The sequence below is a fragment of the Pseudofulvimonas gallinarii genome (assembly GCF_004343305.1).
GTDB classification, from domain to species: domain Bacteria; phylum Pseudomonadota; class Gammaproteobacteria; order Xanthomonadales; family UBA2363; genus Pseudofulvimonas; species Pseudofulvimonas gallinarii.
This window is the reverse complement of sequence record NZ_SMAF01000001.1, coordinates 1-57,240: the sequence shown is the minus strand read 5'-3', so window position 1 is coordinate 57,240 and position 57,240 is coordinate 1. Positions and strand designations below refer to the sequence as shown.

The following is a 57,240-nucleotide window of genomic DNA, read 5'->3' as shown; positions in this document are numbered from 1 at the left end:
TCAGGCGGCCATCGGCCATCTCCAGGCGCGTGAAGGGCAGCTGCCGCGACTCGAGGATGCCATGCACGCGCTCGCGGAAGGCCTCATCGACGACGCTGCCACGGTTGGCGGAGATCTGGATCGCCGGATCTTCCGGATACAGGTTCGGTGCGGCATAGAAGGCCGCGACCAGCATCACCAGTACGACCAGTGCGTACTTCCACTTCGGATAGTTCATCATCTAGGGCTGAACTCTGGGTGTGACAAAAAACGGGCAGGTCGCGGCTGCGGGCGCGGTCGGAGTCAGATGTCCTTCAGCGTGCCCTTGGGCAGGACGTTGCCGACCGCATGCTTCTGCACCTTGATGCGCACGCCGTTGGCGATTTCAAGGGTGACGAAGGCTTCGCCGACGTCCTCGATGCGTCCGGCAATGCCGCCGTTGGTCAGGACTTCGTCGCCCTTGGCCAGCTGCGACACCATGGCGCGGTGCTCCTTGGCGCGCTTCATCTGCGGACGGATCAGCAGGAAATAGAAGATGGCGATGAAGATCACCATCATGATCAGCGGCTGGTACGGGGACGTGGCCGGGGCGCCGGCCTGGGCGTAGGCGCTGGAGATCAGGAAATCCATGGTCTTAGTCTCTCTGGCTGGGGGCGCGACGGCCCACAAAGGGGCCGGATTATGGCACAGGCCACCGGCTCCCCGCCCTGCACACGGCCCGGTTGCCGACCTTCCGGCCCGTCAGGACCTCATTCCGGCACGCCGCGGCGGCGACGTTGGTGGAAAGCCGCCGCCCAGTCGGCGAAGCGGCCAGCGGCCACGGCATCGCGGATCTCCGCCATCAGTCGCTGGTAGTAGCGCAGGTTGTGGATCGTCGCCAGCGTCGGACCGAGCATCTCGCTGCAGCGGTCGAGATGGCGCAGGTAGGCGCGCGAGAAGTCACCGGCGCAGGCCTGGCAGTCGCAGCCTTCCTCGATCGGCCGCGTATCGGTGGCGTAGCGGGCGTTGCGGATGCGCAGGTCGCCATCGGCCGTGAACAGGTGGCCGTTGCGGGCATTACGGGTGGGCATGACGCAGTCGAACATGTCGACGCCGCGGCGCACGGCCTCGACGATGTCTTCCGGCCGGCCGACGCCCATCAGGTAGCGCGGCCGGTCAGCGGGCAGGTGCGGCACCGTCTCGTCAAGGACATGCTCGCGCTCGTCGGCCGGTTCGCCAACGGAAAGGCCACCGATGGCATAGCCGTCGAAACCGATGGCGCGCAGGCCTTCCGCCGAACGCCGGCGCAGGGCGCCATACATGCCGCCCTGCACGATGCCGAACAGCGCATTGTGGTTGCCTTCGTGCGCGCGCCGGCTGCGCTCGGCCCAGCGCAGGCTCAGCTCCATCGATGCGCGCGCCTGGGGTTCGGTGGCCGGATACGGCGTGCATTCGTCGAAGATCATGACGATGTCGGAGTTCAGCACGCGCTGGATGCGCATGGACTCCTCGGGCGACAGGAACACCGGCGATCCATCGACGGGCGAAGCGAACTTCACGCCCTCCTCGCTGATCTTGCGGCGCTGCGCGAGGCTCCAGACCTGAAAGCCGCCGGAGTCGGTCAGGATCGGGCCCGGCCAGCGCATGAATCCGTGCAGGCCGCCATGCGCCTCGATGACTTCCAGGCCGGGTCGGAGGAACAGGTGAAACGTATTGCCCAGCACGATCTGCGCACCGAGGTCGCGGACCTGGCCGGGGGTGACCGCCTTGACCGAGCCGTAGGTGCCGACCGGCATGAAGGCCGGCGTCTCGACCGTTCCATGGGGCAGGTGCAGGCGTCCGCGACGGGACGCGCCGTCGTTGGCGATTAGTTCGAAGTCCATGTGCGAAGTCTAGAGGATCGGCAGCTTCCTACCGATCCTCGTCCCGGCCACTAGCGGCCGGCAGCCGCGATCCAGGCGTCGATGTGGCGTTCCAGCAGCGCCAGCGGCATGGCGCCGCGGGTCAGCACCTGGTTGTGGAACTCGCGGATGTCGAAACGCTCGCCCAGTGCCTCGCGCGCCCGCTCGCGCAGCGCCAGGATCTTCAGCATGCCGACCTTGTAGGCGAGCGCCTGGCCGGGGTTCACCAGATAGCGTTCGATCTCGGCGACGACGTCGCTTTCCACCATGCCGGTATTGGCCAGCATGTAGTCGATCGCCTGCTCGCGCGTCCAGCGCCTGGCATGCATGCCGGTATCCACCACCAGGCGGACGGCGCGGAACATCTCGTCGCGCAGCCGGCCGAGGTTGTCCAGCGGATCGGACTGGAAGCCGGCTTCCCAGGCCAGCCGTTCGGTGTACAGCGCCCAGCCTTCGGAATAGGCAGTAAACCCGAGGATGCGCCGGAAGGTCGGCACGCCCTTCAGCTCCTGCATGATGGCGATCTGGAAATGATGGCCCGGCACGCCCTCGTGGTAGGACAGCGTGCGCATCGTGAAGCGCGGCAGCTCGGCCATGTTGCGCAGGTTGATATAGAACACGCCCGGGCGCGACCCGTCCATCGCCGGCGACTGGTAGTAGGCGCCCGGCGCGGTCTTCTGCGAGAACTCCGGGACCGGGCGCACCTCGACCTTCGCCGACGGGCGCACGTCGAAATAGGAATCGAGGCCCGCACTGATCTCGTCGATGATGCGCTGGTACTCGGCGATGATCTGCCGGCGGCCTTCCTCGGTGTCCGGGAACAGCTGGTCCGGGCGCCGGTTGATAGCCTGCACGCGATCGCCGATGGTGCCATCCTCCAGGCCTTCGGCACGCAGGATGGCGTCCATCTCGGCGCCGATGCGCTCGACCTCCGCCAGACCGATGGCGTGGATCTCGTCGGCCGTCATGTCTGTGGTGGTGTGCACCTTGATCTGGCTGTTGTAGAAATCAAGGCCGTCCGGCAGCGCCCAGGCACCGTGGTTGTCAGTCACCACCTGCTGCAGGTGCTCGAAATAGGCGATCAGTTCGCCATAGGCCGGATAGACCGCGTCGGCGATCGCCGAGCGCGCGTCCGCCAGTACCGCGTCGCGATCCGCGGCGGATGCTTTTTCCGCGAGCGCGTCGAGTTTGCCGGCCAGGTCCGTGTAGAGCAGGTGCTGGTCCGGCGCGCTGGCGACGAGCCCGCGCATCTGCTCCAGCACCTTGTCGATCACGAAGCGCTGCGGCAGCACGCCAAGCTTCTCGCGATGGCGCAGGCCTTCCAGCACCTGCCCGAACTTCTCCGGGAACTTGCGCAGCCGCGACACGTAGTTGCGCGCGTCGCCCAGGTCCTCGACCGAGTGCGTGTTGACCATGAAGTCCGGCAGCATGCTCTGCACGCCGAACATCTGGTTGACCGGGAAGTTGTGGTACTGCCAGCGGCGGTTCTCGACCTGCTGGCCCAGGAAGTAGTCGAGGATGTCGTAGGACAGCTTGCCGTCCTCGTCCAGTGATTCGCGGTCGTAGGAATGCAGCGAGGCCAGGTCGCGTTCCAGCTTCGCCATCAGGCGTTCACCGCGGGCCATCGAGGCATCGGTCAGGTCGCCGGAATAGAAATCCAGCCAGCCCGGCAGTACGCGCATCATCGACAGCAGTTCCGGATCGTCGATCGCGTACTCCATGAAGATGCGCTCGTAGAGCCAGCCGATCTTCAGCGGCTTGTCCGTGCGCCACTGCCAGGCGGCGAAGCCGGCGACCAGCAGCACCAGCACCAGGACGACGATCAGCAGCCACTTGAGGAGCCTGACGATCAGGGGACGTTTGCGACGCGGCGTCGCGGAAGCGGAACGGCTGGCCATGGGGTCTCGTTTGCGGATGCCACGGAGTGGCGGGCTGGGGGCGAAGGCTACCGGAGCGCATGGATGAACAGCACCCGCCACAAGTCATGCCCGGCTTCGCATCCGCGGGTGCGCGCTTGCGCAGTCCGCCACGCAGGCGCCATGCTGCACCGCGCTGAACGGGTCCACCATGAACTACCGCCACCATTTCCACGCCGGCAACCACGCCGACGTCCTCAAGCACGTCGCGCTGCTGGAACTGCTGCGGCTGCTGACCGCGAAGGACAAGCCCCTCGCCTACATCGAAAGCCACGCCGGCGCCGGTGGCTACGCGCTGGGCGACGAAGCGGACCGGACCGGCGAATGGCGCGACGGCATCGGCCGGATCATGGCGGCGGGCGACGCCGTGCCACCGGCCGTGCGCCGCTATATCGATGCGATGCGCGGCTGGAATGCCGGCGAGGGCAGCCTGCGGCGCTACCCGGGATCGCCCGGCCTTGCCGCCGATGCGCTGCGCAGCCAGGACCGCCTGCGCCTGTGCGAGACCCAGGCCGAAGTCGTCGCCGAACTGAAGCGACGCCTCGCCGACCACGATCCGCGCGTCACGGTCTTCGCCCGTGACGGCTACCACCAGGCGCTGTCGGCGCTGCTACCGCCGCCGGAACGGCGTGCGCTGGTGCTGGTCGATCCGCCCTACGAGGCACAGCTTGCGGAGTTCGACCACATCATCGCCGCCCTGCGCGAAGGCCTGCGCCGCTTCGCGACCGGCACCTACGCGATCTGGTATCCGATCAAGCTGGCGAGCAGCGTCGCCGCCTTCCTCCGACGCGCCGCCGCGCTGCCTGTCAAGTCGTCGCTGACGGTGGAGTTGTGGGTGCGTGCCACCGATTCACCACTGCGGCTCAACGGCAGCGGCCTGGTCGTCCTCAACCCGCCCTGGCGTTTCGACCAGGAGGCGGCGACCTCGTGGCTGCCCTGGCTGAGCAGGACCCTGGCGGATGGCCGCGGTGCCGGATGGCGCTGCCAGTGGCTGCGGCGCGAAGCCGATGCGGACGCGCTGGAGCGCCCGGTACCGCCGCCGGCAACGACACCCAAGCCGTCGCGGAAGCGCTAAGCTTCGCGCCTGCTTGTCGGGGAGGACACATGAACGATCCAGGTCGCCGTATCGGCCCGCTGCTGGCCACCTTCATGGTGGCGAACAACATGATCGGCTCGGGATTCTTCCTGCTGCCGGCCAAACTTTCCGGCATGGGCAGCCTGACCCTGTTGAGCTGGATCCTGGCGACCGTGATCGCGGCAGTCCTCGGCCTGACCTTCGCGCGCCTCGCCCGCGACTATCCGAACCTGGAAAGCCCGGCCGACTACGTGACCCCTGCCCTGGGCCGGGACGCCGGCTTCCTGGCGTCGACGCTGTACTGGCTGTCATCGTGGATCGGCAACAACGCTATTGCCGTCGCCGCGTTCGGATACCTGGTCCTGCTGCTCCCGGCCGGCTTCAACGAATGGCAGCTCGCGGGCCAGATCGCCCTGCTGTGGGCCATGTTCGCCCTGAACCTGCTCGGACCGAAACCGATCGCCCGCTTCCAGTCCATGTGCCTGGTGTTCGGCCTGCTGCCGGTGCTGATGGTGCTGGGCGGCGGCTGGATGCAGTTCGACGCCGCCACCTTCGAATCGGCCTGGAACACCACGGGCGCAAGCTGGAACACGGCCGAGCCGGCGCCGGTGTCCGATGTGCGCATGATGTTCGGTGCGCTGGCGCCGATCTTCTGGGCCTTCATCGGCCTGGAAACAACGACCATGGTCGCGGCGGTGGTCCGCCATCCGGAACGCAATGTGGCCATCGCCACCCTCGGTGGCATCGCCCTGGCCGGTGTCGTTTACATCGTCTCCTCGGTGTTGATCATGGGCATCGAGCCCGCCGACTCGCTGTTCGCCTCCAGCGCGCCGTTCGCGGAGGTGGCCGGCACCGTATTCGGTCCCTGGGCGGCCTTGATGATCGCCGGTGCTGCCGCGTTGAAGGCGACGGGCACGCTGGGCGGCTGGATGCTGGTCACCGGTGAATCCGGTGCCCGTGCCGCGCAGCGCGGCTTCCTGCCGTCCGTGTTCGGCCTCTACAACCGCAATGGCGCAGCGTGGGCCGGCCTGTTCATCATCGTGCTGGCGATGACGGCGGTGACGTTCCTGACCAGCGCCGAGACCATCGGCCAGCAGTTCAGCAAGATCATCGAAATGGCCGTGCTGCTGGTGAGCGTCGTCTATGCGGCGGCCGGCCTCAGCCTGCTCGTGGGAACGCCCCTGCGTCGCCCGACGGTGGGTGACCGTGTGCTGGGCATCGGCGCCCTCACCGCCTGCGCGCTGCTGATCTTCACGTCGGATCCCGAGTACATCGTGGGCGCCCTCGTGATTGCGGTCGCCATCTGGATCCTCTTCCGGGTGGCGGAGATGCGTCGCCGCTGATCCACGGCGCCCGTGGTCGGCGTCATACAATGGCGCCGATGGCGATATTCCTGCAGTGGCTGCTGTTTACAGCCGCGATCAACCACCTGGTGCTGTCCCGCCGGCCTGGCGACGGCACCCGCGCACGGCGCGCTGCGGATTCCGCGGCGGTGCGCGCGGTCGCGATCATGACGGGCGCGGCGCTGGTGACGGCAATGCCGGTGGACTGGCTGCTCGACCATGCCCTGCTGCGACCGGATGACCTCGCGCACCTGCGTCCGCTGCTGTTCGCCCTGGTGGCCCTGGCCTGCCTGGTGCCGGCCAGGCTGATCCTGCGGCGACAGGACGCGGGCGACATGGCTCCGCGGGCGCGACTGCTGTCCGCGGCGAACGTCATTGTCCTCGGCACGATGTCGGGCACGGCGCTGGAACCGGCCTCGCTGCCGTCGGTGATCCTCGCCGGCATGGGTACGGCCGCGGGATTCGCCCTGGCACTGCACGCCCTGGATGCGATGACGGAACGCCTGGGCGATGCCCACGTTCCCGCGCCGTTCCGGGGCGCACCCATCCGTCTTCTCGCTGCGGGCCTGTTCGCGCTCGGCCTCGCCGGATTCAGCGGATGAGCGGCCTGCTCCTTGCGGGTGCCATTGCGGTGGCGCTGGTCGCGCTGCTCGCCGCCGCTGCCCGCAGCGACACGGTGGCGACCGACGAAGCCGGGGGCACGGACGATCCTGACGCGCTGGCGACGCGCATCGACGCGCTGTTGCCACAGACCCAGTGCGGCCAATGCGGTTTCGCCGGCTGCCAGCCCTACGCGCGTGCCATGGCCGAGCAGCGTGCGGACATCAACCAGTGTCCCCCCGGCGGCGAGGCCACCATCGCCGCGCTGGCGCAGTTGCTGCAACGCCCGGCCAAACCGCTGAACCCCGACAACGGCGTCGAAAAACCCAAGCGCCTGGCCCGCATCGACGAATCCCGCTGCATCGGCTGCACCAAGTGCATCCTGGCCTGCCCGGTCGATGCGATCGTCGGCGCCAGCAAGCTCATGCACACGGTCATCGCCGAGGATTGCACCGGCTGCGAACTGTGCCTGCCGCCCTGCCCGGTCGACTGCATCGATCTCGTCGACCCGGCCGATGCACTGCCACTGCAACGGGTGCGTCCGCCCGGCCCGGCGGCGTGATCGCTCACGTCGCCTTTCCGGGCCGTGGCTATAATCCCGGCCACTGTCACGACGGACACCCCATGAGCACAGAAGAACTCCGCAAGGCCAGCTGCCAGCCGCTGAAAGGCGCGGAACACCGCCTGCCCGCGGACCAGGTCAACGCGCTCCTTGTGAAACTGCCCGGCTGGACGCTGCTCGACGATGGCCGGATGATCGGCCGCGACTACCGCTTCGACGGTTTCCTGGGCGCGCTGTCCTTCGCCAACGCATTGGGCTGGATCGCCGAACAGGAGAACCACCACCCGGATCTGGAACTGGGCTGGGGCTACTGCCGCGTGCGCTTCTCCACCCACGACGTGGGTGGCCTGTCCCGCAACGATTTCATCTGTGCAGCCAAGGCCGATGCCCTACTCGCAAGCTGACCTGCCCCGCGACCCGAGCCGCGAGCGTGACCTGGTGTCGCGCTGGTTGCCGGCGTTCTGGCTCATCGCGGTCGCGCTGGTCGTCTATTTCGTCATCGCCCACTGGCATGCGACGCCGGCGCTGCACAGCTCGCCGGACGTGCTGTCGTCCTACGTGCCGGAGCGCGCGCTCTGGCTCGAGGACACGCGGCTGGCCGCGCAGGGCGAAGCACCGGACACGCTGTACCGGCGCCACGCCGCCGGTTCGCTGGTGATCCCCGATGCCGTCTGGATCCTCACGCTGCTGCTCTACCTGATTCCGGTGGCGTACGTGCTGCGCCGCAGCTTCTTCAAGGGTGACGCGCCGCCGGCGTGGAACCTCGCACTGATCCTGGCCGGTCCGCTGCTGGTCGTGATCCTCGGCGGCGTCGAGGACAACACCCGCGCCAGCGCCGCGCTGGTCTTCATCCTCGGCCTGACCTATGGCGCCATCGTCGGCCAACGCGACATGGAGCGCCTGCGCTTCTCGCCCGGCGACGGCATCGCCTGGCGCAATGCGCTGGCGTTTTCAGCGCTCGTGGTCGGCGTGCTCGTCGCCTACCAGCTGCTGGTACACCCGGATTACCCGCTGCGCTGGCCGACGCCGGAGAAGTTCGCCCGCTACGCGGCCTGGGCGGTGTTCCAGCAGTGGCTGCTCAACCGCGTGCTCGCGCGCGAGGCACTGCTGCTGACGGGTGGACGCCAGCCGATCGCCGCCGCGCTGGTGGCCGCGCTGTTCGGCCTGCTGCACGCACCGAACTTCGCGCTGATGTGTGCCAGCTGCATCGGCGCCTTCATCTGGATCCAGCTCTATTTCCGACGTCCGTTCGTGCTGCCGCTGGCGGTGTCCCACGTCATCCTCAGCGTCGCGCTCACGGCGCTGACGCCGCCGTGGCTGGTGCGCAACGCGGAGATCGGTGCCCGCTTCTTCATGCCCGCGCTCTGATCGTTCCTGTCACGCCGGATCGCAATGGAGTGCCGTCGTGCGCGCCGTCGTTGCCGGCAATGATGTGCTCGACACGCCACTGCCCTACACCGCCAGCCGGGCGCCTGCCGGCTTCACGATTCCATGCCAATTCCGGAATGAAAGGCGATCGGGGCACGCAGGCGTGCGCGCACACGCGACCGCCATCCATCGCCCCGGCCGTGCGATCGTTTCCCGGCCGCCCTCGGCCAGGCTGCCTGCGACCGGTGGGTCGCCGGAAACGGCGTTGCCCCGCTGGAAGATCCGCATGTCGACGTGAGCGGCCAGAGCCGGGCAGGCACGGCTGTTTGATCGGTCCCAAGCGGGCGGGTCGCTTTGGACTCGAACTGGTCGCCAGCCCTCGGCGCGGACGGTCCGGGCGCAGCATGTTGACCGGCCATCAAGACACCTTTTAACCGGACCCAAGCGGGCGGGTCGCTTTGGACTCGAACTGGTCGCCAGCCTTCGGCGCGGACGGTCCGGGCGCAGCATGTTGACCGGCCATCACGCCAACTTTCGACCGGGCCCAAACAGGCTGATCGCTTTCGCCGCGAGGAGGTCGACAGGCGTCGGAGCGAGCGGGCCGGGCGCAGCACGTTGACCGGCCATCACGCCGCCGTTTGCCGTTTCCGCCGGCGGTCCATGCGGAATCGAGCTGCACCACAAATGCAAAGGCCGGCGCGCGCCCGCACCGGCCCCCGCATTCCCACGACGTTGACTGGATCAGTAGAAGCTGTAACGCACCGAGGCGTAGTAGTGGCGCGGCCAGCCGTAGTACGCGGTCTGGATGTTGCCGACGCTGGAGAACTCCTGGCCGTCGATGCGATAGACCTCGTCGGTCAGGTTGCGGACCCCTGCGCGGACCTGCCACTTGCTGTCGGCCGAGTCGTACACGCCGAACAGGCCAGCCACGGTGTAGGCGTCCTGGCTGAGCACGTCGCGGTTGTCGACGCTGAGCCAGGTTTCGCCGCGATAGGAGACGTCCGCACCCAGCGTGAAGGCCGCACCGCTGGCCGCATAGAACGTGTGCGACGCCGCCAGGCGCGCGGTCCAGTCCGGCGAGAACGGCACGTGCGCGTGCAGGCGCGGATCGTAGGCCGGGTTGGCCGGATCCGTGGTCCGCAGGTCGGCGAATTCGTCGTACTTCGCGTCCATCCAGCCGATCTGGGCCGACAGGCGCGTACCGGAACCAACCAGTGCCACACCTTCGAACTCGATGCCCTTGATGGTCATGCTGGCGGCATTGAGCACCGGGAAGCTGAAGGTCGGCGTCGGCGAATCCGGATTGAGCACCTCCGAGACACGCGCCTGGAAGTCCTTGTAGTCGCTGTGGAACGCCGCGAGGTTGCCCTGCAGGCGGCGGTCGGCCGAGTTCATTTTCAGGCCGATTTCGTAGGTCCAGACGTATTCCGGGTCGAAGATCGCCGCGGTGGTCTCCAGCTGCGAATTGGCGCGGCCGTTGAAGCCGCCGGACTTGAAGCCGCGGTTGGCGGAGACGTAGCCCATCATCTGGTCGCTGAAGGCCTTCTCCAGGCTGATCGACGGCGTCCAGGCGTTCCAGGTCTTCCTGCCTTCGAAGGCGACCGTTTCATTCAGGGCCGAGAACGGCAGCGCGATGCCCAGTGCCGGCAGCTCGTACAGCGCTTCCGAATCCCAGAACGTGCTGGTCGTGCGCCAGTAGTCCTTCTCCTCGCTGGTGTAGCGGATGCCGGCCGACAGCGTCCAGCTCGGCGCGAATTCCCAGCTGCCGTGTGCGAAGGCGGCGTAGCTGGTCGTGGACAGGTCGTCGTTGATGGTGCGCAGGAAATCCACCGCCGTGCCGCCATAGGCGAACAGGTCGTCGGCATAGGCTTCCTGGTAGGAGGGCACGTTCTCCTTCAGGTAGTACAGGCCGAACACGCCCTGCAGGTTGCTGCCGTTGTCGTACTGGAACTGGAATTCCTGGCTGGTCTGGTCCTGGTCGAAGGCGACCAGCACGTCTCCCAGCTCGAACTGAGAGGCGTCGATGTCGATGAAACTGTCCGACTCCAGCTCGCGGTAGCTGGTGATGCTGCGGAACATCCAGCGGTCGCCGATATCGACGTCGAAGCCGAAGCGGGCGCCCCAATGCTTGAGTTCCTGGCCCTGGTCGGGCGCGAACGAGGTGCGCGTGCGGTAGTCGTACTCGCTGCCATCGGGAATCAGCAGCGGCACGATGGTCAGCGTCTGCAGGTCGGTACGGATCAGCGGTGCCATCGGCTCGCCCAGTGTCAGGCCATTGTCCTGGCGCGTGTAGTCCAGCGAGAAGTCCCACGAAAGCCGATCGGACGGATCGCCGGAGAACTTCAGGCGGATGGCACGGGTGTCCTCGTCGTTGTAGCGTTTGCTGGTCGCCGGATCGCGCACGTAGCCGTCGTTGACGCTGCTTGCCAGGGCGATGCTGGCGCCGGCCGTTTCACTGAAAGGCAGGGCACCGTAGAAGCGGCCCTCGAAGCGGCCGTAGTTGCCGGCGGTGAACTCCACGTCCGCTTCCGGCGTGCCGCCGAGCGGACGGCGGGTGACCAGCTTGATGGCGCCGCCGGTCGAGTTCTTGCCATACAACGTGCCTTGCGGGCCACGCAGCACTTCCACACGCTCGACGTCATGCAGGCCGAACAGCGCGCCCTGGATGCGCGAGAAATACACGTCATCGACATACATGCCGACGCCGGGATCGAAGGTCTGCAGCGCGTCCGGCTGGCCGATGCCGCGGATGAACACGTTCACGCTGGACGAGGACCCACGACCCTGGACGATGTTGAGGTTGGGCACGCTGCCCTGCAGGCCGTCGATATTCTTCGCCTGCATGTCCTTCAGTTCCTCGCCGTTGAAGGCGCTGACGGCGACCGGCACCTCCTGGATGCTTTCACTGCGGCGGCGGGCGGTCACGGTCACCGCGTCCAGCTGCTGCGCGGTCTCCTCGCCGGGAGCACTGGTCTGGTCGTCGGCGACCACCATCGTGGCTGGCAGGCTCAGCAGGGCTGCCACCAGGGCGGCGGACAGGCGGTTCATTCGGGGCATGGTCATGGCGTCGGTTTCCCTCCCGGGAAATTATCGGAGTGATCGGGATACGGCGGCAGACTAGTGGTGGCAACGCTTCCGCGGCACTCGTACCTTCGTACAGTGCCCCGGACAGGAAGCAGCACCGACACTTGCGGCCCACTCATCCGATGGAGCAGGCGGTGGCCTTCCTGATCGTCCTGGCGGCGCTGGTCTTCCTGATGGTGGCCGCCTACCGCGGCTACAGCGTCATCCTGTTCGCACCCATCGCCGCCATGGGCGCGGTGCTGCTGGTCGACCCGTCCCTGGTCGCGCCGATGTTCACCGGCCTGTTCATGGACAAGATGGTCGGTTTCCTGAAGCTGTATTTCCCGGTCTTCCTGCTGGGTGCGGTGTTCGGCAAGCTGATCGAGATCTCCGGCTTCTCGCGCGCCATCGTCGCCGCCACCATCCGCGCCGTCGGCAGCAGCCGCGCCATGCTCTCGATTGTCGTGGTCTGCGCGCTGCTCACCTACGGCGGGGTCTCCCTCTTCGTGGTGGTGTTCGCGGTCTATCCGTTCGCGTCGGAACTGTTCCGGCAAAGCAACATCCCGAAACGGCTGATCCCGGGCACGATCGCGCTCGGCGCCTTCACCTTCACCATGGATGCCTTGCCGGGAACGCCGCAGATCCAGAACATCATCCCGACCGCGTTCTTCGGCACCAACACGTGGGCGGCGCCGGTGCTCGGCACGCTGGGCGGCGTGTTCATCCTGGTCCTCGGACTGCTGTACCTCAACTGGCGGCGCCGTGTCGCGGAAGGCGCTGGCGAGGGCTACGGCGATCCGGCAACGCTGATCAACGAACCGGCACCGTTCAGCGGCGACAGGCTCGCGCATCCGCTGCTGGCGATCCTGCCGCTGATCCTGGTCGGCGCGTCCAACCTGCTGTTCACCTGGCTGATTCCGCAGCTGTATGGAAGCGAGCACAGCTTCATCCCCGCCGTGATCGGCACCCCGGCGCCAGTGGTGCAGGAAGTGTCGCGCCTGACCGCGATCTGGGCGGTGGAAGGCGCGCTGCTGGTCGGCATCCTCGCCGTCGTCGTGTTGGCCTGGCGGCCGGTGTCGAAGACTTTCTCGGAAGGCAGCAAGGCGGCGACCAGTGGCGCCCTGCTGGCATCCATGAACACGGCTTCGGAATACGGCTTCGGAGCGGTGATCGCCGCCCTGCCCGGCTTCCTCGTCGTCGCCAACGCGCTGGGATCGATTCCCAATCCGCTGGTCAATGAAGCGGTGACGGTCACGGCCCTTGCAGGCATCACCGGATCCGCATCGGGCGGCATGTCGATCGCGCTCGCCGCGATGGCCGACAGCTTCATCGCCAACGCCAATGCCGCCGGCATTCCGATGGAAGTCCTGCATCGCGTCGCCTCGATGGCCTCCGGCGGCATGGATACCCTGCCGCACAACGGAGCGGTGATCACCCTGTTGGCCGTCACCGGCCTGACGCACCGCCAGGCATACAAGGACATCTTCGCGATCACGCTGATCAAGACGCTGGCGGTGTTCTTCATCATCGCCCTGTTCTACCTGACCGGCTGGGTCTGAAGCCGCCGCCGACAGCCTCGGCGGCAGCCGCTATCCTGCCGCCATGGAGACGAACCCCACTGAAGATCGCACCGGCGTCCTGCTTGATGCGCGCCTGGTGACATTGGACGGCGCCGGCGGCTACACAGTCATCGAGGACGGCGCCCTGGCCTGGCGCGAGGGCCGCATCGATTACGCCGGGGCGCGCGACGCGATGCCGGCTACGTTCCTGCAGCGCGTGCGGCTGTCGGCGGAGGGCGCACTGGTGACGCCAGCGCTGATCGACTGCCATACGCACCTGGTCTTTGCCGGCAACCGCGCCACCGAATTCGAGATGCGCCTGCAGGGCGCGACCTACGAGGAGATCGCGCGGGCCGGTGGCGGCATCGTGTCCACCGTTCGCGCCACCCGTGCCGCCAGCGAGGAAGCACTGCTGGCGGCTTCGCTGCCGCGCGCACGCGCGCTGCTGGCCGAGGGCGTCACCTGCATCGAGATCAAGTCCGGCTATGGCCTGGACTTCGAAACCGAGCGGCGCATGCTGCGCGTCGCCCGGCGTCTTGGCGAGGAACTCGGCGTTGCCGTGCGCACCACCTTCCTCGGCCTGCATGCGCTGCCGCCGGAATCCTCCGCCGATCGCGCCGGCTACGTGTCCGCCGTCTGCGACGACTGGCTGCCGCGGCTGGCGGCAGAAGGCCTGGTCGATGCCGTCGACGCCTTCTGTGAGGGGATCGGCTTCACGCCCGACGAAGTCCGCCGCTGCTTCGAAGCGGCCCGACACCTGGGCCTGCCGGTCAAGCTGCATGCCGAACAGCTCAGCGACCTCGACGGCGCGGCACTGGCATCCGGCTTCGGCGCCCTGTCCGCGGACCATCTGGAATGGCTCAGCGAGCGTGGCGTCGCGGCGATGGCGCGCTCGGGTACGGCGGCCGTCCTGTTGCCCGGTGCGTTCTATGCGCTGCGCGAAACCCGCCAGCCGCCCATCGATGCACTGCGCGAGGCCGGCGTTGCCCTGGCGGTGGCCAGCGACCTCAATCCCGGCACGTCGCCGATGCCGTCCCTGCGCCTGGCGATGAACCAGGCCTGCGTGCTTTTCCGGCTGACACCCGAGGAGGCCCTGCGCGGCGTCACCACGCATGCCGCCCAGGCGCTCGGGCTTGCGGGCGAACGGGGCGCGCTGAAAGCCGGGTTCGTCGCCGACTTCCTCCTGTGGCCCTGTGCGCATCCGGCGGAGCTGGCGTACTGGATTGGCTCGCACCCGCGGCCCCGGGTTTTTGTCGCCGGCCAGGCGCGGAACGACGGTTGAACGTTCCGGAAAGTGGTTGGACATGTCACCCTGCCCCACCGGGGGACGGCAGACGCGTCCAGCCGTGCCGGCCTATCATGGGCGCCTTGCCACTGGAGCTGTCGCATGCGCCCCGCCATCGTCCGTCTTTCGTCCCTGCTGGCACTGACTCTTCTGGCGCTGCTGCCCGCCGCCTGCAGCCGCGATGCCGGCACGCCGGAGCCGGCACCGGGCACGACGCGAAGCGGCGCCGAAGCCGCCACCCACTACATCGCGCCGCCGGGCAGCCGCGGATTCCATGTCATGGAACTGCAGGGCTTCAACCGCTACGGACGTCCCGCCGTCCGCGTGCGCTTCCCGGAAGCGCTGGCGCCGAGCCAGGACTTCGACAAGCTCCTGGACCTGCGCAATGACGCCGATGCCCGGCCGGTTGGATCGTGGGAGATCGAGGACGACAACACCACGCTGGTATTCCCCTACCTTGAGCCCGACAAGCGGTACCGGCTGACGGTGAAAGCGGAGCTGTCGTCGGCCGCGGGCGACACGCTCGGCCAGGCCTTCGAGCACACCGTGTATTCGGGACCGCAGCCGCCGATGCTGGGCTTTGCCAGCCAGGGGCATGTCCTGCCCGGCCGTGACAGCGCCGGCCTGCCGGTCATCACCATCAACGTGACCGAAGCGGATATCGAGTTCCTGCGCGTGCGCGAGCGTGCCCTGCCCAGGTTCCTCGCCGACTACCAGCGCAATGGCGAACGCAGCGCCTGGGAACTGCGCGACATCATCGACATGGCGGACAGCGTGTACAGCAGCCGCTTCGCCCTGCGCGCGGATGCCAACCAGCGCACGCTCAACCACATCCCCGTGCGCGACCTTCGCGAGCTTTCGCAACCGGGCGCCTACTTCGCCATCATGCGCGGCGCCAGCCGCTTCGACGACAGTTACGAAACCGCGCTGTTCTTCGTCAGCGACCTTGGCGTCCATGCGCGCCTGCACAAGGACGGCACCTTCGTCCATGTCGCCTCGCTGGCCTCGGGCGAAGCCGTGTCCGGCGTCACCGTGGAACTGCTGGACCGCCATGGCAAGACGCTGGCCGAGGCCGCGACCGATCGCGACGGCAATGCCGCGCTGGCCCTGCGCGCATCCCGCAACGACCTGCTGGTCGCGCGCAAGGGCAACGACTTCTCGCTGCTGTCGCTGCGCACGCCGGCGCTCGACCTGTCGGCGTTTGGACTGGGCGGACGTGTCGGTGGCAGCGAACGCAGCGTTTTCCTGTGGGGCGGCCGAGACCTGTTCCGGCCTGGTGAAGCGATCCGCGTGCAGGGCCTGCTGCGCGACCATGACGGTCGCGCCGTCACCGCGTCGCCGCTGTTCCTGCGACTGCTGCAGCCGAACGGGCGCGTCTATGCTCGCGCCCAGGCGACGCCCGATGCCCTCGGCTGGTTCCGGTTCGAGCGTGAACTGCCGGCCGATGTCGCGACCGGACGCTGGAACCTGGAAGTGCGTCTGGATCCCGATGGCCAGGCGGTCGGCGCCATGGCCCTGCGCATCGAGGAATTCCTGCCCGAACGCCTGAAGCTGGAACTTGCCAGTGGCGACGAGGCGCTGCCTGCCGGCGCGCCGCTGCCGCTGAAGGTCGAGGCCGCGTACCTTTATGGCGCGCCCGCCGCCGGCAACCGGTTCATGGCCGAGGTCAGTTTCGAACGCGCCGGCGAGATCGTGAAAACATTGCCGGGCTTCCGTTTCGGCGATCCCACCGTGACGTTGCCGAAGATGGAAGAACCGGCGATCGATACGGCGCTGCCCGCCGAGGGCCGTCTCGACACCGAGATCGAGTTGCCGGACGACCTGCCCACCACATCACCGCTGTCGGTGTTCGTCCGCGGCAGCGTGTTCGAGCCGGGCGGGCGCGCGGTCAGTCGCACGATCAAGCGTGTCGTCTGGCCGAACGAAACACTGGTGGGCATCCGGCCGCTGTTCGATGCCCGCGAGCCCGCTTCCGCGAATGCACCGGCGCAGTTCGAAATCGCCCGCACCGACAGCCACGGCAACCTCGCCGCGGGTGCCGTCGAAGTCGCACTGATGCGCGACCGCCACGACTACATCTGGACCCACGACCCCGAGCTGGGCTGGAAGGCCGAGTTCGTCTCCAACTGGGAGGCGGTCGGTCCGGCGCAGACGCTGCAGCTGGATGGCCGCTCGCCGGTGCGCTACGAGGCGCGCGTCGAATGGGGCGACTACCGCGTCGACATCACCGATCCGGCGACCGGCCTGGTGACGCGCCTGCCCTTCGTCGCCGGTTGGAGCAGCAACGACAGCAACCAGGGCGACGCGGCGCGACCGGACAAGGTCAAGGTGGCGCTCGACCGCAGCGGCTACCGCGCCGGCGACACCGCACGCCTCACGCTGACGCCGCCACAGCCCGGTCCCGGCCTGCTCCTGGTCGAAGCCGGGGACCGCCTGCTGCACAGCCGCCGCATCGATGTGAAGAACGGCACCGTCGTCGACATCGACATTCCCGCCGAATGGGAACGCCACGACATCTACCTCACGGCGATCGTCTTCCGCCCGGGGTCGGCGCGCGAGAAGATCACGCCGAACCGCGCCATCGGCATCACGCACCTGCCCATCGAACGCGGTGACCGTCGCATCGCCCTCACGCTGCAGGCGCCGGAGCGCATGCGTCCCGGCAACACGCTGGACATCTCTGTCGAGGCGCCGTCGCTGGCCGGCAGGACGGCCATGATCAGCCTGTCGGCGGTCGACCAGGGCATCATCAACATCACGCGCTATCCGGTGCCCGATGCCGCCGACTACTTCTTCGCCGCGCGCCGTTACGTGGTCGATGCCTACGACCTCTACGGCAAGGTCATCGAATACCGCGACGGCCATGGCGCGACGCTGCGCTACGGCGGCGACCTGGCCCTGGATGCGCTGCCGCAGGCACGCCGTCCGACGGCGAAGGTCGCCACCGTCGACCTGTTCACCGGCCCGGTGAAGATCGGCGTCGACGGCAAGGCGATGCTTGCCATCGACGTGCCCGATTTCAACGGCCGCCTTCGCCTCGCCGCCGTCGTCTGGACGGAGGACAGCTTCGGCAGTGCCGAGGGCGCGACCGAAGTGCGTGCACCGCTGGTGGCGGAAATCTCCAGCCCGCGTGTGATGGCGCCCGGCGACCGCTCGCAGGTGACCTTGGACCTGCACAATCTCAGTGGCAAGGCACAGACCTTCGACCTTGAGATTTCCGCCGGGCCTCCGCTGCGCGTCGAGGACGGCCGCCGCCAGGTCCGCCTTGCCGACGATGAGCGCACCGTGCTGAGCGTGCCGCTGCACGCCATGGCCGGCCAGGATGTCGGCCGCCTGCGCGTGCAGGTGCGCGGCGATGGCGTCGACCTCGACCGCCGAGTCGAGCTGGTCGTCCGTCCCGGTTGGGGCACCTTGCGCTCCAGCCGCATGGACGAGCTGCCCGGAGGCAGTTCCATCCAGCTGGGCGCGGGCGAACTCGGCGCCTACCTGCCGGGCTCCGGTGCGCTGTCGCTGAGCGTGTCGCGACAGCCGCCGGTGCCCTTCAGCAGCGCGCTGGAATACCTGATCGGCTATCCCTACGGCTGTCTCGAGCAGACCACCAGCCGCGCCTTCCCGCTGGCGCTGCTCGACGCCGGTACCGCGCAGCGCCTGGGCCTGGCCTCGCTCGACGAGGACAAGCGCCGTACGACACTCGATGAGGCGCTGTCGCGCATATCCGCGATGCAGATGCCGAGCGGACACTTCAGCATGTGGGGCGGCGAAGGCCAGGCCCAGACGCAGCTCACGCCATTCGTCGCCGAGATGCTGATCGAGGCGCGCGACGCCGGCCAGGCCATCCCGGAACCGGTCCTGGAACGGGCGCTGGAGCGCCTCAATGAAGACCTGCTGTCCGGTGGCGACCGCTACTACGCCTACGAGAACAGCGAATCACTGCGCTTCGCCATCCGCGCGCACGCCGGCTACGTGCTGGCACGCCTCGGACGCGCACCGCTGGGGACGCTGCGGGCGATGAAGGACAACGAGGCGAAACAGGCGCGCAGCCTGCTGTCGCTGGTGCATCTGGGACTGGCGCTGCACCTGCAGGGCGACCAGCCCCGCGGCATGGAAACGCTCAGCCGCGCCTTCGCCAATCCGCCGCGGCGGCCGCGCTGGCTGGGCGACTACGGCAGCAACCTGCGTGATCGCGCGCTCGCCCTCGCGCTGCTGCGCCAGCATGATGTCCGCGTTGCCGGCATCGATAGCGAACTGCTGGGGCTGGCGCGCTCGCTGGGTGGCGGCAGCGAAGGTTCGCGGCGTTACTTCACCACGCAGGAGCAGCTTGCACTGTTCCGCCTCGGTCGACAGCTGCGCAGGGACGGTGCAGATCCGGTCGGTGGCCGCCTGCGGATCGGCGGCGACAGCGAAGACATCGCGGCCACTGCGATGTTCGCCCGTACCTTCGGCGACGATGCCCTGTCCGCCGGCGTGCAGTTCGATCCCGCCGGCAGCGGCAGCCTGTACGTCGTGCGTGAAAGCGCCGGCGTACCGCGCTCGCCGCCGGCTGCCGCCGACGACGGCGTGAGCATCCGCCGTGACTGGTTCACCACCAGTGGCGACGCGTTCACCGGCAACACGGTGCGTGAGGGCGAAAGCCTGGTCGTGCGCCTGACGATCGAAGCGCGCGAGCGCAGTGACGACCTGCTGGTCGTCGACTACCTGCCCGGCGGACTGGAGGCGGAGAACCTCAACCTCGTCGATCGCCGCCTGCTTGAAAGCCTGGTCATCGACGGCATGCCCATGAACGAGCGCTACGGCGTCGATATCCGCAACGAGGAATACCGCGACGACCGCTATGTCGCCGCCCTCCGCATGTGGCAGGGCCAGACGGCGCAGCTGTACTACCTCGTGCGCGCTGTGTCGCCCGGCGAGTATGTCGTTCCGCCGCCACAGGCCGAGGACATGTACCGGCCGGACATCCGCTCCGTCGGCCAGTCCAGGCCGCAGCGGATCACGGTGACGCCGCCGTAAGCCGGCGCACCCGTGCCCGCGATCAGCGCGGGCACGGGAGGCCCGGCTCCGACGGGACCGCTTTCGCAGGCATCGGCGGCGCCGGTCCATCGCTGCAGGCCACGGCTGCGACTCTGGCGACAGCCTGCGTCACCGGAGCGGACGCCCGATCACGACGGCGCGCTAGCATGACCGCCAGGACCGCTGCCGCATTGCGGCGGCGGCGGCTCCGGCTGCCGACGGCGCCGAAGCCGGCGACGCACGCGTGATGCCGCTGCCCCTGCATCCCGGGCGACCAAGCGGCCAGCGTCAACGCGACGCTCCGCCGATCCTCCCTCCCGACCTTTGCGCCCCGCACACCTTCGTCGCACACCTGCAGATATGGCCCTGAAATCCACCGCCAACGATTTCGACCGCGGTGCCGCGAAAGGCCGCGGTGCTGTCGACAATCGCGAGGGCCGCTACGAGAAACTGCAGGTGCAGGTCGAGGACGACGGCTGGTATGGCGACGTCGGCGAAGAACAGGGACGGCTGGCGACCACACTGACCGAGGAATCGGCCCGCAGTATCGTCCAGCGCAACGACTCGCCCGACAGCGGCCCGGACGCGACGATCAATCCCTATCGCGGCTGCGAGCACGGCTGCATCTACTGTTATGCGCGGCCCAGCCACAGCTATCTCGGACTGTCTCCCGGACTCGATTTCGAGACCCGGCTGTTCGCCAAAGGCAACGCCGTCGAGGTCCTGCGCGGCGAACTGTCGCGGCCGGGCTACCGGCCCGTGCCGGTCATGCTTGGCGCGAACACCGACGCCTACCAGCCGGTCGAACGTCGGCGCCGGCTCACGCGCGGGATCCTGCAGGTGCTGGCCGAAACCCGTCACCCGGTCCACATCGTGACCAAGAACGCACTGGTCGAGCGCGACATCGACCTGCTGGCCGACATGGCAGCGGAAGGCCTGGCAAGCGTGTCGCTGTCGATCACGACGCTGGATACCGACATCAGCCGCTACATGGAGCCGCGTGCCAGCGCCCCGGCCCGGCGCGTCGAAGCGATCCGCCGCCTCGCCGACGCCGGCGTCCCGGTCGGCGTGAACGTGGCGCCGGTGGTGCCCTTCCTCACCGATGACGAACTGGAGACCATTCTTTCCAGCGCTGCTGAAGCCGGCGCGCGGCACGCGGCCTGGGTGCTGCTGCGGCTTCCGTGGGAAGTCGCACCCCTGTTTCGCGACTGGCTGCAGGAACGTTTCCCACTGAAGGCCGCGCACGTCATGAGCCGCATGCAGCAGATGCGCGGCGGGCGTGACTATGACTCCGATTTCTCGACCCGCATGCGCGGCACCGGACCTTACGCGCAACTGGCCGCGCGGCGCTTTGACCGCGCCTGTGCCCGCCTGGGGCTGTCGCGGGAGTTTCCCCCGCTGGACCCGGGAAAGTTCCGCCGTCCGTCCGGACCCCAGCTCACGCTGTTCTGACGGCCAGCCGGATTCCGTCCAGGACGCAGCCGCTCCGCTAAGCTGGCCCCTGCCGATCCTGGAGCCACACCGTGAAACCGGAAATCGTTCGCTTGCGCCCGCCGCGGGCATGGATCGCCGTTTCGCTGCTGGCGGTCGCGTCGGTGGCGCAAGCGCAAAGCGGGTTCGACTGCGCCGAGCCGGCGCCGCCCCCGGCAACCGGCTGGACGGTGCTCGGCAACGGCTCGCCTGGATCGGTCACGACAGCGGCCCTGCAAGCGGCGCTCGATGCCGGTGGCGCGATCCGGCTCAATATCGGCAGCAGCACGCTGGCGCTCAGCCAGACCCTGAGGATCACGCGGGCGACCGTACTCGACGTCAACGGCGCCACGCTCTCCGGCAGCGGGGCGCGTCGCGTCCTGCTGGTCGAGAACCCCGGCAACCAGACCTACCGCTTCGATCTGCTCAACGCCCGCATCATCGGCGGGCATACGCCAGCCCAGTCCGGTGCCGGCCTTTACAAGCCCACGGGCGGCCCGTGGCAGGCGGTGACCATCCGGGTCTACGATTCAGTGTTCCAGGACAACCACGCGGTGCAGGTCGCCCAGGATGACGGGGGTGGCGGGCTCTATGTCGTCGGCGCCGCCGAACTCAGTCTTGTGCGGACGCGCGTCAGCGGAAACAGCGGCGCCAACGGCGGCGGCGTGTATTCGCTCGGCTCCAGGCTCGTGAACCTGTTCGACAGCGAACTTTCCGGCAACCGCGCCACCGGCACCGGCGGCAACCCCGGCAACGGCGGCAACGGTGGTGGCCTGGGCGTCGATGGGGCACAGCGACACATCAACCTGTGCCGGTCGCGATTGATCGACAACGACGCCAATGCCTATGGTGGCGGCCTGTTCACGGTCGCCTACGACCAGGAAAGTTTCGTCCGGCTTCGGGACACACTGGTCGAAGGAAACCGCAGCCTCGGCGCCAGCAATTCGCACACGGCCGGCGTCTATCTGCAGGGCGGCCCGTTCGAAATCCACGCATCGAGTTTCCTTGGCAATGTGTCCGCCTCCGGCTACGGCGGCCTGTCGCTGTTCAATCATGGCGCCACCCTGGCCAGCGGCACCATCGTCAACAGCACGTTCCATGGCAACCTCGCGCTCAATGGCCTGGGTGGCGCCATCAACCTGGCCGCGACCGGCGGCGTCACCATCCAGAACAGCAGCATCGTCGACAACCGCGCCGACTGCACTGTCTGCTTCGCCGGCGGCATCAGCAACGCCGCGAACGCGCCCCTGACCCTGCGCAACGTACTGTTCCGGAACAACACCGGCGGCAATGCCTGGAACCCGTGGGCGCTGCTCAACTCACCCGTGTCCGGAAGCAACAATATCCAGTGGCCGCAGGTGCGGCCGGGATCCGGCGGCCAGACCGAACTGCCGGTCACGCCCGGATCCCAGTTCGCCGATGCGGCCGTCGGCCCACCCGCCGACAACGGCGGTCCGACGCCGACGCTGGCGCTGCTGCCCGGCAGTGCGGCCATCGATGCCGGTACGGCCACGGGCGCACCGGCCGTGGACCAGCGTGGCTTTCCGCGCAGTGGGGCGCCCGATGTCGGCGCCTTTGAAGTGCAGCCGGACTTGATCTTCGCCAACGGCTTCCAGTAGTGGCAGAAGCTGTCCGCCTGGCATCCCGTGTCGCGAAGCACCGTCGCGCGCGCGCGGCATGCGACGCCATGCGCCGACGCCGCCGTCCTGTCGGCCGACGCCGGTCGACCCCTGCGGACGCAAACCGTTTGAGTCTGTGTCAAGGTCCGCGAAGCGGCTGCACGCGGGCAGTGCCAGTGCCTGATGGTTTCCAGCCGCCGGACAGCCGGCGTGCGGCCATCCCGCGTTGGATCGACCGGCCCGGGCGGATCGCCCGCCCAATCCTCCCCTAGGACATTGGGCTCCCCCTTCCAAGCCCGGCGAAAGCCTGCCCGGGACCGGTCCGGCACAGTGGACCACAAACTGTGATTGACATCAACTTTTTTCTGAAACGGGATGGAGCGGGCGCAAAATGCGCCAGGGTTCAATCCTTGCGATCCAAATAATTCAACAGGTTGCGCAGCAAACCTGAGCTGCAACTCATCCGTATGATGGCGCCAACCCGTCCAGAGCGCCCCGGATCCGCAGTCAGGAAATCACCACCGGCTCCTGCATGGCCGCAAGTTGCTCCTGCAACTGCCCGACCAGCGTCTCCCAGTGGCGTTGTTCCTCGAACCAGGGAAAGGCCAGGGGGAACGCCGGATCACCCCAGCGCCGGGCGATCCAGCCGTGGTAATGCAGGATGCGCAGCGTGCGCAGTGCTTCGACCAGCGCGAACTCGCGCGGGTCGGGATCGGCGAACAGGCTGTAGCCCTCGAGCAGCCAGCCCCACTGCCGGCGCAGGTCGTCGCCCTCGCCCGACACCAGCATCCAGAGGTCCTGGATGGCCGGCCCGGAAAGGCAGTCGTCGAAATCGACCAGCAGGATCTCGTCGTTGCGCTCCAGCAGGTTGCCGTAGTGGCAATCGCCGTGCAGTCGCAGCGTGGCGAACTGGCCGGCGCCGGCCCAGATGTCCGCGATTGTGGCGAGGACCTGCGCACTGATGGCACGGAACGGTGCGACCAGATGGGCCGGCAGCCACCGGCCCTCCAGCAAGGCCTCGACCGGCGCAACGCCATGGTTGACCACATCCAGTCGCGGCCGATGTTCGAACGCGGTCCGGCGACCGATCGAGTGCAGGCGCGCGAGCGTTCGCCCGATCCGGCGCAGGCCGTCGCGGTCGCCCGGTTCCGGCGAACGGCCGCCGATGGTCGGGAACAGCGCGAAGCGAAAGCCCTCGTGCGCGTGCAGGGACGCACCGCCGATCAGCAGTGGTGCAACGACCGGCAGGTCGGCCTCGACCAGTTCCGCCGTGAACGCGTGCTCCTCGAGTATGCCGGCCTCGGTCCAGCGACCGGGCCGGTAGAACTTCGCCACCAGGGGTGGGCCGCCCTCGACGCCGATGCGATAGACGCGGTTCTCGTAGCTGTTCAGTGCGAGCAGCCGGCCGTCGGCCATGATGCCCAGGCCTTCTATGGCATCGAGCACCTGGTCGGGACCCAGTCGCTCGTACGGCACCTCGGCCTGGATGCTCACGTCGAGGCGCCTGTGCGCGACCGTGCACGCGGCGATGGTGCCTGTATCTCCAGCGCCGCCGCTTCATCGGCAAGCACGGGGCTCAACCAGAGGTGGCTGCCGCAGGCGACGAACCCGGCTTTCGCGAACTCGTGCCGGTACCACGCGGCCGGACGCCGCCGGAATCCGTGCAGGTCGCCGTCTATTTCGTCTTCGGCGCAATAGGTTTCCAGATACGCGACGCCATGGCACAAAGCGGCGAAGCCGGACAGTCCGCGGCGGACCTCGGCATCGCCGAGGTAGTGCAGGACATCAGCGCACACCAGCAGGTCGAAGGCGCGGTCGAAGCGCAGGTGTTCCAGATCGCCGAATCGTGCCCTGTGCAGGTTGCGCCGCCGGCCGAAGCGGTCCACCGCGTAGTCGCTGTTGTCCAGGCCGAGATAGGCGAGCTTCGGGCGCAGTGCGAGCAGGGGCGCGCGCCAGACGCCTTCGCCGCAGCCAACGTCCAGTACCGAACGCAGTGGCCGCATCAGGTGGAACTCCGCGGTGGCGACCGCCATCGCCACCTTGCGCGTCAGGATGGCGCCGCGATTGATGCCCTGGCGGCGGTACCAGGCATCGAAGTAGGCGCGATCGTAGGTCTTGGGCTGGTCCATGCCGGCAGTGTGGTCGACTGGCGGCGCCCCGGCAATGCGCGCCTGCGTCGAGTCCTGCCGACCGCTACACTATGCGGCTGGATCGACGCTTGGACCTGCCTGGCATGACCTCCCACGCCCCGCACATCCGCCGCTTCACCGCGTGCGCCTGCATCGCGCTGGCCGCCCTGCTGTCGGTGACCGGCTGTTCGAAGCTGGTAGGCAAGGCGACGTCGGGCGTGAGCAGCGGACTCAGTGCCGGCATCGAGAACCATGACGATCCCGAAACCGTACGTGCCGCCCTGCCCGCCTACCTGATCATGCTCGATGGCCTGATCGAGAACAGTCCGGACAATGCCGGGCTGCTGCTCAGCGCCAGCCGTCTGTATGGCGTCTACGCCGGCGTCTTCGTCGACGAGCCGGAGCGGGCGACGCGACTGGCGCGTCGTGCGCTCGCGTACGCCGGCCGCGTGTTCTGCGCCGACCATGCCGCGCTCTGCGAATCGAAGGGCCAGCCCTTCGAGGACTTCGAAGCCGCCGCCGCAGCGGTACCGGCAAGCGCGATCGACGCGTTGTTCGCCTATGCCGCCGCCTGGGCCGGCCTGGTACAGGCCGACAGCGGCAACTGGAGCATGATCGCCGACATTCCCAAGGTGCAGGCGCTGCTCGAGCGCGTCGTCACGCTTGATCCGACCTACCAGAATGGCCAGCCGCTGCTCTACCTTGGCGTACTTTCGACGCTTCTTCCGCCTGCGTATGGCGGCAAGCCGGAGCAGGGCCAGGCGTACTTCGAACGTGCGCTGGCGCTCTCCGGCGGTCGCAACCAGATGGCGCGCGTGCTGTACGCACAGCACTACACGCGCCTGGTGTTCGACCGCGAGCTGCACGACCGCCTAGTCGACGAGGCGCTGGACGCCGATCCGGTGGCGCCCGGCCTGACGCTGGTGAACGTGCTGGCGCAACAGCGTGCCGCGGCACTCAAGGCTTCGGCCGACAACTATTTCTGATCGGAATCGAGAGGACACGATGATGCTGTCACGCGTGTGCGCATTGCTCCTGCTGGCGCTGGCGGCGCCGGCCTCCGCCGCCACCGTATTCAAGATCGCCACACTTGCGCCGGAAGGAACGGCGTGGATGCGCGAGATGCGTGCCGCCGGCGAGGCGATCCAGACCCGCACCGAAGGGCGCGTCGAACTGAAGTTCTATCCCGGCGGCGTGATGGGCAACGACGCCACCGTGCTGCGCAAGCTGCGCGTCGGCCAGCTGCAGGGCGGCGCCTTCACCGGCAGCGAGCTCAGCCCGCTGTACACGGACGCGATGATCTACGGTGTTCCGTTCCTGTTCCGCAGCCAGGACGAAGTCGATGCCGTGCGCAAGGTGATGGATCCGGTCATCGTCCGGGGCCTCGCCGACAAGGGCCTGGTGGTCGCCGGCATCGCCGGCGGCGGCTTCGCCTACCTGATGAGCAGGCAGCCGATCCGCGGCCGCGACGACCTCGTCGCCGCCAAGGCCTGGCTGCCGCAGGGCGACGTGATTTCCTCGGTGACCTATGAGATGGCGGGCGTGCAGCCGGTGCCGCTTTCAATCGCCGATGTCTATACCAGTCTGCAGACCGGCCTCGTCGACACCGTCGCCAACACACCGGCCGGCGCGCTGGCCTTCCAGTGGCACACGCGGGTGCGCCACATGGTGGACATGCCGATCGCCTACCTGATCGGCATCGTCGCCCTCGACAAGCGCACCTTCGATCGCCTCGATGCCGCCGACCAGGCCGTGATCCACGAGGAAATCCAGGCCGGCATCGTCCGTCTTGATGCGCAAACACAGCGTGACAACATCGCCGCCCGCGACGCCCTGCGCGGCGAAGGCATCGAGTTCTTCGAGCCGAATGCCGAAGAGCAGGCGTACTGGCAGTCGATCGGCGAGCGCAGCGCCCAGGCGCTGGTCGAACAGGGCACGCTGGGGGCCGAGAACTTCCGCATGATGATGGCCGAACTGGAACGCGTTCGCGGCGGAGCCAGCGACGCTCGATGAGCGTGGCGCGGAAAAACGCCTGGGCGGGCGCGCTGCACCGGCTTGAGGACGGGGTACTCGCCTTGGCGGTGTTCGCCCTGGTGCTGCTGGCCACGGCGTCCATCGTGCTGCGCACGGGATTCGATACCGGGCTGCCCTGGCTGGATCCGCTGCTGCGCATGCTGGTGCTCTGGCTGGCCATGCTCGGCGCCATGGCGGCGGCCCGCGAAGGTCGCCACATCGGCCTGGACATCGCCGCGCGCTGGTTGCCGGCGCTCGCCGCGCGCGTGGTCCGGATGCTGACCTATGGCTTCGCCGCCGCGATCAGTGCCATCCTCGCCTGGCAGGCGCTGCGCATGGTGCGCGATGAATACGAGATCGGTGGCATCGCCTTCGCCTCGGTGCCGAGCTGGTTGGCGCAGGCGATCCTGCCGTTCGGACTGGCGGTGATCGCGCTGCGGCTCGCCGCCGCTGCGTTCCGCGCGCCTACGCCGCCGGCCGACGGGATCCCGGGACACTGACATGACAGTGGTGCTGGTCGGCCTCGGACTGCTCCTGCTCGCCCTGCTGGGTGCGCCGCTGTTCGCGGTGATCGCCGCGGTGGCGCTGCTGGGCTTCCATGGACAGGAACTCGACCTGAGCATCGTGATGATCGAGTTCTACCGGCTGGCCGACATGCCGGTGCTCGTCGCGATCCCGCTGTTCACTGTCGCCGGTTTCCTGCTGGCGGAAAGCCAGGCGCCAAGACGGCTGGTACGGCTGTCGGATGCGTTGCTCGGCTGGATGCCGGGCGGACTGGCCATTGTCGCCATCCTGACCTGTGCGCTGTTTACCGCCTTCACGGGCGCGTCCGGCGTCACCATTGTCGCCATCGGCGCCATCCTGCTGCCCGCCATGCTGCAGGCGGGTTATCCGCGCCTGTTCGCGCTCGGATTGTTGACCACCTGCGGCAGCCTGGGCCTGCTGCTGGCACCGGCCCTGCCGCTGATCCTGTATGCGGTCGTGGCGCAGCACGCCGGTGGTGCCGCGGTCGGTGTCGATGACATGTTCCGCGCCGGCCTGTTGCCGGCGCTGCTGATGATCCTGATGCTCGGTGCCTATGCGGTCTGGCAGGGTCGACGCCTGCCGCCCCGCCCACCCCGGGAAGCAAAGGGATGGCAGGAAGTGCGCGCCGCACTGCTCGACGTCGCCTGGGAGCTGCCGTTGCCGGTGATCGTGCTGGGTGGCATCTACGCCGGCTGGTTTGCGGCATCCGAGGCGGCGGCCGTGACGGCCGCCTATACCCTGATCCTCACCGTCGTCATCCGTCGCGAAGTCAATCTGCGCGCGCTACCCGGGGTACTGCGCGAATCGATGGTCCTGGTCGGCGCGATCCTGCTGATCTTCGGCGTCTCGCTGGCGTTCACCAATTACCTGGTCGATGCCGAGGTACCGGCGCGTGTCTTTGCCTTCATCCGCGAACACGTCGACAGCAAGCTGGCGTTCCTGATGCTTCTCAACCTGTTCCTGCTGCTGATGGGCATGTGCCTGGACATCTTCTCGGCAACGGTGATCCTCGTTCCGCTGCTGCTGCCGATCGCCGAAGGCTACGGCATCGACGCCACCCACCTGGGCGTGATCTTCCTGGCGAACATGGAACTGGGCTATTTCACCCCGCCCATCGGGATGACGCTGTTCATCGCGGCCTACCGTTTCAATGTTCCGATCTGGACCCTGGTGCGCGCCTGCGTGCCGTTCTTCCTGATCCTATTCGCGGCGGTGCTGATCATCACCTACGTGCCCTCGCTGTCGCTGGCGCTGGTGCGCTGATCCGGGCGCGAGCCGGTTTTACCGGCCCGAGTCGTCCGCGTCGTCCGCCCGGAGCGGCCCGCTTCCACCGATGCGCAACCCTGGCATGCCGGCGGTTGCCCTCAGCGCAGTACACCGCCACAGGGCAGCGCCCGTTTTGCGACCGAGGACGCGGAACCGCCTCGCGCTGGCCACGATCCCCCTGCCCGGGTTCGCCGCTACGCCGGATGGGTGGAAAGTGATCCAGCCGCGGCGCCGGACGATGCCCGTCAGCGGTCGGCTCGACCCGGAACCGGCCAAGGGACATCAAGACCGTCTGCGCCAGGGCGACCGGCTGGCGACAGCCGCGTGATCGCGATACCGCCCTGCCCGTCCGGCTCGACGAGAAATGTCATGTAGTGGCTGTAGGCGCTTTCGCGCGAAGTGCCCAGCACTTTCACGACCGCTGCATGGACCTCGCCGATCTGGACCAGGTCGACTCGCTGGAAGCGCCGCTGGCCTGCGTCATACCAGGGCTCGCCGATGGCCGCTTCGACCCCGTCGATCCGCACCGTGTACCAGCGGAAATCGTATTTGCCGACCAGCCGGTCGCTGTGGGCGAACACTTCGATGCCCTCGGCACGATCAACCGTACGCACCGAATGCGAGCGGCACGCCGCCAGCATGAGCGGCAGCAGCGCGATCAGGGCCAGCCCGGCCGCGACGGATCTGACGCCTCGTTTCATCGCGGGTGTGCCCGGAAAAGCTGACGGCGATTCGCCGCTGCCGTCACTGCCCGCCCCGCAAGGGACCAGCCTTGAGGATTGAGCCAGCAGCGCCGCCCCGGGTAACCGCGGCGGCACGGGCGAGCGGCGGCATGCGCTGCCACCCACCCTGGATCCGATCCGGCGGAAGCCCGGCCTCAGCTGAAGGCGCGCAGGCACCAGGCGATCAGCGGACCCCAGTACAGGCCCAGGCCCAGCTGCGCCAGGCCATTGGCGCTCAGCGCGATGCTGAGGCCGCGGTCCTTGGCCGGCATCGCATCGGCACCTTCCGGCTTGTCGAAGTACATCGCCTTGATGACGCGCAGGTAGTAGAAGGCGCCGATGACGGCGAACACCACGGCGGCGATCGCCAGCCACAGGCGACCGGCTTCGATCACCGCCTTGAGCACCATCAGCTTGCCGAAGAAGCCCACCAGCGGCGGGATGCCCGCCAGCGACGCCATGAACAGCAGCATCACGAAGGCGGCCCAGGGCGCGCGCTGGTTGAGGCCCTTGAGATCGTCGATGTCCTCGGCCTCGAAACCCTGGCGGGCAAGCCACAGGATCACGCCGAAGGCGCCGGCCGACATCAGCGCATAGCAGATCGCATAGAACAGCGCCGCCGCATAGCCGTCCGGCGTGCCCTGGATCAGGCCAAGCAACAGGAAGCCGACATGCGAGATCGTCGAATACGCGAGCATGCGCTTCAGGTTCGTCTGCATGATCGCGGCGAGGTTGCCGATCGCCAGCGAGGCGACGGCGAGCAGGCTGAGCATGTCGGTCCAGCTTTCCGACAGACCGCCCAGGGCGCCTTCCAGCAGGCGCCAGGCCATGCCGAAGGCCGCCAGCTTCGGCGCCGAACCGATGAAGGTGGTCACCGCGGTCGGCGCACCCTGGTAGACATCCGGCAGCCACATGTGGAACGGCGCCGCGCCCAGCTTGAACGCGAGGCCGACGACGATGAATGCCGTGCCGAACGCCATCAGCGAGTTCGTGGTCTCGTTCGCGCCATAGGTCGCGGCGATGGTGGAGATATCCAGCGAACCGGTGGCGCCGAAGATCATCGACATGCCGTACAGCAGCATGCCGGAGGCGAGCGCACCGAGCACGAAGTACTTCACCGCGGCTTCCGAGGCGCGGCGGTTGTCCCGGTGCAGCGCCACCAGCGCATACGTCGACAGGGCCATCAGCTCAAGGCCGAGGTAGATGATGATCAGGTTGCCGGCGGATACCAGGATCGACATCCCGAGCACGGCGAACAGCACCAGCAGGTAGAACTCGCCCGCCCACAGGTTGCGGTCCGCGAGATAGGACCGCGAATAGATCAGGCACAGCGCGCTGACCAGGCAGATCGCCAGTTTCAGCACCGCCGACAGCACGTCGCGTTCATAGGCACCGTTCCACGCGGTGCCGGTCAGCGTCATGCCCTGCGCCAGCACCATGCCGGCGGTGGCGGCGAGCACCAGCAACGCCAGGGCGTGCGTCAGCCAGCGGCCGTTCTGGCGCGCGAACAGGTCGACCATCAGCATCAGCAGCGTGCCGCCGAGCAGGACCAGCTCGGGCAGGATCAGGTCGAGATCAGGGTTGGCGAAGATCATCGCGACCTCAGAGTTTGGAGTCGAGCAGCAACTGCGCGACGTGGGCAATCGAGTTGTCCATCAGCGCAGTCAGGGGTGCCGGCCAGATACCGAACAGCAGCACGGCCGCGGCGAAGGCGCCGAGCACCACCGCCTCGCGGGCGTTGATGTCGGTCAGCTGGCGGACGTTGTCGTTGCCGATCTCGCCATACATGACGCGGCGGACCAGCCACAGCGTGTACGCGGCGCCGAGGATCAGCGTCAGCGCGGCCAGCGCGGCGATCCAGAAGTTCGACTGGAACGCCGCCATGATGACCATGAACTCGCCGACAAAGCCCGAGGTGCCGGGCAGGCCGCTGTTGGCCATCGCGAACAGCACCATGAACACGGCGAACCATGGCATGACGTTCGCGACGCCGCCGTAGTCGCCGATCATGCGCGTGTGCATGCGGTCATACAGGACGCCGACGCAGGAGAACATCGCGCCGGAGACGAAGCCGTGCGAGATCATCTGCACCATCGCACCGCTCAGCGCCAGCTGGGCGCCATCGACATTGCCATGCTCGCGCATCATCGCGAAGGCGATGAAGATGCCCAGGGTCACGAAGCCCATGTGCGACACCGACGAATAGGCGATCAGCTTCTTCATGTCCTGCTGCACCAGGGCCACGAAGGCGATGTACACCACGGCGATCAGGCTCAGGGCGATGACCAGCCACGCCCATTCATGGCCGGCGTCGGGAACGATCGGCAGCGTGAAGCGCATGAAGCCGTAACCACCGATCTTCAGCATGATCGCAGCCAGCACCACGGAGCCGCCGGTCGGCGCCTCGACGTGCGCGTCCGGAAGCCAGGTATGCACCGGATACATCGGCACCTTGACCGCGAAGGCCGCCAGGAACGCGAAGAACAGCCAGCTCTGCGTGTTCAGGTCGAGCCCGTCCAGACGCGAAAGCGTGTGCAGATCGAACGTGCCCGCCTGCAGGTACAGGTAGATCAGCGCGACCAGCATGAACACCGAGCCGAGGAACGTGTAGAGGAAGAACTTCAAGGTCGCGTAGACGCGCCGCGGTCCGCCCCAGATGCCGATGATGATGAACATCGGGATCAGCATGCCTTCGAACAGCACGTAGAACAGCAGTGCGTCGAGCGCGCAGAACACGCCGATCATGAAGCCTTCGAGGATCAGGAAGGCGGCCAGGTACTGGTGCGGGCGCTCCTTGATCGATTCCCACGCACCCAGCACAACCAGCACGGTGACGAAGGTCGTCAACAGCACCAGCGCGACCGAGATGCCATCCACGCCGAGCGCGTACTGCGCGTCGATGGCGGGAATCCAGGCATGGCGCTCGATGAACTGCATGGTCTCGAGGCCGGTGGCGGTGGCGTCATAGCCCATGTACAGCGGGATCGACACCGCCAGCACGACAAGCGATACGACCAGGGCCAGCGGCCGGGCAAGGCGTGGGCCGGCGGCCAGCACGAGGATGCCGCCGAGGATCGGCAACCAGAGCAGGAGGGACAGCAGGGGCCAGGAAGTCATGATGTCGTTATCGGTTTGCGTACCAGACGAAACCGCCGAGCAGCACGAGCAGCCCGACGATCATCGCGAACGCGTAGTGGTACAGGAAACCCGTCTGGGCACGGCGAACCAGCGCGGCGACGCGGCCGACCAGCTTCGCCGAGCCGTTGACCAGGCCGTCATCGATCACCGCGACATCGGCGCCCTTCCACAGGCCGCGACCCAGCAGCAGGCTGCCACGCGCGAACACCGCCTGGTAGAAGGCGTCGACGTAGTACTTGTTCTCCAGCACCTTCACCAGCGGCGCCAGTGCACGGCGCGACGCCTCGGCCAGCTGCGGACGGAACAGGTAGACGAAGGTGGCCAGGCCGAAGCCGGCGACCACCAGCCAGAACACCGGCGTCGCGAAGGCATGCAGCGCGAACGCCGCCGGACCGTGGAAGTGCGAACCCACCTCGGCCAGCGTGTTGTTGGCATCGTTGACATGGATGGCGGTACCGAACCAGTCGCCGAACAACATCGGGCCGACCGTGAAGTAGCCGATCAGGATCGACGGGATCGCCAGCAGGATCAGTGGCAGCGTCACCACCCAGGGCGACTCGTGCGGCGCATGCGCCAGTACGCCCGGCGTGTGGTGATGGTCGTCGTGGTGGTCGGCGTGGCCATGGTGGGCCTCGACCTTGTAGCGCGGCTTGCCGTGGAAGGTCAGGTACAGCAGGCGGAAGCTGTAGAACGCCGTCACGAAGGCGCCGAGCAGGACGCACCAGTAGGCGTAGGTCGCGAACGGACGGTCGGCGTGCTTCACCGCCTCGATGATCGCGTCCTTGGAATAGAAGCCGGAGAAGAACGGCGTACCGATCAGCGCCAGCGTGCCGATCACCATGGTGATCCAGGTGATCGGCATCTTCTTGCGCAGCCCGCCCATGTAGCGCATGTCCTGCTCGTGGTGCATGGCGATGATGACCGAGCCTGCACCGAGGAACAGCAGCGCCTTGAAGAAGGCGTGGGTCATCAGGTGGAACACCGCCGCCGAGTAGGCGCTGGCGCCGAGCGCGACGGTCATGTAGCCCAGCTGCGACAGCGTCGAATAGGCGACCACGCGCTTGATGTCGTTCTGGACGATGCCGATCAGGCCGGTGAAGAAGGCCGTGGTCGCGCCGATGAACAGGATAAAGCTGAGCGCGAACTCGCTCATCTCGTACAGCGGCGACATGCGCGCCACCATGAAGATGCCGGCGGTGACCATGGTCGCGGCGTGGATCAGCGCGGAAATCGGGGTCGGGCCTTCCATCGAGTCCGGCAGCCAGACGTGCAGCGGCACCTGCGCGCTCTTGCCCATCGCGCCGACGAACAGCAGCAGGCAGATCACGGACACGACCTGGAACTCGCGGTCGCCGAGCAGCGGCATGGTGCGACCATCGACCAGGTGCGTGTTCTCGAACACGAAGGCGTAGTCGAGCGAGCCGAAGTAGTACAGCACGCAGCCGATGCCGAGCAGGAAGCCGAAGTCGCCGACGCGATTGACCAGGAAGGCCTTCATGTTGGCGAACACCGCGCTCGGACGCTTGAACCAGAAGCCGATCAGCAGGTAGGACACCAGGCCGACCGCTTCCCAGCCGAAGAACAGCTGCAGGAAGTTGTTGCTCATCACCAGCATGAGCATCGAGAACGTGAACAGCGATATGTAGCTGAAGAATCGCTGGTAACCAGGGTCCTCGGCCATGTAGCCGATCGTGTAGACATGCACCAGCAGCGACACGAAGGTCACCACGACCATCATCATCGCCGTCAGGCGGTCGACCATGAAACCGACATGGGCGCTGTAGCCACCAACGTCGAACCAGGTGTAGACATTCTGGTTGAACGGTTCGGCGGCGCCCCAGACCAGCTGGTGGAGCACGTAGAACGACAACGCGCAGGCGACGCCGACACCGGCGATGGTGACGGTGTGCGCGCCGGCGCGGCCGACCTGGCGCCCGAACAGGCCGGCGATGATGGCGCCCAGCAGCGGCGCCAGCACGATGGCAAGGAGAAGATTCTGGGAGATCACGTTCTGTCTCCAGGCGTGGGCGCCACGCAGGTTCGAAGCGCCCCGGTCAAAACACGGCGAGCGGTCATCCCGGTCATCCCTTCATGTCATCCAGTTCGGCGACGTTGATCGTCGACCGGTTGCGGAACAGCACCACCAGGATCGCCAGCCCGATCGCCGACTCGGCGGCCGCCACGGTCAGGATGAAGAAGACGAAAACCTGTCCGTCAATGGCGCCGAGGAACCGGGAGAACCCGATGAAGTTGACGTTGACCGCCAGCAGCATCAGCTCGATCGCCATCAACAGCACGATGACGTTCTTGCGGTTGATGAAGATGCCGGCGACGCTGATGCAGAACAGCGCGGTACCGAGCACCAGGTAATGGGCCAGCGAAATCATTGACGGACCTCCGGCTTGCCTTCGGACGGCATCTTCACGATGCGCACTCGATCGCTGGCCTTGACGCGGACCTGCTCGCCGATGTCCTGGTGCTTGGTGCCTGCACGGCGGCGCAGGGTCAGCGCGATGGCGGCGATGATGGCCACGGTCAGGATCACGGCGGCGATCTCGAAGCCGAAGACATGGTCGGTGAACAGCTTCATGCCGACCGCCTCGGTGTTGGAGAAGTCCTTGCCCGGGATGTCGGCCAGGCCGATGCCGGACATGCGGCGCACACCGATCAGCACCACCATCTGCATCAGCATCAGCACGGCGACGACGATGCCCACCGGCAGGTAGCGGATGAAGCCTTCGCGCAGTTTCTCTGTGCGCACGTCGAGCATCATCACCACGAACAGGAACAGCACCATCACGGCGCCGACGTATACCAGCACCAGGGCGATGCCGAGGAACTCCGCCCGCGCCAGCAGCCAGGTGCAGGCGGCGCTGAAGAACGTCAACACGAGGAACAGCGCCGCATGCACGGAATTGCGCACGCTGATCACCGCCAGCGCCGACGCCAGGCACAGGCCGGCGAAGGCGTAGAACGCGATCAGTTCAAGGTTGTCCACGATCAGGTCCACGAGCGCTCCTTTGCGGCGACGCCGGCTGCCGGCGCGCTGGCGCCGCTGTCTCGAAGGGTATCCAGCTTCGTCATCGTCCCGGCCCTCAACGGTACGGCGCGTCGAGCGCGCGCGCGGCGGCAATCTGCGCTTCGAAACGGTCGCCGATGGCCAGCAGCTGCGGCTTGGTCACGACATTCTCGCCGCGCTTCTCGAAGTGGTATTCGTGGATGTCGGTCTCGACGATCGAATCCACCGGGCAGGATTCCTCGCAGAAGCCGCAGTAGATGCACTTGAACAGGTCGATCTCGTAGCGCGTGGTGCGGCGGGTGCCGTCCTCGCGCATCTCCGAGTCGATCGTGATCGCCAGCGCCGGGCAGACCGCCTCGCACAGCTTGCAGGCAATGCAGCGCTCTTCGCCGTTCGGATAACGGCGCAGCGCATGCAGGCCCCGGAACCGGTGCGACTTCGGGATCTTCTCCTGCGGGTAGTGCATCGTGTACTTCGGCTTCACGAAGTAACGCAGGGTCACGCCCATGCCCTGGAGCAGCTCCAGCAGCATCAGGCTCTTGAGGTAATGCGTGAATCGTTTCATGGGGTCAGGCCTTCAACTGGACCAGCCAGCCGTAATGGACCATCAAGGCCACAACCAGGATCCAGACGATCGTGATCGGGATGAAGATCTTCCAGCCCAGGCGCATGATCTGGTCATAGCGGTAACGCGGGAAGGTCGCGCGCAGCCACAGGAAGCTGAACATGAAGAACACGACCTTGACCGCCAGCCACCACCAGCCATCGGCGCCCAGCACCGGCACGGTTTCCGGGAACGGCGACAGCCAGCCACCCATGAACAGGATCGAGGTCAGGAAGGAGATCAGGATCATGTTCGCGTATTCGGCGAGGAAGAACAGTGCGAATGCCGCACCCGAATACTCGACGTGGAAACCGGCGACGATCTCCGACTCGCCTTCGGCGACGTCGAAGGGCGCGCGGTTGGTCTCGGCGACGCCGGAGATGAAATAAACCAGGAACAGCGGCAGCAGCGGCAGCCAGAACCAGCTCAGCACGCCGCCGGCACCGTTCTGGGCGTGGACGATCGTGGTCAGGTTGAGGCTGCCCGCGGCCACGAGCACGCCGACCAGCGCGAAGCCCATGGCGATTTCATAGCTGACCACCTGTGCCGCCGAACGCATGGCGCCGAGGAACGCGTACTTCGAGTTCGAGGCCCAGCCGGCAAGGATGATGCCGTACACGCCCATCGACGTCATCGCCAGCAGGTACAGCAGTCCGGCATTGACGTCGGCCAGCACCACGCCGTCATCGAACGGCACGACCGCCCAGGCCGCCAGCGCCGGCGCCAGTGCCAGCAGCGGGGCCAGGAAGTAGAGGAAGCCGTGCGCGTTGGTCGGTCGCACCACTTCCTTGAGCAGCAGCTTGACGACGTCGGCGAACGGCTGGATCCAGCCGATGCCGAAGACCTTGCCGACGAACACCGGTCCGTGGCGGGCATGCATCCAGCCGAGGACCTTGCGCTCGAAGAGCACGTAGAAGGCCACGCCCAGCACCACCGGCAGGACGATCACGAGGATCTTGATCAGGGTCCAGACCAGGAGACCGAATGGACCCCAGGCCAGGAACAGTTCGCGCAACCAGTCGATCACGGCGCGGCTCCTTCGATACTCAGCGCGCCGGAAGCCGGCAGCTGCGATGTCGCTTCAAATCCGGCGTCGATGCAGACGGCGCCATCGGCAATCCGCGAATCGACGCTGACCGGGAGGACCGCATCGCCGCCAGCGCCACGGACACGCGCACGACCGCCGTCGGACAGGCCCAGGCGCATCGCGGTCCCGGCGCTGATGCGCAGGGCGGCCGACGTGGCGATCGGCGTCGCCTGCAGCGGGGCGGACCGGCGGACCACGGCGTCACTGCGATAGACCGGCAAGGCATTGACGCGCTCGACCGCGGCGGCCTCGGACGGCGCGGCGACGGCAAAGCGGTCGTCCGCCTGTGCTGCCTGCAGCGTTAGGCTGGCGCGCAGGCCGCCCAGGTCGGTGAACCCGAAGCCCTTGGCCTGCAGCAGTTCGGCCAGCGCACGCAGCGCACGCCAGCCCGGCTGCGCACTGCCCTGCAGCGCGCCGCCAGCGGTGGTCGTTTGCACCAGGCCATCGACATTGACCAGCGTCGCATCGATTTCCGGCAGCAGGCCGATCGGCAGGATGACGTCGGCAACCTGCTTCATGGCCTCGTCGGCATAGGCCGAGAACGCGATGACCCTGGCGGCGCCGAGCGCCTCCCGTGCGCGCGCCGGCTCGGCGAAGTCGAGCATTTCGGCGTTGTAAAGCACATAGGCCGGCAGGGGCTGCGCGAGCATGGCGGCGACATGGGCGTCGCCCTTCGACGGCACGGCACCCGCCTGCGCCAGACCGACGCCATTGCTGGCAACCGGCAACAGGTTGAAGGCAGCACCGGTGCTGCTTGCGACGAGTCGCGCCAGGGCACGCAGCTGCGAAGCCACGGCGGAACGGTTGGCATGGTCGCCGACGATGACGACGGCCGGACCACCATCGCGCAGCGCCTTGACCAGGTTGCGTTCGCCCTCGCCCGGCTTCGCCGAGGCGATCAGGCCCGCCAGCGCCTGCGGGGCGGCGGCACCGTCCAGTGCCGCCGCAGCGACGGCGGCGAGCTGCTGCACAAGTTTCGACGGCGCTGCGATGTGTTGGCTGGCCAGGTCGAAATACAGGTCGAAGGCGACCGGATTGACGGCATGCACCTGCGCGCCGGCCTTCCAGGCCTTGCGGATGCGATGGCCGAGCAGCGGCGCTTCGTGGCGCGGGTTGCAGCCGACCAGGAGAACGGTCTTCGCGCTCTCGATCTGCTCCAGCGGCATTTCGAAACCGGCCCTGGCGGCGTGCGTGCCGTCATCGGCGAAGTCGACCTGGCCGAGGCGATGGTCGATGTAGGGGCTGCCGAGATGGTCGGCCAGGCGGCGCAACAGAGCGCCTTCTTCGCACGACGTCGATCCGCCCACCAGGAAACCGGTGCGGCCGAGCGGCGCATCACGCAGGATGTCGGCAACGCGCTCCAACGCTTCCTGCCAGCCGGCTTCGCGCCAGCTGTCGCCATCGCGCAGCAGCGGCTGCGTCGCGCGATCGGCGCTGTACAGGCCCGCGTGCGAATAGCGGTCGCGGTCGGACAGCCAGTTCTCGTTGACGGCCTCGTTCTCGCGCGGCACGGTGCGCAGGACCTGGCCACGGCGGACATGGAGGAACAGGTTGGAATGCAGCGCGTCGTGGTAGCCCAGCGACGGTCGCGCGATCAGCTCCCAGGGACGCGCCTTGAATCGGAAAACCTTGTTGGTCAGCGCACCGACCGGGCAGACATCGATGATGTTGCCGCCGATTTCCGATTCGATCGACTTGCCGACGTAGGTGCCGATTTCCAGGTGCTCGCCACGGCCCATGCCACCCAGCTCGGTGGTGCCGGCGATTTCGCGCATGAAGCGCACGCAGCGCGTGCAGTGGATGCAGCGCGTCATGTCGGTGGCGATCAGCGGACCGAGATCCTCGTCGGCGACGACGCGCTTGCGCTCGACGAAGCGGCTCACCGAACGGCCGTAGCCCATGGCCACATCCTGAAGCTCGCACTCCCCGCCCTGGTCGCAGATCGGGCAGTCCAGCGGGTGGTTGATCAGCAGGAACTCCATGACATTGCGCTGCGAGCGCAGCGCCTTCTCGGAGCGCGTGAACACCTTCATGCCTTCCATCACCGGCGTGGCGCAGGCGGGCATCGGCTTCGGCGACTTCTCGACCTCGACCAGGCACATGCGGCAATTGGCGGCGATGGGCAGCTTCTTGTGGTAGCAGAAGCGCGGTACCGGGACGCCGACCTGGTCGGACGCCTCGATGATCATGCTGCCCTTGGGAACCGAGACCGGCTTGCCGTCGATCTCGAGGTTCACCAGGTCCTGCGGCTGCGGATTGGGTTGGGTGCTCATGCCGCCACTCCCAGCTTGTCGGCGACCATGGAACGCTTGTGGGTCACGTAGTACTCGAATTCATGCCAGAAGTGGCGCAGGAAACCCTGCACCGGCCAGGCGGCGGCTTCGCCGAAGGCACAGATGGTGTGCCCTTCGATCTGGCCGGCGGCCTCGCGCAGCATGCCGACGTCCTCGATGGTGGCCTTGCCTTCGACGATGCGCGTGAGCATGCGGTACATCCAGCCGGTGCCCTCACGGCACGGCGTGCACTGGCCGCAGGACTCGGCGTAGTAGAAGCGCGCGATGCGCTGGCAGGCGCGGACCATGCAGGTCGTCTCGTCCATGACGATGACGGCCCCCGAACCCAGGCCGGAACCGGCCTTCTGGATCGAGTCGTAGTCCATCGTGCATTCCAGCATGACGTCCGCAGGCAGCACCGGCATCGACGACCCGCCCGGAATCACCGCCTTCAGCTGGTTGCCGTTGCGCACGCCACCGGCCATGTCCAGCAGTTCGCGGAACGGCGTGCCCAGGCGGACCTCGTAGTTGCCCGGACGGTTGACGTGGCCGGACACCGAGAAGGCCTTCGGGCCGCCATTGTTCGGCTTGCCGAGGTTGAGGAACCACTCGGCGCCGTTGCGCAGGATCGCCGGCACCGAGGCATAGGTCTCGGTGTTGTTGATCGTCGTCGGCCGGCCGTAGAGACCGAAGTTCGCCGGGAACGGCGGTTTGAAGCGCGGCTGGCCCTTCTTGCCCTCCAGCGACTCCATCAGCGCGGTTTCCTCTCCGCAGATGTAGGCACCCGCGCCGAGTGCGGCGTAGATGTCGACGTCGATGCCGGAGCCGAGGATGTCCTTGCCCAGCCAGCCATGCCTGTAGGCGTCAGCCAGTGCCTGCTCGAAGTGCTCGAACGGCTCGTGGTGGAACTCGCCACGCAGGTAGTTGTAGGCGACCGTGGAACCGGTCGCGTAGCAGGCGATCGCCAGGCCCTCGACGACAGCGTGCGGATTGAAGCGCAGGATGTCGCGGTCCTTGCAGGTGCCGGGCTCCGATTCGTCGGAGTTGCACAGGATGTACTTCTGGCCCGGCGCCGTGCGCGGCATGAACGACCACTTCAGGCCGGTCGGGAAACCGGCGCCGCCGCGGCCACGCAGGCCGCTGGCCTTGACCTGGTCGACGATCGCCGCCGGATCCGTCTTTTCGGTCAGCACCTTGCGCCAGGCCTGGTAACCACCGGCCTTGAGATAGTTCTCGTAGCTCCACGGCGTGTCGTAGTGCAGCGTCGTGTAGACGACGTTGTGCTCCTGCGGCGGCGGGCCGACGGGACCGGTGGACTCGTGATGCGCCATGTCGATCCTCACTTCAATGCGTCGAGAATCTCATCGACCTTTTCGGGCGTGAGCTTCTCGTGGTAGTGGCCGTTGACCACCATCATCGGCGCGCCACAGCACGCGGCCAGGCACTCTTCCTCCTTCTTGAGGTAGACGCGGCCGTCGGCGCTGCTCTCGCCGAGCTTGACGCCCAGCTTGTTCTCGCAATGGCGGACGATGTCTTCCGCGCCATTGAGCCAGCAGGAGATGTTGGTGCAGATGGCGACATTGTTGCGGCCGACCGGCTGCAGCTCGAACATCGAGTAGAAGCTGGCCACCTCGTAGGCCCACACCGGCGGCAGGTCCAGGTACTTCGCCACCGCGGCGATCAGCTCGTCGCTGAGCCAGCCGCCGTTCTGCTGCTGCGCCGCGAACAGGGCCTGGATCACCGCCGAGCGCTTGCGGTCGGGCGGGAACTTGGTCAGCCAGTGGTCGATGTGCGCGCGCGTGGCGTCGCTGAGGACGACGTGCGGATCAACGTCCTTGACCTTGTCGAAATTGCCGGTTGCCTTCATGCCATCTCTCCGCGGTTCCCGCCAGCCGGGACCCGTGCCGCGCAACGCGCGTTCATCGATCCACCTCGCCGAACACGATGTCGTAGGTGCCGATCATCGCCACCACGTCGGACAGCATGTGGCCGCGGACGACGGCGTCCATCGAGGACAGGTGTGCGAATCCGGGCGGACGCAGCTTCAGCCGGAACGGCTTGTTGGCACCGTCCGAGACCAGGTAGGCGCCGAACTCGCCCTTCGGCGCCTCGACCGCGCAGTACACCTCGCCAGCCGGCACCGAGTAACCCTCGGAGAACAGCTTGAAGTGGTGGATCAGCGCTTCCATGTCGTTCTTCATTTCCGTGCGCGACGGCGGTGCGACCTTGTAGTTGTCGACCATCACCGGGCCCGGGTTGGCACGCAGCCAGTCCACGCACTGCTTGATGATGCGGTTGGACTCGCGCATTTCCGCGACGCGCACCAGGTAACGGTCGTAGCAGTCGCCATTCACGCCGACCGGGATGTCGAAATCGACGCGGTCATAGGCGGCATACGGCTGCTTCTTGCGCAGGTCCCACTCGACGCCCGAACCGCGCAGCATGCAGCCGGTCATGCCCCAGGCCAGCGCCAGTTCCGGCGAAACCACGCCGATGTTGACGGTGCGCTGCTTCCAGATCCGGTTGTCGGTCAGCAGCGTTTCGTACTCGTCGACCCGCTTCGGGAATTCCTGCGTGAACGACTCGATGAAATCGAGCAGCGAGCCCTCGCGGTTCGCGTTCAGGCGCTTCAGCTCCTTCGCGTTGCGCCACGGCGACTCCCGGTACTTCGGCATGGTGTCCGGCAGGTCGCGATAGACGCCACCCGGACGGTAATAGGTCGCGTGCATGCGCGAACCGCTGACCGCCTCGTAGCAGTCGATCAGTTCCTCGCGCTCGCGGAAGGCGTACAGAAAGATCGCCATCGCACCCAGGTCGAGACCGTTCGAGCCGATCCACATCAGGTGGTTGAGGATGCGCGTGATCTCGTCGTACATCGTGCGGATGTACTGGGCGCGGATCGGCACCTCGATGCCCATCAGCGTTTCGATGGCGCGCACGTAGGCATGCTCGTTGCACATCATCGAGACGTAGTCGAGGCGGTCCATGTAGCCGATCGACTGGTTGAACGGCTTCGACTCGGCCAGCTTCTCGGTGGCACGATGCAGCAGGCCAACGTGCGGGTCGGCGCGCTGGACCACCTCGCCTTCCATCTCCAGCACCAGTCGCAGAACGCCGTGCGCGGCCGGATGCTGGGGGCCGAAATTCATCGTGTAGCTCTGGATTTCCATATCAGCCCTGCCCTGCCCGGCGCTGTGCCTGCTCGGCGGAAGCGGTGGAATAGCGGGCGTCCTCGCGCAACACGCGCGGCACGCCGACGCGTGGCTGCACCGACGTCACCGGCTCGTAGACGACGCGGCCCTTGTCGGGGTCGTAGCGCACTTCGACGTTGCCGATCAGAGGGAAGTCCTTGCGGAACGGATGGCCGATGAAACCGTAGTCGGTCAGCAGGCGGCGCAGGTCGGGATGGCCTTCGAAGACGACGCCGTACAGGTCGAACGCCTCGCGCTCGAACCAGTTCACGCCCGGCCAGATGCCGGTCAGCGACGGCACCATCGGCAATTCGTCATCCGGCGCGAAGCAGCGGATGCGCAGGCGGGCATTACGGCTGACCGACAGCAGCTGCGCGACCACGGCGAAACGGCGCGGCTGGTTGACGCTTTCCGGGCGGTCCTCCCAGCGGAAGCGACCGGGACCGGTGCCTTCGACGCCACGGGAGAAGCCGCCGGAGCTGACGTCCGACACATCCCACTCGCCAGCGCCGTAACCCAGGTAATCAACGCCGCACAGGTCGACCAGCTGCTCGAAACCGAATTCGTCGCGCAGCACGCGCGCGACATCCAGCCAGTGCTCGTGGCCGGTCTCGAGCGTGACCTGGCCAACGGCCTCGGTGACGCGGACACGGTCCTGGAAATGGGCGACCAGGCGCTCGGCCAGGCTCGCGATCGCTTCGCTCACGTCCGTGCTCCTCAGCGCTTGAAGTTGTTGCTGCGGCGGATCTTCTTCTGCAGCTGCAGGATGCCGTACACCAGTGCTTCGGCAGTCGGCGGGCAGCCCGGTACATACACGTCGACCGGCACGATGCGGTCGCAGCCGCGCACCACCGAATACGAGTAGTGGTAGTAGCCACCGCCGTTGGCGCAGGAACCCATGGAGATCACCCACTTCGGTTCCGGCATCTGGTCATAGACCTTGCGCAGGGCCGGCGCCATCTTGTTCACCAGCGTACCGGCGACGATCATGACGTCGGACTGGCGCGGCGATGGACGGAACACGACGCCGTACTGGTCCAGGTCGATGCGCGAGGCACCGGCGTGCATCATCTCGACGCCACAGCAGGCCAGGCCGAACGTCACCGGCCACAGCGAGCCGGTACGCGCCCAGTTCACCAGCGCGTCCAGCGTGGTGGTGGTGTATCCCTCCTCGGCCAGGCGGCCATCGGGACGCAGGATGTCGTCGACGATGCCGTTCGGCTCGGGGTTGCGCCAGAAGGAGGTGCTGACCTCTGCATCGGGCGTGCGGTACGGGGTCATTCCCATTCCAGCGCTCCCTTCTTCCATTCGTAGATGAAACCGATCACCAGGATGCCCAGGAACACCGCCATCGCGACGATGGCCTCGATGCCGAGTGCGTCGAAGACCAGCGCCCACGGGAACAGGAAGGCGATCTCGAGATCGAAGACGATGAACAGGATCGCGATCAGGTAATAGCGCACGTCGAAACGCGAGCGCGCATCCTCGAAGGCCTCGAAGCCGCATTCATAGGGCGAACCCTTTTCGGCCTCCGGCTTTTTCGGCGCGATCAGCTGGCCGATAGCCAGCAATGCCAGTCCCAGGCCGGTGGAAACACCCAGGAACACCAGTATCGGGAAATATTCGCTTAGCACGTCAACCTCCGTGCCGGCACCGCCGACACATCAGCACTGGCCATCCCTGGCCGGGTGTCCTGTCCTCCAATGACAGGACAAATCGAAACCCTTCGCGGCCGGCTCGCGGCGCAGCACGCTGCGCGCCGGGGTCGCCATTCTGGAGTGCGACGGGGCACTCCGGACATCGCGTCGTCGCGCCTGCAGGGCAGCGGATCGAGACGCTCTTTATGACGTCGCCGCCTTGTGGGCGGCGACTTCTACAACTGGTGCGGATGGTGGGACTCGAACCCACACAGCTTGCGCCACTACCCCCTCAAGATAGCGTGTCTACCAATTCCACCACATCCGCAATGTTCAAGGATTCAAGGGATTACTGTTCCTGGGGTTCCGGAGACGGCTCCTCGACCACCGGCGCCGCCGGCGCCTCGTCAACGACCGGAGCCGCTGCCGCGGGGGCCGCCGGGACATCCGTCGCCCCTTCCGGTGCCAGCGGTACTTCGACGCCGGACATGACGCCCAGGTCGTCGCTCGGTGCATTGGCGACCAGGCCGGAGCGCTGCACGTACATCGCCATGCCGAGGGTCAGCACGAAAAAGCTGATCGCCAGCCACTTCGTCGCCTTGGTCAGGAACGAGGCCGCGCCGCGGGCGCCGAAGACCGTCGCCGACGCACCGGCGCCGAAACCCGAACCGGCGGAAGCACCCGCACCACGCTGGATGAGGATGAAGCCGATCATGAAGACCGCCAGCACCACATACAGCACCATCATCAGAGTGAAAATCATGTTCGTTCCAGTACTAGAATCCGGCTCAATCCCGTGCGGCATCCGCGATGGCGGCGAAGTCGGCGGCGACCAGCGAGGCGCCTCCGATCAGCGCGCCGTCGATGTCCTCCTGGCCGAACAACCCCGCGGCATTGTCGGGCTTGACGCTGCCGCCGTACAGGATTCTTAGCGAAGCGGCGATTCTAGCATCCTGCCGCGCGACTTCGCTACGCAGGAAGGCATGAACGGACTGCGCCTGATCGGGACTGGCGGTCAGGCCGGTGCCAATGGCCCAGACCGGCTCATAGGCGACGATCGCGCGCTCCAGCGCGGCGACCCCGGCCGCCTCCATCACCGCCCCCAGTTGCCGGCCGACCACCGTTTCGGTGGAGCCGGACTCGCGTTCAGCCCGGCTTTCGCCGAGGCACAGCACCGGCACCAGGCCGGCGGCCTGCGCGGCCATGAACTTGCGGGCGACCGTGGCATCGTCCTCGCCGTGAAGCTGCCGGCGTTCGGAGTGACCAACCAGGACATGCGTGCAGCCCGCCTCGACCAGCATCGCCGCCGACACCTCACCGGTGTAGGCGCCGCGGGCATGCTCGCTCACGTCCTGGGCACCGGTGGCGGCCTTCGAGCCGGACAGCCTGCCGGCGACGCCGGCCAGCAGCGTGAACGGCGGGAAGACGATGACGTCCAGGTGCGGACGTGCCTGCACGATCGACACGCAGGCCTCGGCAAGCGCGGCCGCCAGCACGCGGTCGCCATGCATTTTCCAGTTTCCGGCGATGATCTTCCTGCGCATCTCCGCACCCTGCGTTCGTCGGGCGCGAAGGTTACAGACTGCCGACGGGAAAGGGAACGCCGGAAAGGTGCTGGCCGTCCAATTCGGTTCGCGTGGTCGCATGGGCGCCGCAGGCCCGTGTGTGCCGCCGGCGTCGCAGCCTACAATCCGGATCGCTCACACACTGGAGGGACGCACCGTGTCGAACCACCCGCAACGCCGCCCGCTGGCACTGGTGACCGGCGCCTCCGCCGGCATCGGCGCCGCATTCGCCCGCGAACTGGCGTCCCGCGGCTACGACCTGGTGCTGACCGCCCGCCGTCGCGAGCGCCTGGAAGCGCTGGCGGCCGAACTGGAATCGGCGCATGGCAGCCATTCGACCATCCTCGTCGCCGACCTGAACCAGGCCGGGGCACCGGCGCAGATCGCCGCAGAGCTGGATGAGCGCGGCCTCGGCATCGACCTGCTCGTCAACAACGCCGGATACGGCATCCCTGGCCACCTGCGTGACCAGGACTGGCCGGTGCACCGCGATTTCCTGCAGATCATGGTGTCGGCACCGGTGGAGCTGGCCTGGCGCCTGCTGCCAGGCATGCTGGAGCGTGGCCATGGGCGCATCATCAACATCGCCTCGGTCGCCGGCCTGATTCCCGGCACCGCCGGCCATACGCTGTATGCCGCCTCGAAATCCTTCCTGGTGAAGTTTTCCCAGTCGCTGGCACTGGAATACCGCGGCCGCGGCGTCAACACCTGCGCCGTCTGCGCCGGCTTCACCCTGTCGGAGTTCCATGACGTCAATGGCGCGCGGCCGCTGATGAACCGTATGCCGAAGTGGATCTGGCTGCAGGCCGACCGCGTCGCCCGGGATGCGCTTGGTGCCGTGGAGCGCGGCCGGATCGTGCAGATCAGCGGGCTGCTCTACAAGACGATCTACCTGATGACCAAGTACCTGCCCGACTGGCTGCTGCTGCGGATGTCGGCGCGGCGATCGCGGCATTTCCGCGTCCAGGTGGCGCAGCCGCTGGCGGAACGGCAGGCGGACTGACGGCCGCCCTGCCCTGCTGGCGGCGCAAACTCAGGCCGCCGGCTGCAGGCGGCCTTCGCGCAGTTCGAGCACGCGCGCTGCACGCGCCGCCAGTGAACGGTCGTGCGTCACCAGCACGATGGCGGTGCCGATTTCGCGGTTGAGTTCCAGCATCAGCTCGTATACCGCGCCGGCATTGCGCGCATCCAGGTTGCCGGTCGGCTCGTCCCCGAGCACACAGGCCGGACGCGTCACCAGTGCGCGCGCGACCGCCGCGCGCTGGCGTTCACCACCGGACAGCTCGCCCGGCTTGTGCTCCATGCGCTGGCCCAGGCCGACCCGCTCCAGGAGGGTGCTCGCGCGCCGCCGCGCCGATGCCACATCGCTGCCGCCGATGACCAGCGGCATGGCGACGTTCTCCAGCGCCGTGAACTCCGGCAGGAGGTGGTGGAACTGGTAGATGAATCCCAGGGCGCGGTTGCGCAGGCGTCCGCGCGCGGCGTCACCCAGCCGGGTCATCGCTTCGCCCATGACCTGCACTTCGCCGGCGCTGGGTGTATCCAGTCCGCCGAGCAGGTGCAGCAGCGTGCTCTTGCCGGACCCGGAAGCCCCGACGATCGCGACGGTTTCCCCGGAATGCACTTCGAAATCGACGCCGCGCAATACCTCGGTGCGAATGCTGCCCTCGGAATAGGTCATCGACAGGCCGCGGCAGGCCAGGACGGTGGTGCCAGTCATCGCAGGGTCACTCATAGCGGAGCGCGGCGGCGGGATCGACGCGCGAAGCGCGCCACGCCGGATACAGGGTCGCCAATGCGGCGAGGATCAGCGCCACGACCGTGGTGGCGATGATGTCGGCCGCCTGCGGATCCGATGGCAGCGTGCTGATGTAGTAGATGTCCGGCGACAGGAACTGGCGATCAAGCACGCCTTCCAGCCAGCGCACCAGGCGCTCGACATTGAACGCCAGCGCCAGCCCGCCAGCCACGCCCAGGAGCGTACCGAAGACGCCGATGATCGAGCCCTGCACCATGAACACGCCCATCACTTCACGCGGACTCAGGCCAAGCGTGCGCAGGATGGCGATGTCGGCCTGTTTGTCGGTCACCAGCATCACCAGGCTCGACACCAGGTTGAAGGCGGCAACGGCGACGATCAGCGAGAGGATGATGAACATGACCATCTTCTCCATGCGCACCGCTTCGAAGAAGTTTGCGTTCTCCTGGCTCCAGTCGCGCACGCGGTAGAGACCCCCCAGCTGGTCGGCGAGGTCGCGGGCGACGTGCCAGGCCTGGAACAGGTCGGTGAGTTTCAGGCGCACGCCAGTGACCTGGTCACCCATGCGATACAGCCGCTGTGCGTCCTGCAGATGGATCATCGCAAGGCCGCGGTCGTATTCCTGCATGCCGGCCTCGAACACCGCCACGACCTTGAAGCTGCGCAGGGTCGGCATCGCGCCGACCGGCGTCGCCCGCACTTCAGGCGCGTAGACGGTGACGCGATCACCGACCTGGGCACCCAGCACCCAGGCCAGCTCCTGGCCGAGCACGATGCCGAACTCCCCTGCCTTCAGGCCGTCGAACCGGCCATGCTTGATCTGCCCGGCGATCTGCGACACCGAAGGCTCGCTGGCCGGATCGATGCCGCGGATGATGGCGCCGGCCACCTGCTGGCCCTGCAGCATGGCCTCGCGTTCGATGTAGGGCGCGGCGCCGACCACGCGGCTGTCGCCCTGCGCCGACGACATCGCGGCCTGCCATTCGGACGCGCCGAGCCCGCTGCCGACGCCGGAAATGGTCGCATGCGAGATCATGCCCAGAATGCGGGCACGCAGCTCCTTCTCGAAACCGTTCATCACCGACACCACGGTGATCAAGGCGGTGACGCCCAGTGCGATGCCGAGGACGGAAGCCGCGGAAATGAAGGAGATGAATCCGTTGCGCCGTTTGGCGCGCGTGTAGCGCAAGCCGATGCACAGGGCCAGGGGTCGAAACATGCGGCGAACGTTCCGGGATCGGGGGCGGCAGCTTAACGGAAACCCGGCGGTGCCCCCTACTTTGCAGTGTCCCCGCCCTGCCCGGATTCACGACCGAGCCGGATCCGCAGGCGCCGGAGGTCATCGGCATCGGCGCTGTCGGGCCACAGCAGCACCCGCAGGACCGCATCGCCGACGCGCAGCCGCAGCGCGATCAGCGGGCCGAACAGCCGTGATTCCTGCAGGGTCGCCGGCCGCTCCTTCCCGTCATCGCAGGCGATGCGCCAGCTTCCATCCGCGGACCATGACACCGCCGACCAGGAAGCCTGACGAACCCGACGGACGACCAGCGCCACGCATGCGGCGTAGATGAGCAGCGCGAGAATCCGCCCAGCCATGGGCCACCGGGCGAAAGCCAGTGCGACACCGGCCGCAACCACAAGCGTGAGAGTCAGCGCCCGCTGCCAGCGCGAGGGGCGATGCTCAATCCGGATGGATGGCGCGGAGGGCATCGATTTCCGCCGCCAGGTCGGCATCCCCGGGATGCTGGTGACCCAGACACCAGCGCCAGAGCTGGTCGTCCTCGCATTCCAGCAGGCGCTGGAAGCGAGCCAGCCCGTCGGCATCGCCCTGGGCGATGAGCGCGTCAAGCCTCGCATTGAAGAGCGCATCCAGCTCCTTCATGCCGCGGCGGCAGCGCCAGCGCAGGCGACCGATGTCGGCACTCACGCGACGATACCGTTGCCGGGCCGGTCCTGTCCGGCCTGAACTGATGCACAGGACGGGATACGGCAGCCATGGCCGATGCGAAGAGCGGGATCCCGCCTTCCCGCGGTGACCCCGATGCCTTTCATGACCACGACCCCAACGTTCATGCGTCCGCTCAGGCGCCCTGGCGCTCCACCAGCAACTGCTTGATCTCGCCGATCGCCTCGGCCGGATTCAGGCCCTTGGGACAGGTGTTGGTGCAGTTCATGATGGTGTGGCAGCGGTACAGGCGGAACGGATCTTCCAGCTGGTCCAGGCGCTCGCCGGTGGCTTCGTCGCGGCTGTCGACGATCCAGCGGTAGGCCTGGAGCAGCACGGCCGGGCCGAGGTAACGGTCGGAGTTCCACCAGTAGCTCGGGCACGCCGTCGAACAGCTCGCGCACAGGATGCACTCGTACAGGCCGTCGAGCTTCTTGCGGTCCTCCGGCGACTGCAGGCGCTCGCGCCCCGAAGGCGCCGGCGTTTCCGTCTTCAGCCAGGGCTGGATGGATGCATACTGCGCATAGAAATGCGTCAGGTCGGGCACCAGGTCCTTCACCACCGGCATGTGCGGCAGCGGATAGATCTTCACCTCGCCCTTGATCTCTTCCAGCGCCTTCGTGCAGGCCAGAGTGTTGCGGCCGTCGATGTTCATCGAGCACGAACCGCAGATGCCCTCGCGGCACGAGCGGCGGAACGTCAGCGTCGGGTCGATCTCGTTCTTGATCTTGATCAGCGCGTCCAGGACCATCGGACCGCAGGTGTCCATGTCGATCTCGTAGACGTCGGTGCGCGGATTCGCATCCGTGTCCGGATCCCAGCGATAGACCTTGAACGTGCGGACGTTGGTGGCGCCGGCAGGCGCGCGCCAGGTCTTGCCCTGGGTGATCCGGGAATTCTTGGGCAGCGAAAACTCAGCCATGGCTCAATCCTTGCATCTGGCTAGGCAGGCACGCGGCGGGCGTCAGTAGACGCGCGCCTTGGGCGGAACGGTATCGACTTCGTCGGAACCGGTCTGGAGATGCACCGGGCGGTAATCGATGGTGGTCTTGCCGTTACCGTCGATCCAGCACAGCGTGTGCTTCATCCAGTTGGCATCGTCACGCTGCGGGTAATCCTCGTGCGCGTGGGCGCCACGGGATTCCTTGCGATTTTCCGCGCAGGCCATGGTGACGACCGCCTGGCCGAGGAGGTTCTGCAGTTCCAGCGTCTCGATGAGGTCGGAGTTCCAGACCAGCGAACGGTCGCTGACGCGGACGTCCTGGAAGCTGTCGAACACGCGGCCGATGTTGCTGACGCCTTCGCTGAGCGACCTGGAGGTGCGGAACACCGCCGCGTCGTTCTGCATCGTCCGCTGCATGTCCAGGCGGATCTCGGCGGTGGCACGGCTGCCGTTGGAATGGCGCAGGCGGTCCAGGTTGTCCAGCGCCTTGTCGCAGGCCGAGGTCGGCAGCGGCTTGTGGCGCGCACCCGGCGTCAGCGTCGCGGCGCAGCGGTTGGCCACCGCGCGTCCGAACACCACCAGGTCCAGCAGCGAGTTGGAGCCCAGCCGGTTGGCGCCATGGACCGATACGCAGGCGGCTTCGCCGATCGCGTACAGGCCCGGCACCACCGCATCCGGATCGCCGTGGCGCAGCTGCACGACTTCGCCGTGGTAGTTGGTCGGGATGCCGCCCATGTTGTAGTGCACGGTCGGCAGCACCGGGATCGGCTGGCGCGTGGTGTCGACGCCGGCGAAGATCTTGGCGGTTTCGGAAATGCCCGGCAGGCGCTCGTGGATCACCTCGGCGCCCAGATGGGTCAGGTCGAGCAGGATGTGGTCCTTGTTCGGACCGCAGCCGCGGCCTTCGCGGATTTCGATGGTCATGGCGCGGCTGACCATGTCGCGCGGCGCCAGGTCCTTCACGCTGGGCGCATAGCGCTCCATGAAACGCTCGCCACTGGCGTTGCGCAGGATGCCGCCTTCGCCACGCACGCCTTCGGTGATCAGGCAGCCGGCGCCGTAGATGCCGGTCGGATGGAACTGCACGAATTCCATGTCCTGCAGCGCCAGGCCGGCGCGCAGCGCCATGCCGCCACCGTCGCCGGTGCACGTATGCGCCGAGGTGCAGGAGAAATAGGCGCGGCCGTAGCCGCCGGTGGCCAGGACCACGCCCTGGGCACGGAACAGGTGCAGCTCGCCGGTCGCCATTTCCAGCGCCAGCACGCCTCGGCAGGCGCCTTCCTCGTCCATGATCAGGTCGAGGGCGAAGAACTCGACGAAGAACTGTGCATCATGCGCCAGCGACTGCTGGTACAGCGCGTGCAGCATGGCGTGGCCGGTACGGTCGGCGGCGGCGCAGGTGCGCTGTGCCGGCGGGCCTTCGCCGAAGCGCGTGGTCATGCCGCCGAACGGACGCTGGTAGATGCGGCCATCCTCGGTGCGCGAGAACGGCAGGCCGTAGTGTTCCAGCTCGATGATCGCCGGGATCGCCTCCTTGCACATGTAGGCGATGGCGTCCTGGTCACCCAGCCAGTCCGAACCCTTGACCGTGTCGTAGAAGTGGTAGCGCCAGTCGTCCTCGCCCATGTTGCCGAGCGCGGCGGCGACGCCACCCTGCGCGGCCACGGTATGCGAGCGGGTCGGGAACACCTTGCTCAGGCAGGCGGTGTTGAAACCCTTCTGCGCCAGGCCGAAGGTGGCGCGCAGTCCGGCCCCGCCGGCGCCGACCACCACCATGTCGAAGTAATGCTCGTGGATCTTGTAGGCGTCCATGCGATCAGTTGCCCAATGCGATGCGGATGACGGCCAGGGTGGCCAACACGGCGCCGGCGACGGCGGCGAACTTCACGAGGATCTGGAGGGCGACCTCCATCCAGCGCGTGTGCACGTAGTCCTCGATCACGACCTGGAGGCCGAGCTGGGTGTGCCAGAACAGCGCGGCGATGTACGCCACCAGCAGCATGCCGGTGACCGGCTCGGCCAGTCGCGCGCGCGCCACGAAGGCATCCTGGCCGACGAGGCCGAGAATCACCCACACCAGCCACAGCGTCAGCGGCACCAGCGCGATGGCGGTGACACGCTGGATCCAGAAATGCCGGGTGCCGGAACGCGCCGAACCCAGGCCCTTGACGCGCTTCAGCGGCGTCAGCATGCGCTTGCCTGCAGCGGCCATCACAGACCTCCCCGTGCCAGCAACCAGACCAGTGCGGTCAGTACCACCGTGCCGATGACGACAATCCAGCCGGTGGCCTGCGAGCGCTCGCGCTCGAAGCCCCAGCCCATGTCCCACAGCAGGTGGCGGATGCCGCTCATCAGGTGGAACATCATCGCCAGCGTCCAGCCGAACAGGGCGAGCTTGCCGAGCGGCGAGCCGACGCAGTCCACGAACCGCTGGTACTGGTCACCACCGGCGGCCACTGCCATCAGCCACCAGACCAGCACGATCGCGCCCACTGACAGGGCGACGCCGCTGGCGCGGTGCAGGATGGACAGGGCCATGCTCAATGGCCATCGATACACCTGGAGGTGCGGCGACAGGGGACGCTCGCGCATGGGCAATACTCCGGCAGGAAGACGCGCCCATGTTCGGCAACACCGGCGGGCGAGCCTTGATCGTCAAAAATCGATACAGCGACCGTTCTTTTCCCAGTCCCCGTAGCGCGTCGGCTCCGGGCCTTTCCGGCCGCCATACTCCTTCGGCCGTTCGTCGACGACCTTCTCGGACTCGCTGGACGATTCCGGCTGGTTCTGTTCGCTGGACGGTGACTGATGCATTTCGGGGCTGGAAAAATCCCGTCTAGCCTACCGTTTACAGTGATTTACCGCAAGGCAACATGGCCCGACGAATGGGCGAAAGCCCTCCTCATGCCGGCGGCGGGATCGGCGTGAGGAGGGCGTGCGCGACGGGACCTGCCGGCTGCGGGCGAACCTGTTCCCTATCTTCCCGTCGCGATGAGCGGTGAGCCAGGCCAATCCGGGCAACACGCACGGATCCATCCGTCGAAGCAACCGGAATGATAGGCTCCCCGCCCATGTGTACACGCCTCCCAGACAGTGAAATCCTGCAGCTGAGCGGCGCCGATGCGGTCCCGTTCGCGCAGGCGCAGTTCATGAACAACGCCACCGCGCTCGCCGACAGCGGCTGGCATTGGAACGGCTGGCTCAATGCCAAGGGACGACTTGTCGCTTTCTTCGCCCTCGTCCGCGCGGACGCACAGACCCTGCTGCTGTGGTTGCCGGCAGGCGGTGCGGCCGCCCTCGCCTCGTCATTGCAGCGTTTCGTGTTCCGCGCAAAGGTCCGCCTCGACGCCACGTCGTCCTGGCAGGCAGCGGGCTGCTTCACGCCGCCACCGGCAGGCACGGGTGACATCGTGATCGACCTTCCCGGAGAAGATGCCGGGAGCAGGCGTTACCTGTGGCTGCACCAGTCCGGTTCCGGACCGGGTATCGACGAGTCAAAGGCCAGCCGCTGGCGGCTTGCCGACCTGCGCATCGGCGTGCCCTACATCAGTCCCGGGCAGCCCGGCAGCGAGCAGTTCGTCCCGCAATGGCTTTCACTCGATCGCCTGCATGCCTTCGATCTCAAGAAGGGCTGCTATCCGGGCCAGGAGATCGTCGCCCGCATGCACTACCTCGGCCAGAGCAAGCGCGCCGCGTTCGTGCTGTCAGGTCCAGGCGAGCCACCGCCGGCCATGACCCGGGTGACGGGTGACGGCGACACGGCGGCGGGGGAAATCGTCTGGGCCATCGGCGACAGCGAGGGCTGGCATGCGCTGGCCGTGATGTCGAAGGAACGGACCGAAGGACCGCTGCGCCTGGCGACCGGCGTCGCGGTCCAGATCGACACGTCACAGCCGGACCTGCGTCCCGCCGACGCATAGCTGCGACGCGCGCGCCCGGATTCCGGGGATTTCAACTGGCCCGGCACGCCTTACGAACAGGCGCGCTGGTGGAGCGGGCAATGGGCAGGCATCCCTGGCGACGGGGCCCCTTGCAGCCCGCCGCCACAGGACGTGGCCCGGAACCGCGCCCCTCGCATGCGGGACACCACCCACCAGATCGAAACCGGCACGCCATGGCCGGATCGGGACGCTGGCAGCCGGTCGGATCGCCAAAGCGAAACACCAGACGCCATGGCCCGAAGCCGCACTGACACCGAACGAGCTGTCGGCGCGCTAGGCTGGCTGCGGAACAATCCCCCTGCGGAATCCTTCAGCCCAGGCCACGAAAACGGCCCTGTCGCCCGTACCCCGCCCGGCCACCCATCCCGCCCCGATTCCCTCTTGCATACCCGAAAGTTTTGCGTATAGTTCGTACGACGAAATGCGTAGATCGTTTCGCCCGACGACACTCAAGGACCCAAGCGAATGAAGACCCGCTCCCTCATCCGGCCGATCGTGGCTGCCCTCGCCCTCCTGGCCTTCGCGTGCGGCGCACAGGCCAGCACGTTCGTGATCTCCGAAGACGAACTCAACCCGGACGTCTTTCCGGAGGTGGCTGATTTCATCCGTACCAACCTGGAAGGTCCGAACGTGCCCAAGGCCCTCACCGATGCCGAAAAGCGCATCGTGATGCGTTCGCTCGATACCCTGGAACGCCTGATTGCCGAAGATCCGGTCCGCAACCGCGCCCGCATCCGGACCGCGCAGGCGCGCGTCAACGCGACCCTGGCACCGGCGGTCGCCGGCACCGACGACGGCAAGTCGGATGTCGTGTGCCGCCGCGTGAAGCGCACGGGTTCCTCGATTCCCACCACGCAATGCAGGCCGCGTGACGCCCTGGCACGAGACAAGCGCAACGCCGACCAATTCCTCGACGATCTCGGACGCGCGCGTGCACTGCAGCTGGATCCCACCCGCGGAATGTGATCCCGCCGTTGCACCGGCCGGCAATGGCGGCTCTCCGCAGGACGCCGCCGCACGCTGGCACATCGCCCCTCCCTGTGAGGGGCGATTCCGTCCGGGCGCCCTGTTTTCCCAGCAGGCCGGCGACCGCACCCTCATCCATGGACCCTGCCGGCTTGCTGCTGCACCGTTCGCCATCACCCCGACGTTCCGCCCACCTGCAGGCCGCGCCCGACACGCCGTCCCGCTGATACTGAGCGCAACACGTCCACGCTGCGCGATGCTGCCCGTCCCCACCTGCACACCAGGGCGATGATGTGATCGGTATTGCGGAGCAACCCGGCCATGCCGGATGAACGCCTGCCTGCGACGCCGCACCGACCCCTTGCGGCACGCCAAGGCCGCCCCCATACTGGGATCACTGAACGGGGGCGACCTGGCTTCGACGGGGGTTGCAACACCGCTTGGTGCATGCCGAGGTCGTCACTCACCTCGTAAAGCAAGTGACAACACTTTAGTTGCCAACGACGACAACTACGCACTGGCCGCTTAAGGCCTAAGCCCCTGACCCACTCGTGCCTGTGCCTGTGGAGTCGGGGTCACTGTCACAGGACCGCCCGGGGCTGCCGCCTGTCGGCACCGGGTTAAACAAAGCAGGCTGGTCCGACGGTGCGCTTGGCGTGCTGTGTTGCCGGCGGATGAGATCAAACAGCACGACAAGCATGTAGTACCGAGGGTCGAGCGCTTTCGGACGCGGGTTCGATTCCCGCCGCCTCCACCAATAATGAAACCCCAACCGTTCTCGGTTGGGGTTTTTTCTTGCCCGATCGCGCCGACTCCCGCGTGTTCGCGGGGATTCCTGCGGAAGCCTGCGGACTTCGCCGGTCAGCTCATGGCCCCGTCCAGGACCACCTTCCACTCTCTCCTTGCCGTTTTTCTCTCCGGCCTCGCTCCCTGGAACTGGCCCGAAGTCCGCAAAGACCGCAACGAGGAGCCATACAGATCAACGGGTTACGCGCGGACGAATCAAGCGGTTGGATTGCAGCATTGGCAGGCGGAGGGAACAGGATCCGGGCAAGGAACAGGACATTTGGCCCGGCCGGGAACTTGCGGACCGGGTTCCAGGGATTTTCAAGCGGCGGCTCGGTTCAACGCTGCTCCCAAGGCGACCCGCAGCCGATCCACGATGGTGGGCAAGGGTTCAAGAGCAAGCTCGTTCTTCTTGATGAACGCCTGCCACAGAGCCTGCCGCGAGGGATCGTGCGCGAACTCATCCGTCAGGCCGACCGGCAACCCGGCGGGCACCGCCATGCCGCGCCGCTCGAAGGTGGCCTTGATCGCTTGGGCCAGCAGTGGGCTACCCCCGTTTCCCCGGACACATTAGATGGCAACATGTGTTCAGGAGGAAGTGATGGGAGCGAAGAAGAAAGTTCACCGACGAGTTCAAGCGTGAGGCAGTGAAGCTGGCCACGCAGCCCGGGGTGACGACCAGTGCGATTGCCCGGGAGCTGGGTGTAGAGCGCAGCGTGCTCAGCGCCTGGATTCGCAAGGTCGAGGAAGGCCGCTACGAGTCGAGCCCCGGCAAGCCGCTCAAGAGCGACAGCCAGGCCGAGAACGAACGGCTGCGGCGAGAGCTGGCACGGGTGAAGATGGAGCGCGATATCTTACTCATAAGTCAGTAAATTAGGGAACCAATGTCCGCCAGTGCTGTCCAACCCGACATGAAGAGAGACGGACGCAAGGTATCGCGAGCGGCGCTGGAAGAGATGCGTCTCATGGCACTGGATCGCATGCGCGAAGGCGAGTCGCCGGCTG

At 67.2% G+C, this 57,240-nt stretch carries 52 protein-coding genes, 1 tRNA gene, 1 other RNA gene and 2 pseudogenes (1 of these 56 only partly in view); 21 read left to right on the top strand and 35 right to left on the bottom strand.

Going from position 1 to position 57,240, the window contains the following annotated elements:
* The 4 genes from secD to EDC25_RS00265 form a co-directional block, all read right to left on the bottom strand.
* A protein-coding gene (gene secD / locus EDC25_RS00280) for a protein translocase subunit SecD (RefSeq protein ID WP_338108951.1) crosses the window boundary here: on the bottom strand, positions 1-217 show its beginning. 1,646 nt of this gene lie to the left of the window's left edge; 217 of the gene's 1,863 nt are visible here — the first part of the coding sequence; its start codon is at positions 215-217; the stop codon falls past the left edge of the window.
* Positions 218-282: 65 nt separating this feature from the next.
* Positions 283-609: a preprotein translocase subunit YajC gene (gene yajC, locus EDC25_RS00275; RefSeq protein WP_123521877.1), complete on the bottom strand. Its 327-nt coding sequence runs from the start codon at positions 607-609 to the stop codon at positions 283-285.
* A gap of 119 nt (positions 610-728) precedes the next feature.
* Positions 729-1,841, bottom strand: coding sequence for a tRNA guanosine(34) transglycosylase Tgt (gene tgt, locus EDC25_RS00270; protein ID WP_123521878.1), 1,113 nt, complete (start codon positions 1,839-1,841; stop codon positions 729-731).
* Positions 1,842-1,891: 50 nt separating this feature from the next.
* Entirely contained in the window at positions 1,892-3,757 is a 1,866-nt protein-coding gene (locus tag EDC25_RS00265; protein WP_205984944.1) for a DUF885 domain-containing protein, read from the bottom strand.
* A gap of 169 nt (positions 3,758-3,926) precedes the next feature.
* On the opposite strand from EDC25_RS00265, the gene EDC25_RS00260 reads away from it, so the two are divergent.
* The 6 genes and pseudogenes from EDC25_RS00260 (at position 3,927) to EDC25_RS00235 (ending at position 8,723) form a co-directional block, all read left to right on the top strand.
* On the top strand, positions 3,927-4,850 hold the full coding sequence (locus EDC25_RS00260) for a 23S rRNA (adenine(2030)-N(6))-methyltransferase RlmJ (RefSeq protein WP_123521879.1): 924 nt from the start codon (positions 3,927-3,929) through the stop codon (positions 4,848-4,850).
* A gap of 29 nt (positions 4,851-4,879) precedes the next feature.
* The gene (locus tag EDC25_RS00255) at positions 4,880-6,193 is read left to right on the top strand and encodes an amino acid permease (RefSeq protein WP_164484010.1); all 1,314 of its coding nucleotides are present in this window, start codon (positions 4,880-4,882) and stop codon (positions 6,191-6,193) included.
* A 38-nt stretch (positions 6,194-6,231) separates the two neighbouring features.
* Positions 6,232-6,795, top strand: coding sequence for an Rnf-Nqr domain containing protein (locus EDC25_RS00250; RefSeq protein ID WP_164484011.1), 564 nt, complete (start codon positions 6,232-6,234; stop codon positions 6,793-6,795).
* 74 nt (positions 6,796-6,869) lie between these two features.
* Positions 6,870-7,295, top strand: a pseudogene (locus EDC25_RS00245) (RnfABCDGE type electron transport complex subunit B); the annotation flags it as partial.
* 122 nt (positions 7,296-7,417) lie between these two features.
* On the top strand, positions 7,418-7,759 hold the full coding sequence (locus EDC25_RS00240; RefSeq protein ID WP_123521883.1) for a 4a-hydroxytetrahydrobiopterin dehydratase: 342 nt from the start codon (positions 7,418-7,420) through the stop codon (positions 7,757-7,759).
* Positions 7,740-8,723 (top strand): hypothetical protein, encoded by a 984-nt coding sequence (locus EDC25_RS00235; protein ID WP_123521884.1) that lies wholly within the window; start codon positions 7,740-7,742, stop codon positions 8,721-8,723. Before EDC25_RS00240 ends, EDC25_RS00235 begins: the two co-directional genes overlap by 20 nt.
* Before the next feature lie 741 nt (positions 8,724-9,464).
* Here the strand turns inward: EDC25_RS00235 and EDC25_RS00230 are convergent.
* On the bottom strand, positions 9,465-11,786 hold the full coding sequence (locus EDC25_RS00230) for a TonB-dependent receptor (protein ID WP_132577152.1): 2,322 nt from the start codon (positions 11,784-11,786) through the stop codon (positions 9,465-9,467).
* Positions 11,787-11,941: 155 nt separating this feature from the next.
* Between EDC25_RS00230 and EDC25_RS00225 the strand changes: the two genes are divergently transcribed.
* The 5 genes from EDC25_RS00225 (at position 11,942) to EDC25_RS00205 (ending at position 22,726) form a co-directional block, all read left to right on the top strand.
* Positions 11,942-13,345, top strand: coding sequence for a GntP family permease (locus EDC25_RS00225; RefSeq protein WP_123521932.1), 1,404 nt, complete (start codon positions 11,942-11,944; stop codon positions 13,343-13,345).
* Positions 13,346-13,388: 43 nt separating this feature from the next.
* Positions 13,389-14,627 (top strand): imidazolonepropionase, encoded by a 1,239-nt coding sequence (gene hutI, locus EDC25_RS00220; protein WP_123521885.1) that lies wholly within the window; start codon positions 13,389-13,391, stop codon positions 14,625-14,627.
* Positions 14,628-14,732: 105 nt separating this feature from the next.
* Entirely contained in the window at positions 14,733-19,637 is a 4,905-nt protein-coding gene (locus tag EDC25_RS00215) for an alpha-2-macroglobulin family protein (RefSeq protein ID WP_123521886.1), read from the top strand.
* Positions 19,638-19,997: 360 nt separating this feature from the next.
* Positions 19,998-21,089, top strand: a complete 1,092-nt coding sequence (locus EDC25_RS00210; protein WP_123521887.1) for a PA0069 family radical SAM protein — start codon at positions 19,998-20,000, stop codon at positions 21,087-21,089.
* A gap of 71 nt (positions 21,090-21,160) precedes the next feature.
* Entirely contained in the window at positions 21,161-22,726 is a 1,566-nt protein-coding gene (locus EDC25_RS00205; RefSeq protein WP_123521888.1) for a choice-of-anchor Q domain-containing protein, read from the top strand.
* Between the two features lie 507 nt (positions 22,727-23,233).
* Here the strand turns inward: EDC25_RS00205 and EDC25_RS00200 are convergent.
* A complete protein-coding gene (locus tag EDC25_RS00200) occupies positions 23,234-24,220 on the bottom strand; it encodes a serine/threonine protein kinase (protein WP_338108952.1) in 987 nt (328 codons plus the stop codon).
* Positions 24,217-24,855: a class I SAM-dependent DNA methyltransferase gene (locus tag EDC25_RS00195; RefSeq protein ID WP_123521889.1), complete on the bottom strand. Its 639-nt coding sequence runs from the start codon at positions 24,853-24,855 to the stop codon at positions 24,217-24,219. The genes EDC25_RS00200 and EDC25_RS00195 overlap by 4 nt, the downstream gene beginning before the upstream one ends.
* A 104-nt stretch (positions 24,856-24,959) precedes the next feature.
* Here EDC25_RS00195 and EDC25_RS00190 point away from each other — a divergent pair, with 104 nt between their 5' ends.
* Genes EDC25_RS00190 through EDC25_RS00175 form a run of 4 tightly spaced genes read left to right on the top strand, consistent with a single transcriptional unit; the run spans position 24,960 to position 28,656 of the window.
* Positions 24,960-25,841: a TRAP transporter TatT component family protein gene (locus tag EDC25_RS00190; RefSeq protein ID WP_132577151.1), complete on the top strand. Its 882-nt coding sequence runs from the start codon at positions 24,960-24,962 to the stop codon at positions 25,839-25,841.
* A 22-nt stretch (positions 25,842-25,863) separates the two neighbouring features.
* Positions 25,864-26,868 carry a TRAP transporter substrate-binding protein gene (locus EDC25_RS00185; protein WP_164484014.1) on the top strand — a complete coding sequence of 335 codons (1,005 nt, stop codon included), beginning with the start codon at positions 25,864-25,866 and terminating at the stop codon, positions 26,866-26,868.
* Positions 26,865-27,368 carry a TRAP transporter small permease gene (locus EDC25_RS00180; protein WP_123521893.1) on the top strand — a complete coding sequence of 168 codons (504 nt, stop codon included), beginning with the start codon at positions 26,865-26,867 and terminating at the stop codon, positions 27,366-27,368. Before EDC25_RS00185 ends, EDC25_RS00180 begins: the two co-directional genes overlap by 4 nt.
* Before the next feature lies 1 nt (position 27,369).
* Positions 27,370-28,656 (top strand): TRAP transporter large permease, encoded by a 1,287-nt coding sequence (locus tag EDC25_RS00175; RefSeq protein ID WP_123521894.1) that lies wholly within the window; start codon positions 27,370-27,372, stop codon positions 28,654-28,656.
* 248 nt (positions 28,657-28,904) lie between these two features.
* Here the strand turns inward: EDC25_RS00175 and EDC25_RS00170 are convergent, their stop codons facing one another.
* The 18 genes from EDC25_RS00170 to tpiA all read right to left on the bottom strand — a co-directional run bounded on the left by EDC25_RS00170 (position 28,905) and on the right by tpiA (position 45,874).
* Entirely contained in the window at positions 28,905-29,360 is a 456-nt protein-coding gene (locus EDC25_RS00170) for a hypothetical protein (protein ID WP_123521895.1), read from the bottom strand.
* A 176-nt stretch (positions 29,361-29,536) separates the two neighbouring features.
* Complete coding sequence (nuoN, locus tag EDC25_RS00165; protein WP_123521896.1) at positions 29,537-30,976, bottom strand: NADH-quinone oxidoreductase subunit NuoN; 1,440 nt, start codon at positions 30,974-30,976, stop codon at positions 29,537-29,539.
* Positions 30,977-30,983: 7 nt separating this feature from the next.
* Positions 30,984-32,498 carry an NADH-quinone oxidoreductase subunit M gene (locus EDC25_RS00160; protein WP_132577150.1) on the bottom strand — a complete coding sequence of 505 codons (1,515 nt, stop codon included), beginning with the start codon at positions 32,496-32,498 and terminating at the stop codon, positions 30,984-30,986.
* A gap of 7 nt (positions 32,499-32,505) precedes the next feature.
* Positions 32,506-34,527, bottom strand: a complete 2,022-nt coding sequence (nuoL, locus tag EDC25_RS00155) for an NADH-quinone oxidoreductase subunit L (RefSeq protein WP_123521897.1) — start codon at positions 34,525-34,527, stop codon at positions 32,506-32,508.
* 73 nt (positions 34,528-34,600) lie between these two features.
* Entirely contained in the window at positions 34,601-34,906 is a 306-nt protein-coding gene (gene nuoK, locus EDC25_RS00150) for an NADH-quinone oxidoreductase subunit NuoK (protein WP_123521898.1), read from the bottom strand.
* Entirely contained in the window at positions 34,903-35,520 is a 618-nt protein-coding gene (locus tag EDC25_RS00145) for an NADH-quinone oxidoreductase subunit J (RefSeq protein ID WP_377599451.1), read from the bottom strand. Before EDC25_RS00145 ends, nuoK begins: the two co-directional genes overlap by 4 nt.
* A 94-nt stretch (positions 35,521-35,614) precedes the next feature.
* Positions 35,615-36,103 carry an NADH-quinone oxidoreductase subunit NuoI gene (gene nuoI / locus EDC25_RS00140; RefSeq protein WP_123521899.1) on the bottom strand — a complete coding sequence of 163 codons (489 nt, stop codon included), beginning with the start codon at positions 36,101-36,103 and terminating at the stop codon, positions 35,615-35,617.
* A 4-nt stretch (positions 36,104-36,107) separates the two neighbouring features.
* Positions 36,108-37,169 (bottom strand): NADH-quinone oxidoreductase subunit NuoH, encoded by a 1,062-nt coding sequence (gene nuoH / locus EDC25_RS00135; protein ID WP_123521900.1) that lies wholly within the window; start codon positions 37,167-37,169, stop codon positions 36,108-36,110.
* Positions 37,166-39,502 (bottom strand): NADH-quinone oxidoreductase subunit NuoG, encoded by a 2,337-nt coding sequence (gene nuoG / locus EDC25_RS00130; RefSeq protein WP_132577149.1) that lies wholly within the window; start codon positions 39,500-39,502, stop codon positions 37,166-37,168. The genes nuoH and nuoG overlap by 4 nt, the downstream gene beginning before the upstream one ends.
* Positions 39,499-40,833 (bottom strand): NADH-quinone oxidoreductase subunit NuoF, encoded by a 1,335-nt coding sequence (nuoF, locus tag EDC25_RS00125; RefSeq protein WP_123521935.1) that lies wholly within the window; start codon positions 40,831-40,833, stop codon positions 39,499-39,501. The genes nuoG and nuoF overlap by 4 nt, the downstream gene beginning before the upstream one ends.
* An 8-nt stretch (positions 40,834-40,841) precedes the next feature.
* On the bottom strand, positions 40,842-41,369 hold the full coding sequence (gene nuoE / locus EDC25_RS00120; protein WP_123521901.1) for an NADH-quinone oxidoreductase subunit NuoE: 528 nt from the start codon (positions 41,367-41,369) through the stop codon (positions 40,842-40,844).
* Between the two features lie 52 nt (positions 41,370-41,421).
* Positions 41,422-42,672: an NADH-quinone oxidoreductase subunit D gene (locus EDC25_RS00115; protein ID WP_123521902.1), complete on the bottom strand. Its 1,251-nt coding sequence runs from the start codon at positions 42,670-42,672 to the stop codon at positions 41,422-41,424.
* 1 nt (position 42,673) lies between these two features.
* A complete protein-coding gene (locus EDC25_RS00110; RefSeq protein WP_123521903.1) occupies positions 42,674-43,399 on the bottom strand; it encodes an NADH-quinone oxidoreductase subunit C in 726 nt (241 codons plus the stop codon).
* Positions 43,400-43,410: 11 nt separating this feature from the next.
* Positions 43,411-43,974, bottom strand: coding sequence for a NuoB/complex I 20 kDa subunit family protein (locus EDC25_RS00105; protein WP_205984950.1), 564 nt, complete (start codon positions 43,972-43,974; stop codon positions 43,411-43,413).
* Positions 43,971-44,327, bottom strand: a complete 357-nt coding sequence (locus EDC25_RS00100; protein ID WP_123521905.1) for an NADH-quinone oxidoreductase subunit A — start codon at positions 44,325-44,327, stop codon at positions 43,971-43,973. Before EDC25_RS00100 ends, EDC25_RS00105 begins: the two co-directional genes overlap by 4 nt.
* A 246-nt stretch (positions 44,328-44,573) precedes the next feature.
* Positions 44,574-44,658: transfer RNA gene (locus EDC25_RS00095), tRNA-Leu, on the bottom strand.
* A 21-nt stretch (positions 44,659-44,679) separates the two neighbouring features.
* Positions 44,680-45,093 (bottom strand): preprotein translocase subunit SecG, encoded by a 414-nt coding sequence (secG, locus tag EDC25_RS00090; RefSeq protein WP_123521906.1) that lies wholly within the window; start codon positions 45,091-45,093, stop codon positions 44,680-44,682.
* A gap of 25 nt (positions 45,094-45,118) precedes the next feature.
* Positions 45,119-45,874, bottom strand: coding sequence for a triose-phosphate isomerase (gene tpiA / locus EDC25_RS00085; protein ID WP_123521907.1), 756 nt, complete (start codon positions 45,872-45,874; stop codon positions 45,119-45,121).
* 178 nt (positions 45,875-46,052) lie between these two features.
* On the opposite strand from tpiA, the gene EDC25_RS00080 reads away from it, so the two are divergent.
* Positions 46,053-46,898 (top strand): SDR family NAD(P)-dependent oxidoreductase, encoded by an 846-nt coding sequence (locus tag EDC25_RS00080; RefSeq protein ID WP_240639641.1) that lies wholly within the window; start codon positions 46,053-46,055, stop codon positions 46,896-46,898.
* A gap of 30 nt (positions 46,899-46,928) precedes the next feature.
* Here the strand turns inward: EDC25_RS00080 and lolD are convergent, their stop codons facing one another.
* The 9 genes from lolD to EDC25_RS00035 all read right to left on the bottom strand — a co-directional run bounded on the left by lolD (position 46,929) and on the right by EDC25_RS00035 (position 53,356).
* Complete coding sequence (gene lolD / locus EDC25_RS00075; RefSeq protein WP_123521909.1) at positions 46,929-47,630, bottom strand: lipoprotein-releasing ABC transporter ATP-binding protein LolD; 702 nt, start codon at positions 47,628-47,630, stop codon at positions 46,929-46,931.
* Complete coding sequence (locus EDC25_RS00070; protein ID WP_123521910.1) at positions 47,623-48,873, bottom strand: lipoprotein-releasing ABC transporter permease subunit; 1,251 nt, start codon at positions 48,871-48,873, stop codon at positions 47,623-47,625. The genes lolD and EDC25_RS00070 overlap by 8 nt, the downstream gene beginning before the upstream one ends.
* 56 nt (positions 48,874-48,929) lie before the next feature.
* The gene (locus EDC25_RS00065) at positions 48,930-49,388 is read right to left on the bottom strand and encodes a protein YgfX (RefSeq protein ID WP_132577148.1); all 459 of its coding nucleotides are present in this window, start codon (positions 49,386-49,388) and stop codon (positions 48,930-48,932) included.
* Positions 49,336-49,536: an FAD assembly factor SdhE gene (locus tag EDC25_RS00060; RefSeq protein WP_123521936.1), complete on the bottom strand. Its 201-nt coding sequence runs from the start codon at positions 49,534-49,536 to the stop codon at positions 49,336-49,338. Before EDC25_RS00060 ends, EDC25_RS00065 begins: the two co-directional genes overlap by 53 nt.
* A gap of 199 nt (positions 49,537-49,735) precedes the next feature.
* Positions 49,736-50,521, bottom strand: coding sequence for a succinate dehydrogenase iron-sulfur subunit (locus EDC25_RS00055; RefSeq protein ID WP_123521912.1), 786 nt, complete (start codon positions 50,519-50,521; stop codon positions 49,736-49,738).
* A 42-nt stretch (positions 50,522-50,563) separates the two neighbouring features.
* A complete protein-coding gene (gene sdhA, locus EDC25_RS00050) occupies positions 50,564-52,354 on the bottom strand; it encodes a succinate dehydrogenase flavoprotein subunit (RefSeq protein WP_123521913.1) in 1,791 nt (596 codons plus the stop codon).
* Between the two features lie 4 nt (positions 52,355-52,358).
* Positions 52,359-52,754: a succinate dehydrogenase, hydrophobic membrane anchor protein gene (gene sdhD, locus EDC25_RS00045; protein ID WP_123521914.1), complete on the bottom strand. Its 396-nt coding sequence runs from the start codon at positions 52,752-52,754 to the stop codon at positions 52,359-52,361.
* Positions 52,754-53,134 (bottom strand): succinate dehydrogenase, cytochrome b556 subunit, encoded by a 381-nt coding sequence (gene sdhC / locus EDC25_RS00040; RefSeq protein ID WP_164484015.1) that lies wholly within the window; start codon positions 53,132-53,134, stop codon positions 52,754-52,756. The genes sdhD and sdhC overlap by 1 nt, the downstream gene beginning before the upstream one ends.
* Before the next feature lie 63 nt (positions 53,135-53,197).
* Complete coding sequence (locus EDC25_RS00035; protein WP_123521916.1) at positions 53,198-53,356, bottom strand: DUF1674 domain-containing protein; 159 nt, start codon at positions 53,354-53,356, stop codon at positions 53,198-53,200.
* Between the two features lie 257 nt (positions 53,357-53,613).
* Between EDC25_RS00035 and ygfZ the strand changes: the two genes are divergently transcribed.
* From ygfZ to ssrA, 3 genes are all read left to right on the top strand, one after another.
* Positions 53,614-54,462 carry a CAF17-like 4Fe-4S cluster assembly/insertion protein YgfZ gene (gene ygfZ, locus EDC25_RS00030; protein WP_164484016.1) on the top strand — a complete coding sequence of 283 codons (849 nt, stop codon included), beginning with the start codon at positions 53,614-53,616 and terminating at the stop codon, positions 54,460-54,462.
* 486 nt (positions 54,463-54,948) lie between these two features.
* A complete protein-coding gene (locus EDC25_RS00025; protein WP_123521918.1) occupies positions 54,949-55,449 on the top strand; it encodes a hypothetical protein in 501 nt (166 codons plus the stop codon).
* A gap of 403 nt (positions 55,450-55,852) precedes the next feature.
* Positions 55,853-56,206: a transfer-messenger RNA gene (ssrA, locus tag EDC25_RS00020) on the top strand.
* Positions 56,207-56,556: 350 nt separating this feature from the next.
* Here the strand turns inward: ssrA and EDC25_RS00015 are convergent.
* Positions 56,557-56,736 carry a hypothetical protein gene (locus EDC25_RS00015; RefSeq protein WP_240639644.1) on the bottom strand — a complete coding sequence of 60 codons (180 nt, stop codon included), beginning with the start codon at positions 56,734-56,736 and terminating at the stop codon, positions 56,557-56,559.
* Between the two features lie 146 nt (positions 56,737-56,882).
* Here EDC25_RS00015 and EDC25_RS00010 point away from each other — a divergent pair, with 146 nt between their 5' ends.
* The gene (locus EDC25_RS00010; protein ID WP_123521919.1) at positions 56,883-57,107 is read left to right on the top strand and encodes a transposase; all 225 of its coding nucleotides are present in this window, start codon (positions 56,883-56,885) and stop codon (positions 57,105-57,107) included.
* 12 nt (positions 57,108-57,119) lie between these two features.
* Positions 57,120-57,240 (top strand): annotated as a pseudogene (locus EDC25_RS14840) (IS630 family transposase); the annotation flags it as partial.

Coding starts and splice junctions, on each gene's coding strand:
- EDC25_RS00115 (WP_123521902.1), bottom strand. CDS start 42,672: ATGGAAATCCAGAGCTACACGATGAATTTCGGCCCCCAGCATCCGGCC.
- nuoN (WP_123521896.1), bottom strand. CDS start 30,976: ATGATCTTCGCCAACCCTGATCTCGACCTGATCCTGCCCGAGCTGGTC.
- EDC25_RS00185 (WP_164484014.1), top strand. CDS start 25,864: ATGCTGTCACGCGTGTGCGCATTGCTCCTGCTGGCGCTGGCGGCGCCG.
- yajC (WP_123521877.1), bottom strand. CDS start 609: ATGGATTTCCTGATCTCCAGCGCCTACGCCCAGGCCGGCGCCCCGGCC.
- EDC25_RS00195 (WP_123521889.1), bottom strand. CDS start 24,855: ATGGACCAGCCCAAGACCTACGATCGCGCCTACTTCGATGCCTGGTAC.
- lolD (WP_123521909.1), bottom strand. CDS start 47,630: ATGAGTGACCCTGCGATGACTGGCACCACCGTCCTGGCCTGCCGCGGC.
- EDC25_RS00255 (WP_164484010.1), top strand. CDS start 4,880: ATGAACGATCCAGGTCGCCGTATCGGCCCGCTGCTGGCCACCTTCATG.
- EDC25_RS00070 (WP_123521910.1), bottom strand. CDS start 48,873: ATGTTTCGACCCCTGGCCCTGTGCATCGGCTTGCGCTACACGCGCGCC.
- EDC25_RS00240 (WP_123521883.1), top strand. CDS start 7,418: ATGAGCACAGAAGAACTCCGCAAGGCCAGCTGCCAGCCGCTGAAAGGC.
- ygfZ (WP_164484016.1), top strand. CDS start 53,614: ATGTGTACACGCCTCCCAGACAGTGAAATCCTGCAGCTGAGCGGCGCC.
- EDC25_RS00250 (WP_164484011.1), top strand. CDS start 6,232: ATGGCGATATTCCTGCAGTGGCTGCTGTTTACAGCCGCGATCAACCAC.
- EDC25_RS00180 (WP_123521893.1), top strand. CDS start 26,865: ATGAGCGTGGCGCGGAAAAACGCCTGGGCGGGCGCGCTGCACCGGCTT.
- EDC25_RS00055 (WP_123521912.1), bottom strand. CDS start 50,521: ATGGCTGAGTTTTCGCTGCCCAAGAATTCCCGGATCACCCAGGGCAAG.
- hutI (WP_123521885.1), top strand. CDS start 13,389: ATGGAGACGAACCCCACTGAAGATCGCACCGGCGTCCTGCTTGATGCG.
- nuoG (WP_132577149.1), bottom strand. CDS start 39,502: ATGAGCACCCAACCCAATCCGCAGCCGCAGGACCTGGTGAACCTCGAG.
- EDC25_RS00230 (WP_132577152.1), bottom strand. CDS start 11,786: ATGACCATGCCCCGAATGAACCGCCTGTCCGCCGCCCTGGTGGCAGCC.
- EDC25_RS00260 (WP_123521879.1), top strand. CDS start 3,927: ATGAACTACCGCCACCATTTCCACGCCGGCAACCACGCCGACGTCCTC.
- EDC25_RS00105 (WP_205984950.1), bottom strand. CDS start 43,974: ATGACCCCGTACCGCACGCCCGATGCAGAGGTCAGCACCTCCTTCTGG.
- EDC25_RS00065 (WP_132577148.1), bottom strand. CDS start 49,388: ATGCCGACCTGGCGGCGGAAATCGATGCCCTCCGCGCCATCCATCCGG.
- secG (WP_123521906.1), bottom strand. CDS start 45,093: ATGATTTTCACTCTGATGATGGTGCTGTATGTGGTGCTGGCGGTCTTC.
- nuoF (WP_123521935.1), bottom strand. CDS start 40,833: ATGGCGCATCACGAGTCCACCGGTCCCGTCGGCCCGCCGCCGCAGGAG.
- nuoI (WP_123521899.1), bottom strand. CDS start 36,103: ATGAAACGATTCACGCATTACCTCAAGAGCCTGATGCTGCTGGAGCTG.
- EDC25_RS00210 (WP_123521887.1), top strand. CDS start 19,998: ATGGCCCTGAAATCCACCGCCAACGATTTCGACCGCGGTGCCGCGAAA.
- EDC25_RS00235 (WP_123521884.1), top strand. CDS start 7,740: ATGCCCTACTCGCAAGCTGACCTGCCCCGCGACCCGAGCCGCGAGCGT.
- EDC25_RS00215 (WP_123521886.1), top strand. CDS start 14,733: ATGCGCCCCGCCATCGTCCGTCTTTCGTCCCTGCTGGCACTGACTCTT.
- EDC25_RS00175 (WP_123521894.1), top strand. CDS start 27,370: ATGACAGTGGTGCTGGTCGGCCTCGGACTGCTCCTGCTCGCCCTGCTG.
- EDC25_RS00015 (WP_240639644.1), bottom strand. CDS start 56,736: ATGGCGGTGCCCGCCGGGTTGCCGGTCGGCCTGACGGATGAGTTCGCG.
- sdhD (WP_123521914.1), bottom strand. CDS start 52,754: ATGGCCGCTGCAGGCAAGCGCATGCTGACGCCGCTGAAGCGCGTCAAG.
- EDC25_RS00265 (WP_205984944.1), bottom strand. CDS start 3,757: ATGGCCAGCCGTTCCGCTTCCGCGACGCCGCGTCGCAAACGTCCCCTG.
- EDC25_RS00035 (WP_123521916.1), bottom strand. CDS start 53,356: ATGCATCAGTCACCGTCCAGCGAACAGAACCAGCCGGAATCGTCCAGC.
- nuoK (WP_123521898.1), bottom strand. CDS start 34,906: ATGATTTCGCTGGCCCATTACCTGGTGCTCGGTACCGCGCTGTTCTGC.
- sdhC (WP_164484015.1), bottom strand. CDS start 53,134: ATGCGCGAGCGTCCCCTGTCGCCGCACCTCCAGGTGTATCGATGGCCA.
- EDC25_RS00170 (WP_123521895.1), bottom strand. CDS start 29,360: ATGAAACGAGGCGTCAGATCCGTCGCGGCCGGGCTGGCCCTGATCGCG.
- sdhA (WP_123521913.1), bottom strand. CDS start 52,354: ATGGACGCCTACAAGATCCACGAGCATTACTTCGACATGGTGGTGGTC.
- EDC25_RS00190 (WP_132577151.1), top strand. CDS start 24,960: ATGACCTCCCACGCCCCGCACATCCGCCGCTTCACCGCGTGCGCCTGC.
- EDC25_RS00025 (WP_123521918.1), top strand. CDS start 54,949: ATGAAGACCCGCTCCCTCATCCGGCCGATCGTGGCTGCCCTCGCCCTC.
- nuoE (WP_123521901.1), bottom strand. CDS start 41,369: ATGAAGGCAACCGGCAATTTCGACAAGGTCAAGGACGTTGATCCGCAC.
- EDC25_RS00060 (WP_123521936.1), bottom strand. CDS start 49,536: ATGAAGGAGCTGGATGCGCTCTTCAATGCGAGGCTTGACGCGCTCATC.
- EDC25_RS00160 (WP_132577150.1), bottom strand. CDS start 32,498: ATGACTTCCTGGCCCCTGCTGTCCCTCCTGCTCTGGTTGCCGATCCTC.
- tgt (WP_123521878.1), bottom strand. CDS start 1,841: ATGGACTTCGAACTAATCGCCAACGACGGCGCGTCCCGTCGCGGACGC.
- tpiA (WP_123521907.1), bottom strand. CDS start 45,874: ATGCGCAGGAAGATCATCGCCGGAAACTGGAAAATGCATGGCGACCGC.